Source organism: Kribbella sp. NPDC050470 (assembly GCF_044458365.1).
GTDB lineage: Bacteria > Actinomycetota > Actinomycetes > Propionibacteriales > Kribbellaceae > Kribbella.
In genome coordinates this window covers 111,544-167,457 of the sequence record NZ_JBITHV010000008.1, presented here as the reverse complement: position 1 = coordinate 167,457, position 55,914 = coordinate 111,544, and the positions used below count along the sequence as shown (strand labels likewise).

54 protein-coding genes and 2 pseudogenes (2 of these 56 cut by a window edge) are annotated in these 55,914 nt (G+C 69.0%); 36 read left to right on the top strand and 20 right to left on the bottom strand.

Features of this window, described 5'->3' with window-relative positions; translation table 11 throughout:
* The 13 genes and pseudogenes from ACIBGM_RS24850 to ACIBGM_RS24790 all read left to right on the top strand — a co-directional run.
* Positions 1–937, top strand: the 3' portion of a protein-coding gene (locus ACIBGM_RS24850; protein ID WP_396386882.1) for a D-2-hydroxyacid dehydrogenase. The gene continues 113 nt to the left of window position 1, outside the view; only the last 937 of its 1,050 coding nucleotides appear in the window; its start codon lies off the left edge, out of view; the stop codon is at positions 935–937.
* 73 nt (positions 938–1,010) lie between these two features.
* Positions 1,011–1,748, top strand: coding sequence for an IclR family transcriptional regulator (locus tag ACIBGM_RS24845; RefSeq protein ID WP_396386881.1), 738 nt, complete (start codon positions 1,011–1,013; stop codon positions 1,746–1,748).
* 247 nt (positions 1,749–1,995) lie between these two features.
* Positions 1,996–3,369 (top strand): MFS transporter, encoded by a 1,374-nt coding sequence (locus ACIBGM_RS24840; protein WP_396386880.1) that lies wholly within the window; start codon positions 1,996–1,998, stop codon positions 3,367–3,369.
* A complete protein-coding gene (locus tag ACIBGM_RS24835) occupies positions 3,366–4,136 on the top strand; it encodes an SDR family oxidoreductase (protein WP_360538714.1) in 771 nt (256 codons plus the stop codon). The genes ACIBGM_RS24840 and ACIBGM_RS24835 overlap by 4 nt, the downstream gene beginning before the upstream one ends.
* A gap of 82 nt (positions 4,137–4,218) precedes the next feature.
* Positions 4,219–4,416, top strand: a pseudogene (locus ACIBGM_RS24830) (alcohol dehydrogenase catalytic domain-containing protein); the annotation flags it as partial.
* Positions 4,417–4,460: 44 nt separating this feature from the next.
* Positions 4,461–4,571: pseudogene (locus ACIBGM_RS24825) on the top strand (hypothetical protein); the annotation flags it as partial.
* A gap of 24 nt (positions 4,572–4,595) precedes the next feature.
* Positions 4,596–4,745, top strand: a complete 150-nt coding sequence (locus ACIBGM_RS24820) for a hypothetical protein (protein ID WP_396387072.1) — start codon at positions 4,596–4,598, stop codon at positions 4,743–4,745.
* 3 nt (positions 4,746–4,748) lie between these two features.
* Positions 4,749–5,234, top strand: coding sequence for a zinc-binding dehydrogenase (locus ACIBGM_RS24815; protein ID WP_396387065.1), 486 nt, complete (start codon positions 4,749–4,751; stop codon positions 5,232–5,234).
* A gap of 54 nt (positions 5,235–5,288) precedes the next feature.
* Positions 5,289–6,215 (top strand): NAD(P)-dependent oxidoreductase, encoded by a 927-nt coding sequence (locus ACIBGM_RS24810; RefSeq protein ID WP_396386879.1) that lies wholly within the window; start codon positions 5,289–5,291, stop codon positions 6,213–6,215.
* Positions 6,212–8,245, top strand: a complete 2,034-nt coding sequence (gene gndA, locus ACIBGM_RS24805; RefSeq protein WP_396386878.1) for an NADP-dependent phosphogluconate dehydrogenase — start codon at positions 6,212–6,214, stop codon at positions 8,243–8,245. Before ACIBGM_RS24810 ends, gndA begins: the two co-directional genes overlap by 4 nt.
* A complete protein-coding gene (locus ACIBGM_RS24800) occupies positions 8,242–8,658 on the top strand; it encodes a nuclear transport factor 2 family protein (RefSeq protein ID WP_396386877.1) in 417 nt (138 codons plus the stop codon). Before gndA ends, ACIBGM_RS24800 begins: the two co-directional genes overlap by 4 nt.
* Positions 8,658–9,695 carry a fumarylacetoacetate hydrolase family protein gene (locus ACIBGM_RS24795; RefSeq protein WP_396386876.1) on the top strand — a complete coding sequence of 346 codons (1,038 nt, stop codon included), beginning with the start codon at positions 8,658–8,660 and terminating at the stop codon, positions 9,693–9,695. Before ACIBGM_RS24800 ends, ACIBGM_RS24795 begins: the two co-directional genes overlap by 1 nt.
* A 394-nt stretch (positions 9,696–10,089) precedes the next feature.
* The gene (locus ACIBGM_RS24790) at positions 10,090–11,328 is read left to right on the top strand and encodes a tyrosine-type recombinase/integrase (protein ID WP_396386875.1); all 1,239 of its coding nucleotides are present in this window, start codon (positions 10,090–10,092) and stop codon (positions 11,326–11,328) included.
* Positions 11,329–11,340: 12 nt separating this feature from the next.
* On the opposite strand, the gene ACIBGM_RS24785 is transcribed toward ACIBGM_RS24790, so the two are convergent.
* On the bottom strand, positions 11,341–12,660 hold the full coding sequence (locus ACIBGM_RS24785; protein WP_396386874.1) for an acyl-CoA dehydrogenase family protein: 1,320 nt from the start codon (positions 12,658–12,660) through the stop codon (positions 11,341–11,343).
* A gap of 95 nt (positions 12,661–12,755) precedes the next feature.
* On the opposite strand from ACIBGM_RS24785, the gene ACIBGM_RS24780 reads away from it, so the two are divergent.
* The 5 genes from ACIBGM_RS24780 to ACIBGM_RS24760 are packed head-to-tail and all read left to right on the top strand — an operon-like array spanning position 12,756 to position 17,323.
* Positions 12,756–13,481, top strand: coding sequence for a TetR/AcrR family transcriptional regulator (locus ACIBGM_RS24780; protein ID WP_360537096.1), 726 nt, complete (start codon positions 12,756–12,758; stop codon positions 13,479–13,481).
* A complete protein-coding gene (locus ACIBGM_RS24775; RefSeq protein ID WP_396386873.1) occupies positions 13,478–14,755 on the top strand; it encodes an acetyl-CoA C-acetyltransferase in 1,278 nt (425 codons plus the stop codon). The genes ACIBGM_RS24780 and ACIBGM_RS24775 overlap by 4 nt, the downstream gene beginning before the upstream one ends.
* A 17-nt stretch (positions 14,756–14,772) precedes the next feature.
* Positions 14,773–16,119 (top strand): 3-oxoacyl-ACP reductase, encoded by a 1,347-nt coding sequence (locus ACIBGM_RS24770; protein ID WP_396386872.1) that lies wholly within the window; start codon positions 14,773–14,775, stop codon positions 16,117–16,119.
* A gap of 1 nt (position 16,120) precedes the next feature.
* The gene (locus ACIBGM_RS24765; protein WP_396386871.1) at positions 16,121–16,978 is read left to right on the top strand and encodes a MaoC family dehydratase; all 858 of its coding nucleotides are present in this window, start codon (positions 16,121–16,123) and stop codon (positions 16,976–16,978) included.
* A 60-nt stretch (positions 16,979–17,038) separates the two neighbouring features.
* Positions 17,039–17,323, top strand: coding sequence for a GlsB/YeaQ/YmgE family stress response membrane protein (locus ACIBGM_RS24760; RefSeq protein ID WP_396386870.1), 285 nt, complete (start codon positions 17,039–17,041; stop codon positions 17,321–17,323).
* Between the two features lie 44 nt (positions 17,324–17,367).
* On the opposite strand, the gene thrS (ACIBGM_RS24755) is transcribed toward ACIBGM_RS24760, so the two are convergent.
* The 6 genes from thrS (ACIBGM_RS24755) to ACIBGM_RS24730 all read right to left on the bottom strand — a co-directional run bounded on the left by thrS (ACIBGM_RS24755) (position 17,368) and on the right by ACIBGM_RS24730 (position 23,202).
* The gene (gene thrS, locus ACIBGM_RS24755; RefSeq protein ID WP_396386869.1) at positions 17,368–18,627 is read right to left on the bottom strand and encodes a threonine--tRNA ligase; all 1,260 of its coding nucleotides are present in this window, start codon (positions 18,625–18,627) and stop codon (positions 17,368–17,370) included.
* 173 nt (positions 18,628–18,800) lie between these two features.
* Positions 18,801–19,565, bottom strand: coding sequence for an amino acid ABC transporter ATP-binding protein (locus tag ACIBGM_RS24750; RefSeq protein WP_396386868.1), 765 nt, complete (start codon positions 19,563–19,565; stop codon positions 18,801–18,803).
* Positions 19,562–20,485, bottom strand: a complete 924-nt coding sequence (locus ACIBGM_RS24745) for an amino acid ABC transporter permease (protein ID WP_360537082.1) — start codon at positions 20,483–20,485, stop codon at positions 19,562–19,564. The genes ACIBGM_RS24750 and ACIBGM_RS24745 overlap by 4 nt, the downstream gene beginning before the upstream one ends.
* A 2-nt stretch (positions 20,486–20,487) precedes the next feature.
* Complete coding sequence (locus ACIBGM_RS24740; RefSeq protein ID WP_396386867.1) at positions 20,488–21,420, bottom strand: ABC transporter substrate-binding protein; 933 nt, start codon at positions 21,418–21,420, stop codon at positions 20,488–20,490.
* A 16-nt stretch (positions 21,421–21,436) separates the two neighbouring features.
* Entirely contained in the window at positions 21,437–22,258 is an 822-nt protein-coding gene (locus ACIBGM_RS24735; RefSeq protein WP_396386866.1) for a deaminated glutathione amidase, read from the bottom strand.
* On the bottom strand, positions 22,255–23,202 hold the full coding sequence (locus tag ACIBGM_RS24730; protein WP_360537076.1) for a hypothetical protein: 948 nt from the start codon (positions 23,200–23,202) through the stop codon (positions 22,255–22,257). Before ACIBGM_RS24730 ends, ACIBGM_RS24735 begins: the two co-directional genes overlap by 4 nt.
* 218 nt (positions 23,203–23,420) lie before the next feature.
* On the opposite strand from ACIBGM_RS24730, the gene ACIBGM_RS24725 reads away from it, so the two are divergent.
* Positions 23,421–24,728 (top strand): aminotransferase class I/II-fold pyridoxal phosphate-dependent enzyme, encoded by a 1,308-nt coding sequence (locus ACIBGM_RS24725; protein ID WP_396386865.1) that lies wholly within the window; start codon positions 23,421–23,423, stop codon positions 24,726–24,728.
* Positions 24,729–24,772: 44 nt separating this feature from the next.
* On the opposite strand, the gene ACIBGM_RS24720 is transcribed toward ACIBGM_RS24725, so the two are convergent.
* Positions 24,773–25,609 (bottom strand): acyl-CoA thioesterase II, encoded by an 837-nt coding sequence (locus ACIBGM_RS24720; protein ID WP_360537072.1) that lies wholly within the window; start codon positions 25,607–25,609, stop codon positions 24,773–24,775.
* Positions 25,610–25,803: 194 nt separating this feature from the next.
* Between ACIBGM_RS24720 and ACIBGM_RS24715 the strand changes: the two genes are divergently transcribed.
* The 3 genes from ACIBGM_RS24715 (at position 25,804) to ACIBGM_RS24705 (ending at position 28,645) form a co-directional block, all read left to right on the top strand.
* Positions 25,804–26,676: a universal stress protein gene (locus ACIBGM_RS24715; protein WP_396386864.1), complete on the top strand. Its 873-nt coding sequence runs from the start codon at positions 25,804–25,806 to the stop codon at positions 26,674–26,676.
* 21 nt (positions 26,677–26,697) lie between these two features.
* Entirely contained in the window at positions 26,698–28,008 is a 1,311-nt protein-coding gene (locus ACIBGM_RS24710) for a ferredoxin reductase family protein (protein ID WP_360537068.1), read from the top strand.
* Between the two features lie 196 nt (positions 28,009–28,204).
* A complete protein-coding gene (locus tag ACIBGM_RS24705; protein WP_360537066.1) occupies positions 28,205–28,645 on the top strand; it encodes a DoxX family protein in 441 nt (146 codons plus the stop codon).
* A gap of 51 nt (positions 28,646–28,696) precedes the next feature.
* Here the strand turns inward: ACIBGM_RS24705 and ACIBGM_RS24700 are convergent, their stop codons facing one another.
* Positions 28,697–29,611, bottom strand: a complete 915-nt coding sequence (locus ACIBGM_RS24700; RefSeq protein WP_360537064.1) for a PAC2 family protein — start codon at positions 29,609–29,611, stop codon at positions 28,697–28,699.
* A 173-nt stretch (positions 29,612–29,784) separates the two neighbouring features.
* On the opposite strand from ACIBGM_RS24700, the gene ACIBGM_RS24695 reads away from it, so the two are divergent.
* A complete protein-coding gene (locus tag ACIBGM_RS24695; protein ID WP_396386863.1) occupies positions 29,785–30,801 on the top strand; it encodes a hydroxyacid dehydrogenase in 1,017 nt (338 codons plus the stop codon).
* 36 nt (positions 30,802–30,837) lie between these two features.
* Here ACIBGM_RS24695 and ACIBGM_RS24690 read toward each other — a convergent pair whose 3' ends face one another.
* Positions 30,838–31,899 (bottom strand): RNA-guided endonuclease InsQ/TnpB family protein, encoded by a 1,062-nt coding sequence (locus tag ACIBGM_RS24690; protein WP_396386862.1) that lies wholly within the window; start codon positions 31,897–31,899, stop codon positions 30,838–30,840.
* A 137-nt stretch (positions 31,900–32,036) separates the two neighbouring features.
* Between ACIBGM_RS24690 and ACIBGM_RS24685 the strand changes: the two genes are divergently transcribed.
* Complete coding sequence (locus tag ACIBGM_RS24685; protein WP_396386861.1) at positions 32,037–33,911, top strand: DUF2264 domain-containing protein; 1,875 nt, start codon at positions 32,037–32,039, stop codon at positions 33,909–33,911.
* A gap of 51 nt (positions 33,912–33,962) precedes the next feature.
* Positions 33,963–34,493: a ferritin gene (locus tag ACIBGM_RS24680; protein WP_396386860.1), complete on the top strand. Its 531-nt coding sequence runs from the start codon at positions 33,963–33,965 to the stop codon at positions 34,491–34,493.
* Positions 34,494–34,498: 5 nt separating this feature from the next.
* Here ACIBGM_RS24680 and ACIBGM_RS24675 read toward each other — a convergent pair whose 3' ends face one another.
* The gene (locus ACIBGM_RS24675) at positions 34,499–36,376 is read right to left on the bottom strand and encodes a DUF2207 domain-containing protein (protein WP_396386859.1); all 1,878 of its coding nucleotides are present in this window, start codon (positions 36,374–36,376) and stop codon (positions 34,499–34,501) included.
* A 128-nt stretch (positions 36,377–36,504) separates the two neighbouring features.
* Here ACIBGM_RS24675 and ACIBGM_RS24670 point away from each other — a divergent pair, with 128 nt between their 5' ends.
* Positions 36,505–38,634 carry an elongation factor G-like protein EF-G2 gene (locus tag ACIBGM_RS24670; RefSeq protein WP_396386858.1) on the top strand — a complete coding sequence of 710 codons (2,130 nt, stop codon included), beginning with the start codon at positions 36,505–36,507 and terminating at the stop codon, positions 38,632–38,634.
* Positions 38,635–38,637: 3 nt separating this feature from the next.
* Here the strand turns inward: ACIBGM_RS24670 and ACIBGM_RS24665 are convergent, their stop codons facing one another.
* From ACIBGM_RS24665 to ACIBGM_RS24655, 3 genes are all read right to left on the bottom strand, one after another.
* Positions 38,638–39,879: a tetratricopeptide repeat protein gene (locus tag ACIBGM_RS24665; RefSeq protein ID WP_360537053.1), complete on the bottom strand. Its 1,242-nt coding sequence runs from the start codon at positions 39,877–39,879 to the stop codon at positions 38,638–38,640.
* Positions 39,880–39,997: 118 nt separating this feature from the next.
* Positions 39,998–40,873, bottom strand: a complete 876-nt coding sequence (locus ACIBGM_RS24660) for a tetratricopeptide repeat protein (protein ID WP_360537729.1) — start codon at positions 40,871–40,873, stop codon at positions 39,998–40,000.
* The gene (locus ACIBGM_RS24655) at positions 40,870–41,319 is read right to left on the bottom strand and encodes a hypothetical protein (protein WP_360537731.1); all 450 of its coding nucleotides are present in this window, start codon (positions 41,317–41,319) and stop codon (positions 40,870–40,872) included. The genes ACIBGM_RS24660 and ACIBGM_RS24655 overlap by 4 nt, the downstream gene beginning before the upstream one ends.
* A gap of 66 nt (positions 41,320–41,385) precedes the next feature.
* Here ACIBGM_RS24655 and ACIBGM_RS24650 point away from each other — a divergent pair, with 66 nt between their 5' ends.
* From ACIBGM_RS24650 to surE, 6 genes are all read left to right on the top strand, one after another.
* Positions 41,386–41,790, top strand: a complete 405-nt coding sequence (locus ACIBGM_RS24650) for an HIT family protein (protein ID WP_396386857.1) — start codon at positions 41,386–41,388, stop codon at positions 41,788–41,790.
* Positions 41,791–41,852: 62 nt separating this feature from the next.
* Positions 41,853–43,133 (top strand): MFS transporter, encoded by a 1,281-nt coding sequence (locus tag ACIBGM_RS24645; protein WP_396386856.1) that lies wholly within the window; start codon positions 41,853–41,855, stop codon positions 43,131–43,133.
* A 4-nt stretch (positions 43,134–43,137) separates the two neighbouring features.
* On the top strand, positions 43,138–43,767 hold the full coding sequence (locus tag ACIBGM_RS24640) for an RNA polymerase sigma factor (RefSeq protein WP_396386855.1): 630 nt from the start codon (positions 43,138–43,140) through the stop codon (positions 43,765–43,767).
* Positions 43,760–43,996 carry a zf-HC2 domain-containing protein gene (locus ACIBGM_RS24635; RefSeq protein ID WP_360537739.1) on the top strand — a complete coding sequence of 79 codons (237 nt, stop codon included), beginning with the start codon at positions 43,760–43,762 and terminating at the stop codon, positions 43,994–43,996. Before ACIBGM_RS24640 ends, ACIBGM_RS24635 begins: the two co-directional genes overlap by 8 nt.
* 17 nt (positions 43,997–44,013) lie before the next feature.
* Positions 44,014–44,937, top strand: a complete 924-nt coding sequence (locus ACIBGM_RS24630) for a PfkB family carbohydrate kinase (protein ID WP_360537741.1) — start codon at positions 44,014–44,016, stop codon at positions 44,935–44,937.
* The gene (surE, locus tag ACIBGM_RS24625; protein ID WP_360537743.1) at positions 44,934–45,713 is read left to right on the top strand and encodes a 5'/3'-nucleotidase SurE; all 780 of its coding nucleotides are present in this window, start codon (positions 44,934–44,936) and stop codon (positions 45,711–45,713) included. Before ACIBGM_RS24630 ends, surE begins: the two co-directional genes overlap by 4 nt.
* Here surE and ACIBGM_RS24620 read toward each other — a convergent pair.
* Genes ACIBGM_RS24620 through pgsA form a run of 3 tightly spaced genes read right to left on the bottom strand, consistent with a single transcriptional unit; the run spans position 45,706 to position 48,368 of the window.
* Positions 45,706–46,803 (bottom strand): glycosyltransferase family 4 protein, encoded by a 1,098-nt coding sequence (locus tag ACIBGM_RS24620; RefSeq protein WP_360537745.1) that lies wholly within the window; start codon positions 46,801–46,803, stop codon positions 45,706–45,708. The genes surE and ACIBGM_RS24620 overlap by 8 nt on opposite strands.
* 10 nt (positions 46,804–46,813) lie before the next feature.
* Positions 46,814–47,674 carry a phosphatidylinositol mannoside acyltransferase gene (locus ACIBGM_RS24615; RefSeq protein ID WP_360537747.1) on the bottom strand — a complete coding sequence of 287 codons (861 nt, stop codon included), beginning with the start codon at positions 47,672–47,674 and terminating at the stop codon, positions 46,814–46,816.
* 4 nt (positions 47,675–47,678) lie between these two features.
* Positions 47,679–48,368 carry a phosphatidylinositol phosphate synthase gene (gene pgsA / locus ACIBGM_RS24610; RefSeq protein WP_360537749.1) on the bottom strand — a complete coding sequence of 230 codons (690 nt, stop codon included), beginning with the start codon at positions 48,366–48,368 and terminating at the stop codon, positions 47,679–47,681.
* Positions 48,369–48,498: 130 nt separating this feature from the next.
* Here pgsA and ACIBGM_RS24605 point away from each other — a divergent pair, with 130 nt between their 5' ends.
* A complete protein-coding gene (locus ACIBGM_RS24605; protein WP_360537751.1) occupies positions 48,499–49,440 on the top strand; it encodes a hypothetical protein in 942 nt (313 codons plus the stop codon).
* A 322-nt stretch (positions 49,441–49,762) separates the two neighbouring features.
* On the opposite strand, the gene ACIBGM_RS24600 is transcribed toward ACIBGM_RS24605, so the two are convergent.
* Entirely contained in the window at positions 49,763–50,263 is a 501-nt protein-coding gene (locus ACIBGM_RS24600) for an HIT domain-containing protein (RefSeq protein ID WP_360537777.1), read from the bottom strand.
* A 134-nt stretch (positions 50,264–50,397) separates the two neighbouring features.
* Positions 50,398–52,419: a threonine--tRNA ligase gene (thrS, locus tag ACIBGM_RS24595; RefSeq protein ID WP_360537753.1), complete on the bottom strand. Its 2,022-nt coding sequence runs from the start codon at positions 52,417–52,419 to the stop codon at positions 50,398–50,400.
* A gap of 208 nt (positions 52,420–52,627) precedes the next feature.
* On the opposite strand from thrS (ACIBGM_RS24595), the gene ACIBGM_RS24590 reads away from it, so the two are divergent.
* From ACIBGM_RS24590 to ACIBGM_RS24580, 3 genes are read left to right on the top strand one after another with little or no spacing between them, the layout of a single operon-like run.
* Positions 52,628–53,539, top strand: coding sequence for an ATP-binding cassette domain-containing protein (locus tag ACIBGM_RS24590; protein WP_360537755.1), 912 nt, complete (start codon positions 52,628–52,630; stop codon positions 53,537–53,539).
* A complete protein-coding gene (locus ACIBGM_RS24585; protein WP_360537757.1) occupies positions 53,536–54,180 on the top strand; it encodes a DedA family protein in 645 nt (214 codons plus the stop codon). The genes ACIBGM_RS24590 and ACIBGM_RS24585 overlap by 4 nt, the downstream gene beginning before the upstream one ends.
* Positions 54,177–54,971, top strand: a complete 795-nt coding sequence (locus ACIBGM_RS24580; protein WP_360537759.1) for an ABC transporter permease — start codon at positions 54,177–54,179, stop codon at positions 54,969–54,971. The genes ACIBGM_RS24585 and ACIBGM_RS24580 overlap by 4 nt, the downstream gene beginning before the upstream one ends.
* A gap of 49 nt (positions 54,972–55,020) precedes the next feature.
* On the opposite strand, the gene ACIBGM_RS24575 is transcribed toward ACIBGM_RS24580, so the two are convergent.
* On the bottom strand, positions 55,021–55,914 hold the 3' portion of the coding sequence (locus ACIBGM_RS24575) for a MinD/ParA family protein (RefSeq protein ID WP_396386854.1). 735 nt of this gene lie beyond the right edge of the window; only the last 894 of its 1,629 coding nucleotides appear in the window; its start codon lies beyond the right edge, outside the window — the gene reads right to left on this strand; the stop codon is at positions 55,021–55,023.

The window sequence follows — 55,914 nt, the reverse complement described above, 5'->3', positions numbered from 1 at the left end:
CGCGCAACGGTTCCCCGGCGACCACGAGGGCGACCCGGGGTTCCGGCGGACGCGCCGCCAGCAGGCCGAGTTCGACCGGCTGCTGGCCGAGGCGGACGTCTTCTACGGGATCCCGGACAACAAGCCGGCCGCGCTGGCGTCGGCCGTTCGGTCGAACCCCCGCCTCCGCTGGGTTCAGACGATGGCCGCCGGCGGCGGTGCGCAGGTGAAGGCGGCCGAGCTGACGGCCGCCGAGCTGAGACGGGTGCAATTCACCACGTCAGCCGGAGTGCACGGCCGCACTCTCGCCGAGTTCGCTCTCTTCGGGGTGTTGGCGGGAGCGAAGGATCTGGCCCGGTTGCAGGCCCAGCAGGCGACCCGGCAGTGGACGGATCGGTGGGCGATGAAGCAGGTCCACGAGCAGACGGTGGTGGTCGTCGGCCTCGGCGGGATAGGCAAGGAGACGGCCCGGCTGGTCAAGGCGCTCGGCGCCACTGTGCTCGGCACGAAACGTCAGCCTGAGCCGGTCGAGTACGTTGACGAGGTGCACCCGATCGAGGCCGTGTCCGAGTTGGTCGGCCGTGCGGACGCCATCGTCTTCACCTTGCCCGAGACCACCGCCACCCGGGGTCTGTACGGCGCCGAACTGATCGCCGCGACGAAACCCGGAGCGACCATCGTGAACGTCGGGCGCGGTACCGTGATCGACGAGCCGAGCCTGGTCGACGGGCTGCGATCGGGCCGGCTGGGTGCGGCCTTCCTGGACGTGGTCGCCGTGGAGCCACTGCCCGCAGACTCACCGCTGTGGGCGATGCCGCAGGTCGTGATCGCACCACACACAGCAGCGTTGAGCCCGCATGAGGACCGCCGTATCGCGGAGCTCTTCGCGACCAACCTGCACAGGTTGCTCAACCGGAAGGAACTGCTGAATGTCGTCGACATCACGCACTTCTACTGAGGAACCCGGGCACGAGCCGCCGGCCGCGGTGCGCCGTTTCCGGTCCGACGGCGAAGGCAGTCCGGCACCTGCGGTGACGAGGGCCGCAGCGATCCTCGACGCACTGGAGGTCGCCGGAGGTGAGCCCCTGGGAGTCAGCGACCTGGCCAGATCCCTGGGCATCGCCAAGTCCTCCACGTCGCACCTGTGCCAGGCCCTCGAGGACGCCCGCATCATCCAACGGCGCGAGAACGGCTACGTCCTGGGCCGGCGCACGGTCGAACTGGCGGGCGCCTACCTTGCGGGATTCGACGAGGTCCGCAGCTTCTACGAGCTCTGCTCCCGCACGGTGTCCCTCCGGGACCACGTCGTCCAGATCGCATTGCTGGACGGCACGGACGTGCTCTACCTCGCGCGGTACGAGGGGCGGTCACGGTTCCGGTTGGCGGCCAACATCGGCGAGCGGTTCCCGGCCGCCCTGACGGCGACCGGCCAGGCCCTGTTGGCGGTCCTGCCACCGGCCGAGGTCACCCGCCGTTTCCGCGGCGTGGAGATCCCGCATATGACCGACGCTTCCTTGTCCGGCGTTGCGGCCCTGCAGGCGCGGCTCGCCAAGGCGCGTGCGGACGGCTACGCGTTCGACGACGAGGGCGTGCATCCCGGCGTCATCGGTATGGCCGTGCGACTGACCCCGCGTCAGGCCGGCGGCCCCATGCTGTCCCTCGGCGTGACCGTCTTGAAGAACCTCGCCACCGAGTCCATGCGCGAGAAGTTGCTCGGCGAACTGAAGTCGGTGGCGGCCGCCCTGAGCAACCCGCTCATCTTCGGCTGACCCGAAACACTCGCTGCGGGTCCACCCAGCGCGACGCGACGACTCTGCCCGTTGTACGGCGCAGAGCAGCTTGCCATGCCCGCATTCGCTCCTCCCGAAATTCATCCGGTACCACCTATTGAACGCTGTTCCGTAGGTGGTTATGGTGTGCGTCACGCAGTGCCCACTTCGCGAAGCTCTGGGACTCCAGTTGGGCGCTCCCCGTTCACGACATCCGCCCCATGGCCCCACAGGTCTAGGAGGACGCATGACACAACAAGCCCAGGACTCGGCAGTGGACCACCGCGCACAGGTGCCCCCCGAGCAGTTGCGCAAGGCGACCCTGGCCGCCTCAGTGGGCAGCGCGCTGGAGTACTACGACTTCGCGCTGTACGGCACCGCATCGGCGTTGATCTTCGGCAAGCTGTTCTTTCCTGCCTTCGGCGTGAACCAGGCGCTGATCCTCAGCTTCGCGACGTACGCGATCGGATTCCTGGCGCGGCCCCTCGGTGGCCTGTTCTTCGGCATGATGGGCGACCGGCTGGGACGCAAATGGGTGCTCACCTTCACGATCGCGATCATGGGCCTGTCCTCCACCTTCGTGGGGCTGCTGCCCACGGCCGCCACGATCGGCATCTGGGCACCGACGATCCTGGTCGTGCTGCGACTGCTGCAAGGATTCGGGGCCGGCGCCGAACAGGCCGGAGCGACCGTGCTGATGGCCGAGTACTCCCCCACGAAGAATAGAGGATTCCTCTCCGCGCTGCCCTTCGTGGGCATCCAGGCAGGAACTCTGCTGGCGGCCGCCGTGTGGGCCCTGCTGGGCCTGGCCCCCGACGAGGTACTCTACGGCTGGCTGTGGCGGGTACCGTTCCTCGCCTCGATCGTCCTGATCGCGTTGGCGTTGTTCATCCGCCTTCGGCTGCGGGAGTCCCCGACGTTCGTCGAGCTCGAGAAACAGGAGCAGATCGCCGAGCATCCGCTGCCCGAACTGTTCCGTACCGCGCGCAGGCAGGTCTGGCGCGGCATCGGACTGCGGATGGGCGAGAACGGCGGCTCCTACCTCTTCAGTACCTTGTCGATCACCTTCGTCACCTCGAGCGCCGTCGGTCTCGGCAAGTCAATCGGACCACTCGCCGTCGCTGTCGCCTCGGGTATCGGCATACTGACTGTCCCCCTGGCCGGAGCGTTGTCGGACCGCTTCGGAAGAATCCCGGTCTACCGCACCGGAGCCGCCTTCCTGACCTTGCTCGCCTGGCCGGCCTGGTACCTGCTCTCGCTCGGCAATCCTGCCCTGGTCGTCCTGGTCGTCGTACTCGGCGTGAGCCTCGGCGTGAACACGATGCTCGGCGCGCAGTGCGCGATGTTGCCGGAACTCTTCGGGAACCGGCACCGCTACATCGGCGTCGCGGTGTCCCGCGAGTTCTCGGCCGTCATCGCCGGCGGCGCGGCGCCGCTGCTCGGTGTCTGGTTCCTCTCCATGACCGACTACTCGTGGTGGCCACTGGGCCTCTACACCTTCGTGCTGGGTCTCATCACCGTCGTCACCACCTTCATCACCCCCGAGACCCGGGCACGCACGCTGACCCGGATCGAGGACGTTCCCCTCGCCGGCACACAGAATCAGCGGGGAGCCGCATGACGCACCCACTGTTCGACATCACCGGGCGCAAAGCCCTGGTCACCGGATCCTCCCGCGGAATCGGCCGCGCGCTGGCCCACGGTCTCGCCGAGGCGGGCGCAGAGGTGATCCTCAACGCTCGTTCGGCCTCCGCGCTCGCCGTGGCGGCCGGCGAGATCAAGCGGGATACCGGTGGCACGGCCCATGCGATGCCGTTCGACGTCACCGATCCGGCCGCGGTCGCCGCGGGTATCGCCGAGATCGAGGAGACCATCGGTCCGCTCGACATCGTTGTGAACAACGCCGGGATGCAGCGACGGGCGCCGTTCACCGACTTCACCGTCGAGGACTGGAACGCCCTGCTGGCCACCAACGTGACCAGCGCCTTCCTCGTCGGTCGCGAGGTCGCCGCTCGCATGAAGCCACGCGGCCACGGCAAGATCATCAACATCGCGTCGCTGCAGTCGGAGGTCAGCCGGCCGGGCATCGCGCCGTACGCCGCGACCAAGGGCGCGATCAAGATGCTGACCCGCGGCATGTGCGGCGACCTGGCCGGGTCGGGGATCTGCGTCAACGCCATCGGTCCGGGCTACTTCGAGACCGAGCTGACCAGCGCCCTGGTCGCCGACGAGGCCTTCTCAGCCTGGGTGCGCAGCCGCACACCTGCCGGTCGCTGGGGCAAGGTGGATGACCTGGTCGGCACGCTGATCTACCTGGCGTCCGACGCCTCCGCATTCGTCAACGGCCAGATCGTGTACGTCGACGGCGGAATGCTCTCCGTGCTGTGAGCGCCAGGCAACAACCGTCGGGTCCCGGCGCAACGCCGCGACCCGACGGCTCTGGCTCCGCACCTCGATCGAAGGGATAGACATGTTGGCGCTGGTGGTCCATGGGCCGGGGGATCTGAAGTTCGACGACTTTCCCCAGCCGTCGCCGGATCTGGGTCAGGTCCTGGTGCGCAACACGCACGGCGGCATCTGCGGCTCGGATCTTCACTACTACCGGCACGGCGCAGTGGGGGCGTTCGCACTGCGCCAGCCGCTCGTCCTCGGCCATGAAGTCGTCGGACGTGTCGAGAGCGATCCGTCCGGCACGCTGCCCGGGGCACTCCGGTGGCTGTCCATCCCGCGTCACCCTGCGGCGACTGCCCCGAGTGTGCAGCCGGGATCCGCAACGTCTGCCGCAACGCGCGGTATCTCGGGTCGGCGGCAAGCTTCCCGCACACGCAAGGGGGCTTCTCCGAGTACATGATCGTTCGGCAAGACCAGTTGCGGGTGTTGCCGCCCACTCTTCCGTTGTCGCGGGCTGTTCTTGCCGAACCGTTGGCCGTCGGCCTGCACGCGCTGAACCGGGCCGGTGGCGTGGCCGGGGCGAAGGTCCTGGTCAGCGGATCCTGACCGATCGGAATCCTGGCCGCGGGTGCGGCGAAGGCCGCGGGCGCCGACGAGGTGTGGACCACCGACTTGCTCGACCTGCCCTTGAAGATCGCACTCGACGCCGGCGTGGATCGCACCGTGCGCATCGGCACCGACGAGCTGCCGGACCAGTACTTCGATGTGGCTCTCGAGGCGTCGGGAGCCACGGTGGCGGTCGGCCCGGCGCTGGCCGCCGTACGCCGTAGGGGCGTGCTGGTGCAGCTGGGCATGTTTCCGCCCGGCCCTCGCCCGGCCGAGCTTTCCGGCCTGGTGGCCAAGGAGATCGATGTTCGGGGCGCGTTCCGCTTCGACACCGAGCTCGACGAATCCATTGGCCTGCTTGCCGGTACCGGCGTCCTGGACCCCGTGATCACCCACACGTTCGACCTGTCCGACGCGGTCGCGGCGATGGATGTGGCCGCCGACCCCGCGTCGTCGGGAAAGGTCGTCCTTCGGTTGTCCGACTCCTGAAGGTCGCCGGAGCAGTACCGAACCGCTTTCGAAATGACGACAAAAGGAACTCTCATGACCGCCAGCAATCAGATCGATGCTTCGACCGCCCGGCAGGGGAACACCGTAGGCCGCGTGGGGGTGGTCGGACTCGGAGTGATGGGTCACGCCATCGCCACCCGCCTGCAACGAGAGCTCGGCGGGCTCGCTGTCACCGACCTTCGACGAGACGCCGCGGACGAGCTCGTCGCCCAGGGGGCGACCTTCTACGGCACCGCCGCGACGATCGCCGCGCACTGCGACATCGTCGTACTGTCCCTGAACACCGCCGAGATCGTCGAGCAGGTCGTGTTCGGCGAACGAGGCGTCCTGGCTGGGTGGACCTCCGACCGGGACGGGTTGATCATCGACATGTCGTCGATCGCGCCGGACCGCACCCGCGACTTCGCCGAACGGGTCGTCGAGCAGCGCGTCCACTGGGTCGACTCCCCGTTGTCCGGCGGCGCCCCCGGGGCGCTGGCAGGCCGGCTCAGCCTCATGGTCGGCGGCGACGACGCCTCGGTCGGCCGGGCCACCGCAGTCCTGGACCACCTCGCGGCCAGAGTGACCCACGTGGGCCCGAGCGGCGCGGGCCAGTTCGTCAAGCTCATCAACCAGATACTCGTCGGGATCGGGTTCAGCGCATTGGCCGAGATCTCGGCGCTGACCCGGGCTGCCGGACTGGATCCGAAGGCAGTGCTCTCCTCCTTGACAGGCGGCCGCGCCGATTCCGCGCTCTTCCAGGAGTTCTTCCTCAAGTTCGCCGCAGCCGATCTCACGCCCACCGGAAATATCGCCAACATGGTCAAGGACCTCGGCACGGCCGCCGCCGCAGCCCACTCCGAGGACCTCGTGCTGCCCCTCACCGAACTCGTGCTCGCTCAGAACCAGGAACTGGTCGACCAGGGACTCGGTCGGGGTGACAACGCCAACCTGATGCGGCTCTACGGGCAGGTCGAGTGACGGCGACAAGCTCTCCCCCGCGGCACCCGGTGCTCGTGATCATGGGTGTCTCCGGGGCCGGAAAGACCACGGTCGCAGGCATTCTCGCCGCGCAGCTGGGGTGGGACAACGCCGAGGGAGACGACCTTCATCCGCTCGCGAACGTCGTGAAGATGTCCGCCGGCGTGCCGCTGACCGACCAGGACCGCCGGCCCTGGCTGGACCAGGTAGCGGCTTGGATCAGAAGCCACGCCGAGGCCGGCGTTCCCGGCATCATCACCTGCTCGGCCCTCAAGCGCAGCTACCGGGACCAGTTGGCCGGCGACAACGTGGTCTTCGTGCACCTCTCCGGCTCCGCGGACCTGATCGGCCGGCGGCTCACCGAGCGAACGGACCACTATATGCCTGCCACGCTGCTCGCATCCCAGATCGCCGTACTGGAACCGCCGCAGACGGACGAGAACACCCTGTCGGTCCTGGCCGAGCGGCCACCCGCCGAGATCGCGGCCGAGATCATCCGTCGCCTCGAGCTCACCCCTGAACCGGCCACCAGAAGCCGTCGTACTCATCCCCAGCCTGAGGAGAATCACGTGTCGTACGTCCCTACCGCCAAGGCCGACATCGGCGTCACCGGACTGGCGGTGATGGGGTCGAACCTGGCCCGCAACCTTGCCCGGAACGGATTCGTCACCGCCGTGCACAACCGGTCGTACGCCAAGACCAAGGCCCTGATCGACGAGCACGGCGCCGACGGCACCTTCGTCCCCTCCGAATCCATCGAGGACTTCGTCGCCTCGCTGGCCGTCCCCCGCAAGATCCTCGTCATGGTCAAAGCAGGTGACCCGACCGACGTAGTGATCGACGAACTCGCCACGCTGGTGGAACCGGGCGACATCATCATCGATGCCGGCAACGCCAAGTTCGCCGACACCCGGCGCCGACAGGCCGGCCTGCAGGAGAAGGGAATCCACTTCGTCGGCTGCGGTGTGTCCGGCGGTAAGGAAGGTGCCCTGAACGGCCCGTCGATCATGCCCGGCGGTTCGGCGGAGTCGTACGAGTCGCTCGGCCCGATTCTGGAGAAGATCTCGGCTCACGTGAACGGGGCTCCGTGTTGCACGCACATCGGCACCGACGGCGCCGGGCACTTCGTCAAGATGGTGCACAACGGCATCGAGTACGCCGACATGCAGCTCATCGCCGAGGCCTACGACCTGCTCCGCCGCGGAGCCGGACTCGCCCCGGCCGAGATCGGCGAAGTCTTCGCCGCCTGGAACAAGGGCGAACTCGGCTCGTTCCTGATCGAGATCACCGCTGAGGTGCTCGGTCACGTCGACGCCGAGACCGGGCGACCGTTCGTGGACATCGTCTTGGACGCAGCAGGCATGAAGGGCACCGGCACCTGGACCGTGCAGACCGCGCTCGAGCTGGGCGTCCCCGTGTCGGGCATCGCGGAGGCAGTCTTCGCCCGTGGTCTCTCCTCGACGACGGGCCTGCGTGCAGCCGCTGCTGGCAGGCTGCCGGGGCCGACCGGCGCGTGCGCGGTCTCTGACAAGGACACGTTCGTCGAGGATGTCAGGGGCGCGCTCTACGCCTCCAAGATCGTCGCCTACGCCCAAGGCCTGGACGAGATCTCCGCGGGCGCGGCGGCGTACGGCTGGTCGATCGATGTCGGTGCGGTGGCGCGGATCTGGCGCGGCGGGTGCATCATCCGGGCGAAGTTCCTGGACCGGATCACCGAGGCCTATGACGTCGCCGCCGGCACCGAGCTTCCCGAATCGTTGCTGTTGGCACCGTACTTCACCGACGCCATCACAGCCGCGCAGGACTCCTGGCGCGACGTCGTCGCGGGAGCCGCGAGAGCAGGTATCCCAACGCCCGGCATCGCGGCAGCGTTGTCCTACTACGACGGTCTGCGATCGGAACGGCTGCCCACCGCCCTGACCCAGGGCCAGCGCGACTTCTTCGGGGCGCACACCTACCAGCGTGTGGACAAAACCGGGACCTTCCACACCCTGTGGGCCGGCGACCGCACAGAGAGGCACTCCGCATGATCCGGCCGGAACGCGAACTCGCCGCCATCAACCTCGCGATCGGGGACGCCGAAGCGTCCGCGGATCGAGCCTTCTTCGAACGTCTCCTCGCACCGGCCTTCAGCATGGGCCGCCCGGATGGCCTGCGCTTCGACGACCGGGCGACCTTCCTCGACTCCTTGACCGTCAGCTCGCCACGGCAGACGCGCATCGAGTCCACGACGATGTTCGACAACCGGGCGGTCGTGGTCTGCGCGGTCTCCAAGGCCACTCCGGCCGGGGCGCAGCATTTTCGCAACATCAGGGTCTTCACCCGGCAAGCCGACGGTGCCGGCTGGCAACTGGTGTCGTGGGTCAACGAGCCGCTCGCCCCGCTCGGCATCGCCGGCGACGCTGGCGTCGCAGAAAGCGCGACGCCGGTCGGTGGTGCCTGATGCTGGTCGCCAGGATCCAGGTCACGGCCGGACCCCACCAGGGCGCACGAACGTACGCCGACGTTCAACTGGACGCCGACGACACCGCGAGCTATCACCCGATCGCCGATCCCTTCGCCTCCGACGCGGCAGGGACGATCAGCACGACCTCCTCGATACCGGCCGAGCACGCAACCCTGCTGGCGCCGTGCCACCCCCGGGTCATCGTCGGCATGGCGCACAACACCGGGCAGGCCGACCAAGCGCTACCACCGCAGGCGTTCCACAAGTCTCCACACTCGGTCATCGCCCCAGGAGAAGCCATCGAACTGGAGGCGAGCCGGCACCACCGCATCGACGCCGAAGCGGAACTCGCCGTCGTCATCGGCACACCCGCCCGCAACCTGACCCGTGACAACGCCCTCACCGCCGTATTCGGCTACACCTGCGCCAACGACGTCACCGACCGAACCGCCCAGGCAGCGGACAGCCTGTCGACCACCGCCAAGAGCAGAGACACCTATACACCGCTCGGACCGTGGATCCGCACGGATCTCGATCCGAGCGACGTCGCGGTCCAACTCGGCGACGACACCGGTCTCGGCCCGCAGGCGAGCACGGCCGGACTGGCCCGAGGAGTCGCCGACGTACTGGTGTATCTCTCCGTCGTGATGACGTTGCATCCCGGCGACGTCGTCCTCTGCGGCGCCGCCGGTCCCAGCAGGCGGCTGCGCCCAGGCGGCGTCAGCCGGGTCATCGTGCCCGCCATCGGAACGCTGACCAATCCCGTCGTCACGCTCGGCTCAGCGACCTCGCCCCACCGGTACCAGCCGCGGGTCACCCGTGACCTACTGACGACGGCCTCGCCGGAACGTGGTCCCCAGGCTGTTGGAACAGGGCGCGGGCCCGTGGAGTCGTCGGCGCGGACCGACCAACCCTGCCGGCCATCCACGCCACCGAGGTACGCGCCGAGCGCCGAAAGGCGTTGGCGCGGAACCCTAGCTGTCACCTATTCGTGCAGCAGACCCAACCAGGCTGCACACCCTTTGCGCACCTGAATCAGCGTGCAGCATTGCGCAGGCACGCGAGTCGACGCACACTCCGACTTCGAGAAACCGCAGGTCACCGGCAACATTTGCGGGCCAGCGGCAACCTTCGATCAGTCTCCGTTGGAATTCAGCGGTTACGGGGTTCGAGGCGCGCCCCTATCTGCGACCCCGACGCATGCGATAAAGGCAAAGTCGACCAAGGGGTCGACCATCAATCGACAGTCCTCTCGACGTCGTCACAGCTCTGCGTGAGTCGCCCAGACGTTGAACCTGAGGTTCGGCAGTGCGTGAGGGTGTGAGGGCGATGGCGTATGCGAAGGATCTCTGGACTCATCCGGTGATGCAGGCCGATGGGACGGTTCGGCGGGAGCAGAGTAGGAGGTGGGGGCGGGGGAAGCGGTGGATGGCGGGGTGGCTGGATCCGGAGGGAAACGAGCGGACGAAGGTGTTCAGCACCAAGGTGGCCGCCGAGCGGCATGCGGCTGCCATGGAGACCGACAGGGCACGTGGTGAGTACATCGATCCGAACGCCGGCAAGGTTCGGTTCGAGGTGGTGGCCGAGCGATGGCTGAAGTCGCGGGTCGTGGACCCGGCGAGCGTGATCAGGTACGAGTCTTCGCTGCGGCTGCATGTTGCGCCGGTCTTTGGGAAGCGGCAGTTGAGGAGCATCAAGCCGTCTGAGATCGCCGGTTGGCTCGCGGACCTGGATGCGCGATTCGGATCGTCGACCGCGCGCACGGCGTTCATCGTGCTGCACGGGACCCTGGAGGTCGCCGTCGACGACGAGTCGATCAAACGGAATCCGGCCAAGGCGCGGATTGTGACGGTCCCTGCGGAGAAGAGCGGCAGAGTCGTCGCGTGGAGCGACGAGACCGTGTTCCGGGTCGTCGAATGTCATCCGCCGCTGTACCGGCCGATCGCGTCCGTCGGCGCAGCATCTGGACTACGCCAAGGCGAGCTCTTCGGGCTCGCTGAGGAGGATGTCGACTTCGACGAGATGGTGATCAACGTGCGGCGGCAGGTGAAGAAGCTGGGCAGCGACTTCGTGTTCGCCCTGCCCAAGAACGACACCGAGCGGACGGTGCCGATGTCGGAGGGGACGGCCCTGACACTCAAACAGCACATCGAGGCGACGACACCGCGGCCATACACCCTGCCGTGGGAGAAGCTCGATGGGAAGCCGCTTACAGTCCAGCTCCTGTTCCGGTGGACGGACGACAAGCACATCCGCGCTCGCACGTACGACGAGCTGGTCTGGAAGGCGGCGCTCGCCCAGGCGGGCGTGATCCCGATGCCAGGGAAAGACGTCCGCGGCCGGAGGCAGTACAAGACGAGTCGCGACACCGGCATGCACGCGCTGCGGCACTACTACGCGAGCATCACTCTGGCCGACGGTGTCAACATCAAGGAGCTTGCGGAGTACCTCGGTCACGGAGACCCGGGCTTCACCCTCCGCTTGTACACCCACATGCTTCCGTCCTCGCATGAGCGGGCGAGGAAGGCAGTGGACGCCCGCCTGGCTCGCCTCTTCTCCACCTTCTCTCACGGAACTGTGACGGAACAGGCCGCCGGCGACTCCCCTACTACCTACTGGGAGCCAGACGGCGGCCCACACCCTGAAGGTCCTGCAATCGACCTCTGACCTGCGGAAACGTCAGCGGATGCGCATCCCGGAGATGGCTCGGGCGATCACCAGGCGCTGGATTTCGGAGGTGCCTTCGAAGATGGTGTAGATCTTGGCGTCTCGGTGCATGCGTTCTACGGGGTACTCGCGGGTGTAGCCGTTGCCGCCGAGGATTTGGATGGCTTCTTCGGTGACGCGGACGGCGACCTCGCCGGCCTTCAGTTTGGCCATTGAGCCTTCGCCGTGGCGGTAGTCGGGGGTTTCGCCGCGCATCAGGGCGGCGGACATGTTGGCGGCGCGCCAGACGAGCAGCCGGGCGGCGTCGATCTCCATGGCCATGTCGGCGAGTTTGAAGGCGATGCCCTGGTTGTCGATGATCGGGCGCCCGAACTGTTCGCGGCTCTTGGCGTACTCCAGCGCCACTTCGTACGCCGCCCGGGCGATGCCGATGGCCTGGGCGCCGACGATGTGGCGGGTCATCTCGAAGGTGGCCATCGAGGCGTTGCGGCCGCCGGACGAGGCGGAGCGGGCGCGGGCGAGGCGCTCGTCGAGCTTCTCCTTGCCGCCGAGCACGTTGCCGGCCGGGATCCGGACGTTGTCGAAGAAGACGTCCGCGGTGTGCGACGCCCGCAGACCGTGCTTGCGCAGCTTGGTGCCCATCTGCAGACCGCGCACCTCGGACTTGGGTACGACGAAAGCCGCCTGCCCCTTCGTCCCGAGCGCCGGATCGACCGTCGCGACCACCACGTGGATGTCCGCGATCCCGCCGTTCGTCGCCCACGCCTTCTGCCCGTTGATCACCCACTCGTCAGAAGCGGCGTCGTACGTCGCCCGCGTACGGATCGCGGACACGTCCGACCCGGCCCCCGGCTCGGAGGAGCAGAAGGCGGCCACGCGTACGTCGTCCGGCGTGCCGTAGCACCGCCCCATCCACTGGCTCCACTGCTCGGGCGTGCCGTTGGAGAAGATCGCGGACGACGCCAGCCCGGTGCCCTTCAGCGACATCGCGATGCCGGCGTCACCCCAGAACAGCTCCTCGTGGACCAGCGGCATCAGCAGCCCGGACGGGTCCACGAACAGGTTCACGTTGGCGTCCAGGCCGTACAGCCCGATCTTGGCGGCTTCCTGAATGACCGGCCACGGGGTCTCCTCGCGCTCGTCCCACTCCGCGGCGGCCGGGCGGATCACGTCGGCGGCGAAGGTGTGGGCCCAGTCGCGGATCTCCCGCTGCTCCTGGTTCAGGGCGAGCGAGAAGGTGTTCCAGTCCGGCTTGGAGCGCTCGGCGCCGAGCTCACCGGCCAGCGTCATCACGTCCGACGAAACCGCGGACGGGGTCTTCGGGTCAGTCATCAACATCCTCACAGGGCAGGGACAGCGGCCAGATGTTACCCACGAGTGTAACTGTCGTTTGCACCAGGGGGTACCACTGTGGCTAAGATCGATCCATGAGCTCCGCGCTGCTCGCGATCGGACGCCGCCGGACCACGGCGGAGCGTCGCCGCGACCGGGAGCGGGACATCATCCGCGCCACCCGCGAGCTGTTCGACGAGCGCGGCACGATCGACGCCCAGATCGACGATATCGCCAAGCGGGTCGGCATCAACAAGGCGTTGATCTACCGGCACTTCGCCGGCAAGGAAGAGTTGTTCGCGCTCACCCTCGTGGACTACCTCGGCGAGCTCGACGAGCGCCTGAAGACCACCGACAGTCCCCGGAAAGCGCCACTCAACCGGCTCAGAAGTCTCAGCGAGGTCTTCGTCGACTTCTGCCTCGAGTACCCGGCGTTCACCGACTGCGCGATGAGCCTGCTGCGAAGGACCGGCGACCAGCTCTTCGGCGAGATCACCGAGCCGGTCATGACCAAGCTCGGTACGGCGATGGCCGCCGCGCTGGAGCGGATCGCGAAGATCCTCGCGGCCGGCCAGCGGTCCGGAGTCTTCGACGAGGTCGACACCGACTACCTGGCCAACCACCTCTACACCCAGACGCTCGGGTCGTTGCACATGGCAAGGGTCGGCCTGATCGTGTCGAGCGGGCAGCCCGGCCACCCTGTTGTGCATCATGCCGATGTCGCCACCGTCCGGGCGACCGCGATCACCGCCACGCTCGCAACCGCAGTAGGTCGTAAGGCACTACCCAAGCGCTCCAGCAGAGCAGGAGAGAAATCGTGACCGAGACCCGCAAGGTGGCCGTCGTCGCCGGGAACAGGATCCCGTTCGCCCGGCAGGACAAGACGTACCGGCACGCCTCCAACTCCGACATGCTCACCGCGGCGGTCAACGGCCTGGTCGACCGGGCCGGGCTGGGCGGCCAGGAGCTCGGTGAGGTGGTCGCCGGCGCCGTGCTGAAGCACGCCCGCGACTGGAACATGGTCCGCGAGGTCGTCCTCGGCTCCAAGCTGGCGCCGACCACCCCGACGTACGACATCCAGCAGGCCTGCGGGACCGGCCTCGAGGCCGCGATCCTGGTCGGCAACAAGATCGCGCTCGGCCAGATCGACGCCGGCATCGCGGGCGGCGTGGACACCGCGTCCGACGCGCCGGTCGCGGTCAACGACCGACTCCGCAACATCCTGCTCGACCTGAACCGGGCCAAGACCTTCCAAGACCGCCTCAAGGTGCTCGCGCGGGTCCGCCCGAAGGACGTCGTACCGGAGATCCCGCGCAACGCCGAGCCGCGGACGCGGAAGTCGATGGGTGACCACGCGGCGCTGACCGCGCTGGAGTGGGGTATCACCCGCGAGGCGCAGGACGAGCTCGCCTACCGCTCCCACATGAACCTCGCCGCCAGCTACGACCGCGGCTTCCAGCAGGACCTGATCACGCCGTACCTGGGCCTGGAGAAGGACCAGAACCTGAGGCCTGACACCACGCTGGAGAAGCTGGCGAAGCTCAAGACCGTCTACGGCAAGGGCGAGACCGCGACCATGACGGCCGGCAACTCGACCCCGCTGACCGACGGCGCGTCCGCCGTACTGCTGTCCACCGACGAGTGGGCCGAGCAGCACGGGCTGCGGCCGCTCGCCTATCTGACGCACGCGCAGACGGCCGCAGTCGACTACGTGAAGGGTGCCGAGGGGCTGCTGATGGCTCCCGCGTACGCCGTACCGCGCATGCTCCACCGCGCCGGGCTGAGCCTCCAGGACTTCGACTACTACGAGATCCACGAGGCGTTCGCCTCCCAGGTGCTGGCCACCCTGAAGGCGTGGGAGGATCCGATCTTCTGCAAGGAGCGGCTCGGCCTGGACGCGCCGCTGGGCGAGATCGACCGCGCCAAGCTGAACGTGAACGGCAGCTCGCTGGCCGCGGGCCACCCGTTCGCGGCGACCGGCGGCCGGATCGTCGCCGCGCTGGCCAAGCAGCTGGACGAGAACGGCGGCGGCCGGGGCCTGATCTCGATCTGCGCCGCCGGCGGCCAGGGCGTCGTCGCCATCCTCGAGAAGTGAAGTGGGAGAGCTGACAGATGACGGACCGCTACCAGACCTTCACCCGGACGCCGCTCGGCCAGACCCTGGTGAAGAACCTGGGTCTGCCCGACCCGACTCCGCTGCCCCGCTGGCGCGAGGGCTCGCCGGTGATCGACGGACCGGTGGTGTTCGGCGCGATCTCCGAGTCCGACACCGGCAAGGCGATCCAGGCCCTGCTCCGGGACATCGGCGCCTCCTTCAGTACGGCGACCGAGGGGGTCGCATCGAGTGAGATCAGGCCGAAGGCGCTGGTCTTCGACGCGACCGGCGCAACCTCGACCACCGAGCTGACCAGCCTGCAGCGCTTCTTCTCCCCCGTCATCCGCCAGCTGGCCCCGGCCGGCCGGGTGATCGTGATCGGCCGGACGCCGGAGCTCGCGCAGTCGGCGGAGCAGCAGATCGCGCAGCGTGCGCTCGAGGGCTTCACCCGCAGCCTCGGCAAGGAGGTGAAGCGCGGCGCGACAGTCAATCTGGTGTACGTCGCTCCGGACGCCCACGAGCAGCTGGACTCGACCCTCCGCTTCTTCCTCTCCCCCAAGTCGGCGTACGTCGACGGACAGGTCGCGCGGATCGGGACCGGCCCGCTGGTCAGCAACGACCCCGACCACCCGCTGAGCGGCAGGATCGCTCTGGTGACCGGCGCGGCCCGCGGGATCGGCGCGGCGATCGCCGACACGCTGGCTCGGGACGGCGCCACTGTGATCGGCGTCGACGTACCGCAGAACGCGGATGCCTTGCGCAAGGTGATCTCCCGGATCGGCGGGAGTGAGCTGCTGCTCGACGTGACCGCGGTCGACGCCCCGCAGCGGATCGCAGCGCACGCCCAGGAGCAGTACGGCGGTCTCGACATCGTCGTCCACAACGCGGGCATCACCCGGGACAAGCGGCTGGCGAACATGCGCACCGACGCGTGGGACGCCGTACTCGACGTGAACCTGCGGGCGCCGGAGCGGATTACGGCCCATCTCCTCGAGTCCGGCACGCTCCGGGACGGCGGCTCGATCATCGGAGTCGCATCGATCGCCGGAATCGCGGGGAACAACGGCCAGACGAACTACGCGACCTCCAAGGCCGGCGTGATCGGCCTGGTCCAGGCGCTCGCGCCGAAGCTCACCGACCGCAACATCCGCATCAACGCGGTCGCACCCGGTTTCATCGAGACCGAGATGACCGCGAAGGTCCCGTTCACGATCCGCGAGGTCGGCCGCCGGATCAACTCGCTGCAGCAGGGCGGGCTGCCGATCGACGTGGCCGAGACGATCGCCTGGTTCGCCGATCCAGCCTCAGCCGGCGTGACCGGCAACGTTGTCCGGGTCTGCGGCCAGAGCATGCTGGGTGCGTGAGATGACAACTCGCAAGTACGACGACACGCCCGGCTTCGGCGCGCTCTACGCCAGGACCGTGCGGGCCACGCTGCGACGCGCGGACTACGAGCCCGACGCCGACGGCCTCACGCTCGAGCTGCCCCGGTCCGCCATCGACCAGGACCACCTGACGGCGTACCGGGAGGTCACCGGCTTCACCGCCGGCCCGGCGCTGCCGGTGACGTACCCGCACGTGCTCGCGTTCCCGCTGCATCTCGACCTGATGTCCGACCCCTCGTTCCCCTACAAGCCGATGGGGATCGTGCACCTGTCGAACACGATCAGCCAGCTGCAGCCGATCCCGATCCACGCCGAGCCGTCCATCCGGGTGCACAGCACGGCGGAACGCCCGCACCCGAAGGGCACGATGTTCGACATCGTCAGCGAGGTCAGCGTCGACGGCGAGGTGGTGTGGACCGACCTGACCACGCTCCTCAGCCGCTCCCCCGGGACCGAGCACGCGCACGTCGACCTGCTGCCGGACCCGTCGGTCGACCCCACGGCCTGGTGGGACCTGCGCGGCAACCTCGGCCGCCGGTACGCCGCCGCGTCCGGCGACCGGAACCCGATCCACCTGTTCAAGCTGACCGCTCAGGCGTTCGGGTTCCCGCGGCAGATCGCGCACGGCATGTGGGCCAAGGCGGCGTCGCTCGCCTCGATCCAGCGCAGTACCAAGCTTCCGGACGCCTTCACGGTCCGCGTCGACTTCCGCAAGCCGCTGCTGCTCCCGTCCCGGGTCGAGTTCGGGTACAAGACATCCGGCAAGACCACCGACTTCGCCGTGTACGACGAACGCCGCGAGCTCACCCACCTCATCGGCCAGCTCCAAGCCCACTGACCGCCACCTCCTCGACGCAACCGAGGAAGTGGAGGACACTCCGAACCAGGAGGGGTGGACATGATAGGAGCACTGCTACTCGGTTTGGTCTGTGGAATTCTGGCCCGGATGCTCGTCCCCGGTGACGCCTTCCGGCACATGAGCGGACCGAAGTCCTGGCTGGTCTCAGTCGGACTCGGCCTGCTCGGTGCGCTGGTCGGCTACCTGATCTTCACGCTGGGGCTCGGCATCGGCGACACCGACATCTTCGACTGGGGCGGGATCCTGAGCGCCCTGATCGGGACGCTCATCGTGGTGCCGCTCGCGACCTGGATCCTGCGCCGGCGCTCACATCACGCAACCTGAACCGCCAGGCCATCACAATCCGCCGTCCCGGCCGGTCGGCACGCTCAGCTCGCTGCGGAGGCATCGATTGCGATGGCCTGGCGGTCCGCCAACACGTCCACCTCCGCCCGGATCGAATCCAGCACCGCGCCGATCGGTGCCGCTTCGCGCTGCCGGCCGTCGCGCTCGCGGATCGCGAGCTCGCCGGCCGCGGCTTCGCGGGCGCCGATGATCGCCTGGTACGGCGCCAGCCGGTTCTCCCGGATCCGCGCACCCAGACTGCCCTCGTCCGCATGCGCGACCTCGACCCGCAGGCCGCGGTCCGACGCCCGCCGGGCCACCTCGATCGCGAGCTTCTCCTCGGCGTCCGAGATCGGGAGTACGACGAGCTGCACCGGCGCCAGCCAGGCCGGGAAGGCCCCGCCGTGCACCTCGATCAACTGCGCCATCGCCCGCTCGATACTGCCGACGATCGCCCGATGGACCATCACCGGACGATGCTTGTTGCCGTCGGCACCGACGTACTCGAGGCCGAACTGCTTCGGCATGTGGAAGTCGATCTGGACGGTCGACAGGCTGAACTCGCGGCCGGCCGAGTCCGCCAGCTGAATGTCGATCTTGGGGCCGTAGAACGCAGCGTCCCCCGGCGATTCTTCGTACTCCACTCCGGCGTTGTCCAGCACGTCACGCAGCAGCCCGGCGGCACGCGCCCAGCTGGCCGGGTCACCGACGTACTTGCTCTCCGCTGAGCCGATGGCGGCGTCCTCGGACGGCAGGGCCAGGACGTAGCGCGCGGCGCTGATCCCCATGTCCTGGTACGCCTGGTTGATCAGGGCAAGGGCGTTGCCGGCCTCCTCCGCGACCTGGTCGAGCCGGCAGAAGATGTGCGCGTCGTTGAGTTGCATCGCCCGGACCCGGCTCAGGCCTCCGATGGCGCCGGACAACTCGGCGCGGTACTGCCCGCCGAGCTCCGAGAGGCGCACCGGAAGCTCGCGGTAGCTGTGGGACCGGGACCGGTACATCAGCGCGTGGTGTGGACAGATGCTCGGCCGCAGCACGAGTTGCTCGGCGCCCATGTCCATCGGCGGGTACATGTCGTCGCTGTACTTGGCCCAGTGGCCGGAGATCTCGTACAGCTCGCGCTTGGCGAGCACCGGTGAGTAGACCCGTTGATACCCGGCTCTTCGCTCCACCTCGGCGATGTAGCTCTCCAAGGCGTGCCGAACCGCGGCACCGGCAGGCAACCAGTAGGGCAGACCCGCGCCGATCAGCGGGTCCGAGTCGAACAGGCCGAGCTCGCGGCCGATCTTGCGGTGGTCGTACATCGTTCGCTCCTTGCGACGGGGGGCGAGGAGCCGTCGGAGCACGAGAAAGCCCCGGGGCACTCGCCCCGGGGCATCGATAAATGATGTCAGCGTCGGACAGTCAGGTGTCAGCGCGCCGGGACGGACTCCGGCGTCGTCGTGACTACAGCGCGCTGCAACATGTCTCCACGGTATCAGAGGAACCGGGACAGGAACGCCCGAGTTCTCTCGTGCTGTGGATTGTCGATCACCTGCTCCGGCGTGCCCTGCTCGACCACCTGCCCGTCGTCCATGAACACCACCCGGTCCGCAGCCTCACGGGCGAAGCTGATCTCGTGCGTGACCACGACCATCGTCAGGCCGGCCGACGCGAGCTTCTTCATCGTCACCAGCACCTCGCCGACCAGCTCCGGGTCGAGCGCCGACGTCGGCTCGTCGAACAGCATCAGCTTCGGCCGCATCGCCAGCGCCCGGGCGATCGCAACTCGCTGCTGCTGACCACCGGACAGCTGCCGCGGGTACGCCTTCTCCCGGCCGGCCAGCCCGACCTCGTCGAGCAGCTGTACTGCGCGCGCCGTCGCCTCGCGACGACCCTCACCCAGTACGGCCATCGGCGCCTCGATGATGTTCTCCAGCGCGGTCATGTGCGGGAACAGGTTGAACTGCTGGAACACCATTCCGATGTCCCGGCGCCGCCGCGCGATCTCGTTCGGCCGCAGCTCGTGCAGCCGGTCGTTGCGTACGTCGTACCCGACGTCGCGACCGTCGACCGTGATCCGGCCGGCGTCGAGCGACTCGAGCAGGTTGACGCAGCGCAGGAACGTCGACTTGCCGGAGCCCGACGGGCCGAGGACGACGACCGTCTCACCCGAGGCGACGTCCAGGTCGATGCCGGACAGCACCTCGGTGTGGCCGAAGCTCTTGCGGACCCCGCGGGCCTGCAGTACCGCCGTACTCATGCCGCACTCCCCTTCGGACGGATTCTCAGGAAGTCCCAGAAGCTGGCTGCCTGGTGCCGGGCGCCCCGGTTGTAGTGCCGTTCGATGAACGACTGGACGACGTACAGGACCGAGGTGACCGCGAGGTACCACAGGCAGACCACGATCAGCATCGGGATCGTCTCGAACGTCCGGTTGTAGATCGACTGCGCGGTGTAGAGCAGGTCGGACAGCGCGATCACACTGACCAGCGCGGTCGCCTTGACCATGCTGATCACCTGGTTGCCGGTCGGCGGCACGATGAACCGCATCGCCTGCGGCAGGATGATCCGCTTCATGATCCGGGTGTTGGTCATGCCGAGCGCCTGGCCGGCCTCCTTCTGGCCCGGGTCGACCGAGAGCAGGCCGCCGCGGACGATCTCCGCCATGTACGCGCCCTCGTTCAGGCCGAGGCCGAGGATCGCCGCCAGCAACGGCGTGATCAGGGTGTTGGTGTCGAAGCTGGCGAACACCGGCCCGAACGGGATGCCGATGTTCAGCTGCGGCAGCAGCGCGGACAGGTTGTAGAAGAAGATCAGCTGGACCAGCGTCGGGGTTCCGCGGAAGAACCAGATGTACAGGCCGGCCGCGCCGCGCAGCAGCGGGTTGGCCGAGATCCGGCAGACCGCGAGCAGGACCCCGAGGACGACGCCGATCAGCATCGCCACCACGGTCAGCATCAGCGTGATGCCGAGGCCGCGGACGATCGACTCGGCCCGCAGCCAGCTCCAGACCACGTCCCAGCCGAAGTTCTCGTTGGTGACCAGCATCTTGGCCAGTTGCGCGGCGAACACCAGGACGACGAACGCCGACAACCAGCGCCACGGATGCTTGCGCCGGGCCGCGTCGCGGACGTCGAGGCCCGCGCCGGCCGGTGGGGCGTCTTGCACGGTTGTCGTCATGATCAGCTCTTCCCGAGGTTCAGGCCTGGCTTGGCCAGCTTGTTCTGCTCCAGGCCCCACTTGGCCATGATCGCGTCATAGGTGCCGTTGGCATGCAGTTTGTCGAGGGCAGCCAGCAGTACGTCGGCCAGCGGCGAGCCGATCGGTACCAGTGCCCCCTGGAACAGGTCCTCGAAACCGTTGCCCTTGCCGACACCGGCCAGCTCCAGCTTGCCGCCGGACTGCGAGACGAAGTACGTCAGCGGCGCCTGGGAGGAGAAGAACGCGTCGGCCCGGTCGGACTGGACGGCGAGGATCGACGACGGCTGGTCCTTGTACGACTGGACCTCGATCGCCGGCTTCCCGGCCGTGACGCACTTGGCCGACTGCGCCTTGATCACCTTCTCCGCGGATCCGGCCGCCATCACGCCGACCCGCTTGCCGCAGGCGGTGTCGAGGTCCTCGATCCCCTTCGGGTTCCCCTTCCGGACGGCGAAGACGACGTACTCCTGGACGTAGTCGATGAAGGTCGCCTGCTGCTGCCGCTCGACGAAGTCACCGGTCGGGCCCATGTCCAGGTCGTACCGCTTGGCCTGCATCCCGGACAGCACGCTGGCCAGGCCGTCGACGGTGGTGTGCTCGATCTGTACGCCGAGCAGCTGGCCGACCGCCTGGGACAGGTCGGCGGTGGCCCCCTCCACCGGCGCGCCCTTGTCGGTGCCGACGATCACGTACGGCGGGAACGATCCGTTGTTGACGGCAACGATCTTGCCGGACGCCTTGATCTTCGCCGGCAGCTGGTCGTGCAGGGTCTTGTCGACCTGCTGCTGCGGGATCGCGGCGGCCGGGGCCTTGGCGTTGCCGCCGGCGCCGGTGGTTTCGACCGGATCGGCGGTACAGGCGGTGACGCCGAGCAGGCTGGCGGCCAGTACGGCGACGGCGGTTCTGCGTGACATGACTACTCCTACAGCGTCAGCTGGTGGGGACAGCTTCGACTGGTCGAGGGGTGGGGCTGACGGTGAAACGCCGGTTGATCAGGACCGGCAGGCGGTGGCGGGCGTCGGTCAGACGCTGCGCGGAGACGACGGCCGAGATGGTGGCCGGCTCTTCCCCCGCCTGGGCGAGCGGGACCCCGAGCGGGTCCACGATCAGGCTCTGGCCGATGTTGCGCTGGCCGCACTCGCCACTCGCGACGACGTACACGGTGTTCTCCAGCGCGCGGGCGGTGACCAGGGTCTGCCAGTGGTGCTCCTTGAGCGGGCCCTTGACCCAGGCGGCCGGGAGCACGAGGACGTCGGCGCCCTGCAGGGTGAGCAGGCGGGCGAGCTCCGGGAAACGGACGTCGTAGCAGGTCATCAGGCCGACCTTGAAACCGTTGACGTCGATCAGCTCAGGTACGACGTCGGCCGGGGTGACGTTGTCGGACTCCAGCTGACTGAATGCGTCGTACAGGTGGAGTTTGCGGTAGAGGCCGGTGATCGCGCCGTCCTTGAGGACGACGAGGGTGTTGTACGGCTTCTCGTTGCCGGACTTCTCGTGGATGCCGACGACGACCGTGACGTCGAGGCCCGCGGTGGCCTGCCGGAGTCCTTCGACGAACGGGCCGTCGAGGGGCTGGGCGTGCTCGCGGATGCGTTCGCGTTCCTCGATGAAGCGGGCGAGCACGCCTTCGGGCAGGACCAGGAGGTCGACGCCGTCGGCGTCGGCCTGCTTGATCAGGCCGCGCGCGGTCTCGAGGTTCTCCTCCCAGTCGATGCTCGCGACGAACTGCGCGGCCGCAACTTTGAGCCTCATGCGGTCCTCTCCAGGGGATCGATCTGGTACGGGAAGAGGTCTTCCTCCGGTACGGGGTGGGCGAGCAGCTCCTGGGCGACGAGCTGCTCCTGGAAGGCGGCGACCATGCGGCGGTCGGGCGAGACGCCGTACGGCATCCAGTCCGTGCCGAAGACGCGGGTGGTGATGCCGACCTCCTCGTTGTGCCAGGGGGTGACGTCCATCAGCTTGTTCCGGCGCCGGAAGCTGAGTTGCTTGGCCTGCTCGAACAGGTCGATGAGCTGCTGGGCGATCTCGGGCCGGAGCACCTCTTTGCGCAGGGCAAGCAGGTGGATGCCGGGGATGAAGCCGTGGCGGGCGTAGTAGGCCCGCTCCTCGGCGCGGTTGTCGCGGAAGAGCGTGCGGAACGGCGAGTCCTCGTCGTGGAAGCCCGGTGGCATGAACGGGGTCATCACCGCGTCCAGTACCCCATCGCGGAGCAGGTCGACCAGGCGGGCGCCGTCGGTGGTGTGCCGGACGTTGTTGCCGACAGCAACGCCGCCGATGCGGTCGACGACCGGATGCGCGGCGGTGAGCGGGCCGACCTGCCACTCGGCGTCCTGGATGCCGATCCCGGCCTCGGCGAGGATCGCGCGGGTCCAGGTGTTGCCGCTGTCCGGCCAGCCGGTCAGGCCGATCCGGGCGCCTTTGAGGTCGGCGGCGGTCTCGGCGTCCGAGTCGCGCCGGACGATGATGCAGCGGTGCCGGAAGCCGCGCATCAGGAACACCGGCAGCGCGACCACGCGGTCGTCACCGGCGGCGCGGGCCCTGACGTAGCGGCTGAACGACGTCTCGCCGCCGTCGTACTCCGGGGACGTCCACAGGTCGGGGGTCGCCTCCAGGCGGGTGACGACCGGACCTGGGACGTCGCCGAGGGCCAGTGGGATCACATGGTCCCAGTGGCGTACGCCGAGCTCGAGCTTCACGCGGTGTGATTCCTTTGCTGCCGGGACGCTCTCGTGGGGTCCGGGTCGGTGTCGCGACCGCACTGTCGCGAGGGGGAATGTTCGGTAGCCTATGTTCAGCACGTTGGTCGAACAATGGTCTGAAATGTTACTGATCAAAAAGCACGACAGGCACGGGGAGGTTTGTGGTGGCTGAGGATGTTCCGCCGCAGGATGGGCCGGCGGTTTCTTCTGCGTGGTTGGCTGAGCAGATCACCGAGGCCAGTGCGGCCGGGATCGCGGCGGCGATCGCGCGGCTGGTGCGGCATGGTGAGCTCGCGCCGCAGACCAGGTTGCCTACCGTCCGCGCGCTCGCACCACGCCTGGACGTGAGCCCGGCGACTGTGTCCGCTGCCTGGGCGACCCTGCGCAAGCAACGCGTGGTAGCCGGCGGCGGACGGCAAGGCACCTGGGTGCTCGGCGGCCTCGCGGTCCCCCGGCCGGCCCGCTACGAGAACATCTCCCGCCTCTGGCCGAACCAGACCCTCAACCTCTCCCGCGCCGTCCCCGACCCGGCCCTGCTCCCGAGCATGTCGCCGGCCTTCGTCCACGCCCTCCGCGACCCCGACGTGCACTCGTACGACGTCGTGTCGATCAGCGAACCGCTCCGCGCCGCCGCCGGACACACCTGGCCGTTCGAGACCGACAACTGGATGTGCGTGAACGGCGGCTACGAAGGCCTTCTGCTGCTGATGCGTACGACGGTCGTGCCGGGCGAGCACGTGGCGATCGAGGACCCGGCGACGCCCCGGCTGCTCGACATCCTCGACAACGTGGGCGCTCGCGCCGTGCCTGTCGCGACTGATGCCGAAGGACCGAGTCCCTCGTCGCTGCGAGATGCGCTCCGGCTCGATCCGGTCGCGTTCGTGTACGAGCCGCGGAGCAGTTCGTATCTCGGCGCGTCGGTGACGCCTGCACGGCGGGATGAGCTGGCGTCGCTGCTCGCCGGGACGGACACATTGGTGGTCGAGGACGACGGGCTGGGTGAGCTGAGCGCGTTCGACTACCACGGGGTCGCGGAGTTGCTGCCGGATCAGAGCGTGCTTGTGCGCAGCTTCTCGAAGTCGCACTCCCCTGATCTGCGGCTGGGCGTGATGGGCGGTGCGGCCGAGCCGATCGAGCGCGTCCGGGTCTATCGGCAATTCGGCTCGGGGTGGACGAGTCGCTTGTTGCAGAACGCGCTGGCTTGGCTGCTCGAGGACGAGAAGTCACGGGCGGCGGTGACCGATGCGCGGGCGACGTACCAGAGGCGGCGGGAGCAGCTTGCCGGGCTGCTTGCCGAGCGTGGGGTGCAGTCCGCTGGCGTGGACGGTCTTGCGATCTGGGTTCCGGTGCGGAGTGAGCATGAGGCTCTGCTGGTGCTCGCCTCGCACGGGATCGCCGTCGCAGGCGCCAGCGCTAGCTGGACGAAGCCGGCCCCGCCGTGCATCCGCATCGCCACCGGCCTCCCGATCCCCGAAGCGGACCGGGTGGCCGACGCCATCGCACTCGCCGTCCAGGCACGCTGACCAGGGCTCCCCGCCCCCGGCGCGCCCACCCGAGCGCGCTGACCTCAGTCGAGGTCGAGGCCTACGGGGCGGATGAGGCCTTCCTGGGCTACGGAGGCGACCAGGTTGCCGTCTTCGGTGAACAGGCGGCCGGTGGCGAACCCTCGGGCACCGGAGGCCGACGGCGAGGCCTGGTCGTAGAGCAGCCACTCGTCGGCACGGAACGGCCGGTGGAACCACAGCGCATGGTCGAGCGAGGCCGGCTGGATCCGGCGGTCGCCGATCACGATGTTGTGCGGAAGCAAACTTGCCCCCAGCAACGTCAGGTCACTCGCGTACGCCAGAACGCAAGCATGCAAGGCCGGATCGTCCGGAAGCTTGCCAGCGGCCCGTATCCAGAACTGCCGCCCGGTCACCCCGGCCAGCCGTACGTCGAGCGCCGCCCACTCCCGGTCCCAGTCGGCAGCCTTACGACCCGACCGGGCCTCCAGCACGGCCGCCAACGTGGGCGCCTCATCGGGCGCGACCAAGTCGTCCGGCACCGGGTCCTGGTGATCCAGCCCGGCCTCCGGCCGCTGGAAGGACGCCGACATGTAGAAGATCGGCTTGCCGTTCTGCGAGGCGACCACACGCCGACTGCTGAACGAACCACCGTCCCGGGTCGGCTCCGGCCGGTAGATGATCGGCACCGAGGTGTCGCCGCCGCGCAGGAAGTACCCGTGCAGCGAGTGCACGATCCGCTCCGGCTCGACGGTCGCGCTCGCCGCGGCCAGCGCCTGCCCGAGCACCTGCCCGCCGAAGACGCGCTGCATCGAGGTCTGCGGCTGCCGCCCCCGGAACAGGTCGACATCGATCTTCTCGAGGTCGAGCAGCTCGACCAGATCCTCCAGCGACTCAGGCATGCCTTATCCTGACAGGTCCCGCGGGCACGGCGACGCACGGCCGGCGACTGCGGATGCCGTGCCAGCTGTGGTTCCGGTCACTCGGGTTCTTTCGGTGACCTTCCGGTAGCCATGTGTAGGTGCCGAGCTGTGGGCGGCGGCCGGGCGCGGGGTCTAGGTTCGGTGCTGTCGGCTCTTTCGCGGGAGGACATCACATGGCTGGTCGGATCGTCGTCGGCATCGATGGATCAGAGCCGAGCGGTAACGCGCTCGAATGGGCGGTGACGCGGGCACGCCTCGGGAGTGCGGAGCTCGAGCTGCTCAACGCCTACACCCTTGTTCCCGACATCAACTTCTACGGCTACCACGGCGTACCGAGCCAGCCCGTGGACTGGTACGCCGAGTTCTCCGGACAGGTGGTCCAGGCCGCGGCGAAGCGAGTACGCGAGCTCGCCCCCGACCTGACCTGCACGCTGACCTCGGCGATGGGCCACCCCGCCCACCTGCTCGCGGATGCTTCGGCGGGAGCGGACGTCGTCGTCGTCGGCCGGCGCGGTCTGGGCAGCGTTGCGAGCGCACTGCTGGGTTCGGTGAGCAACCGGTTGACGATCCAGGCGAACTGCCCGGTGGTGGTCGTCGGGGACGACGAGGTTCCGACGACCGGCCCGATCGTGGTGGGGCTGGACGGATCGGAGTTCGGCGCTTACGCGCTCCGCTACGCGATCACCGAGGCCGCTCTGCGCGGAACCTCGGTACGAGCGGTCGCCGCTTACGAGCTTCTGCACCCCGTGCTCCGGGACGACCCGGAGTCCGTCGCACGGATGCAGGCGGACGTCGAGGCGGAGACGGAAGGAGCCATCACCCGAGCGCTCAACGAGGTGGATCCTTCGTCGGTGAGCGTGGAGCCCGTCGCGGTGGAGGGTCCCGCCGCAGAAGCGATCCTGGCCCGGGCAGCGGACGCGCAGCTGATCGTGGTCGGCACCCACGGCAAGGGGCTGGTTCGACGGATCCTGCTCGGATCCGTGAGCCGGCGAGTCCTGAGCGACGCCGACCGTCCTGTCGCCGTCGTCGACCTTCCGGACAACTGACCGCTACCGGATGATCAGGCCATGACTGCGATCGTGCGCGGGATTGCGTGGCTCGGGGTGTTCGTCGGGATCTGCCTCGCGCCCTTGGTGTTCGCACTCATGAGCACGAGTCAACCGGGTCAAGGTTTCTGGACCGACTTCTCCGTTGCTCTCGGCTTCGTCGGCTTGTCCCTGATGGGGATCGAGTTCGCGCTGGTGGCGCGGGTCAAGACCGTGGCGGAGCCTTTCGGCACCGACGCGGTGATCGATTTCCACCGGCAGATCGGATACACGGGCCTGATCTTCGTGGTGATCCACGTAGCGATCTCCGCCGACTGGAGCCAGGCCAATCCGTTCACGCCGAGCGATACTCCCGCGCGGGTCTGGTTCGGCGGAATCGCGGCGGCCGCATTGGTGGTCCTGGTGGCGAGCTCGGTATGGCGGTCCCGGCTACGACTGTCGTACGAGGTGTGGCAGGGCCTGCACGCCGTACTCGCGGTGATCGCCGTCGTCGCGGCCTTGGTTCATGTGCTGCTGGTGAACTACTACGTCGACAGCCTGTGGAAGCAGGTGCTGTGGTCGATCATGACCGCAGCATTCCTCTGGCTGCTCGTATGGGTGCGCCTGCTTCGTCCACTGCGCATGCGGCGCCGGCCGTGGACGGTCGAACGAGTCGCACCGGAACGCGACAGTACGACGGTCCTCACCCTGCGACCCGACGGTCACGACGGCATGCGCTTCGACCCCGGCCAATTCGCCTGGATCACGGTCGGCAGATCGCCGTTCTCGGTCACGTCCCACCCGTTCTCGTTCTGCTCTAGCGCCGAGCAGAACGGCAGCGTCGAGGTCGCGATCAAGGCGGTCGGTGACTTCAGCTCCAGCGTCGCAACCGTCGAGCCGGGCACCGCGGTCTACGTGGACGGACCGCACGGGGTGTTCTCGATCGACCAGTACGAAGGCGCCGGGTTCTGCCTGATCGCCGGTGGAGTCGGGATCGCACCCGCCCTGAGCATGCTCGAGACCCTCGCCGACCGTGGTGATGTCCGGCCCGTTGTCCTGTTCGCGGGCAGCCGGGCCTGGGACACCGTCATCTTGCGCGATCGCGTCGCCGCGCTGATTGCCCGGCTGAACCTCACGGTGGTCCACGTCCTCGAGCAACCGCCGCCGGAGTGGACCGGGGAGACCGGGTACATCGACGGTGACATTCTCGCGCGCCACCTGCCGGCGAGCTTCCCGCGATTCCAGTACTTCGCCTGTGGGCCCGTTCCGATGCTTGCAGCCGTGGAGACAGCGCTTGTCGAGCTCGGCACACCGGCCGACCGCATCCACACCGAACGCTTCGACTGGGTCTGAGCGAGACAAGGAGATCCCGTGCGCCACGTCTATCTGACCCGCATCGCAGTGGTCACCAGCGCGCTGCTGCTCATCGCCTGCCTGGCCTTCGCCGCCATCCAGAACTGACGTCCGGCCCTTTCGGTGAGCTTTCGGTGGCGGTCGGTAGGGTATGATTGAACGCTCAATCAATAAGCACTTGCTTGAAGGAGCCTCTGTGAGCCTGTCCCGCACCGCCGCCGCCCGTGATCTCGTCCTGCTGCTCGCGAGGGTCGGGCTCGGGGTCGTCTTCGTCGCACACGGCTGGCAGAAGTTCAACACCAACGGCCTGGACGCAACCGCCGCGATGTTCGACAAGATGGGCGTCCCGGCGCCGACGCTGTCCGCGTACTACGCGACCGGGATCGAGCTGTTGGGCGGCATCGCGCTGATCGTCGGGGTGCTGACGCCGGTGGTCGGCGTCCTGCTGGCGCTGGACATGGTCGGCGCGCTCGCGTTCGTGCACCTGTCGAACGGTGTCTTCGTCGCGAACGGCGGCTGGGAGCTGGTCGCCGTACTCGGGCTGCTGTCGCTGACCCTCGCCGTCGTGGGCGCCGGCCGGGTCAGCCTGGACAGCATCTTCAACCGCTCCTCCGGCCGGGCGAGAGTCGCCGCCTGAGTTGACAGACGGAACGGCCGGGGCGGATGCCCCGGCCGTTCGTCGTTGTGGCTACTTGTCGTCCTCGCGGTTGAGCTCGGCCAGGAACTGCTCGACCTCCGCGCCGAGCTCGTCGGCCGACGGAGTGGAGCCGGCCAGGAGGCTGCCGCGGCTGACCGAGCCGGCGGCTGCGTCGTACTGCGTCTCCAGCGCCTTGACCACCGCGCTCGCGTCCTCCGAAGCGTCGACCTGCTCGTCGACCAGCCGGCCGGTCACGGCGGCCTCGTCGAGCAGGGCCTTGCTAGGGAGGAGCAGGCCGGTCGCCGCCGAGATTGCGTGCACCAGCGCCAGCGCGGCGCCCGGGAAGCGGTTCTCGGCCAGGTAGTGCGGGACGTGGACCGCGAAGCCCATCGCGTCCTTGCCGGCCTCGCCGAGCCGGACCTGCAGCATCGTGCCGGCGCTCGCGGGCAGCCGCATCTCGCCGTCCCAGATGTTCGACCGGGTGACCAGCTCGGGCCGGGTCGCGTGCGCGGTGAGGCCGAGCGGGCGGGTGTGCGGCACGCCCATCGGGATGCCGTGGACGCCGATCGTGAGCGTCACGTTGTACCGCTCGATCAGCTGCCGGACCGCGCCGGCGAACCGGTTCCAGTGGTTGTCCGGCTCGACGCCTTCGAGCAGCAGGAACTCGACGCCCGCGTCGTCCTTCAGCAGGTGCAGGTTCAGGTGCGGCGGGGTGTAGTCGATGAACTTGTCCTCGGCGAACGTCACCTCGGGCCGCCGGGCCCGGTAGTCGTGCAGGAGGTCGACGTCGAACCGCGCGAGCAGCCGGCTGTCCAGCACCTCGAGCAGGTGGTCGGCCGTCACCCGGCCCGCCTGACCCGCGTCCATGAATCCGTCCAGCGAATGCACCAGCACCTTCGGCGTCGCCGCCGGGCCGGTCGCCACCGACTCGTCGACGATCTCGTAGAGGTCGTCCGGTCGCAGCATCGTCGTTCTCCTTCACAGTGGCCGACAGGGCGGGTAGGCCCCTCTATCCTGCCCTCACCGGTGTCAACGCCGGGCGTCCGGGGCTTAATTCCGCGGCCGGAATCTTTAAGGTTCTTTTCACTATCCGGCACGGGGGCAGACAGTATTGGAAAGCGCTTGCTAGGTTGGTCGGCGTGAGCAGCGAACCAGACTCCGCCCTGACCGTCATGCTGGCGATGAACGACGCCAGCCGGGCCCGCGTCCTCGTCCCGCGCGTACGCGAGCGGCTGGACGCGATCGCCACCGTGCTACCGGTCGGCCCGGGTCGGACGTTCCTCGACGACCCGGAGATCCTGGCCGCGCTGCCGGACGTCGACGTGCTGCTCACCGGCTGGGGCTGCCCGCGGATCAGTCCGGAGGTTCTGGAGGCGGCGCCCAAGCTGCAGGCGATCCTGCATGCAGCGGGCTCGGTGAAGGCAATCGTCGCGCCGGAGGCGTTCGACCGCGGCATCCAGGTGTCGTCGGCGGCGCACGCCAACGCGCTGCCGGTCGCCGAGTTCACGGTCGCCGCGGTGGTGCTGGCCGGGAAGCGGGCGTTCCGGCTCGCGGCGCAGTACCGGACCGAGCGGAAGAAGACGGACCCGCACGGGATGCCGGGCAGCTACGGTACGACGGTCGGCCTGCTCGGCGCGTCACGGATCGGGCGGATGGTCGCCGAGCGGCTGCAGGCCTTCGATCTGCACGTGCTGATCAGCGACCCGTACCTCACCGAGGCCGACGCGGCCGCGCTCGGCGCCGAACTGGTGAGCAACGACGAGCTGTTCAGCCGCAGCGACATCCTCAGCGTGCACGCGCCACTGCTTCCGGAGACCGTCGGTCTCGTGGACGCGCGCCTGCTGGGGCTGTTGCGGGACGGCTCGGTGCTGATCAACACCGCCCGCGGCAAGATCATCGACGCCGCCGCGCTCGAGCGTGAGTGCGTGGCCGGGCGGATCGACGCCGTACTGGATGTCACCGACCCGGAGCCGCTGCCGCCGGACTCGCCGCTGCTCGACCTGCCGAACGTCTTCGTCACCCCGCACGTGGCCGGCGCCGTCGGCAGCGAGATCGCCCGCCTCGGCGAGCTCGCCGTCAGCGAGCTCGAACGCCTCACCGCCGGCCAACCCCTCCAACACGCCATCACCCCCACCGAACTCGGGAGAATCGCTTGACGTCCTCCCCGACCTGACGGACGGGGATTCCAACTACTACGCGGAGGTAGCGTGTTGAGGTTCACGCTTCGGCGAGACCCGTACGGGCGTCTCTCGGCGTGCGCTGACGGCCCGTCCGGCCGCGATGTTGACTGCCGCGTTCACGTCCGCGTGCGCCTGATACCCGCAGGCTACGCATCGGAACACCGATTGGCTCTCTCGGTTCTCCGGTGCGCGATGCCCGCAGGCGCTGCAGGTCTGCGACGTGTACGCAGGATTGATCTTCTCGACCCGTCCCGGCGCTTTCTGCTCCAGACGCTGCACGAGCAGTCCCCAGCCGTTGGCCAGGATGCCCCGGTTCAGGCCGGCCTTGGCCCGGCGACGGTTCGGCACGTATGCGCCTGGTCGTTCGGGGTCGGGCTTCGGCTTGGGGCGGCGGCTCATCTGGGCGATGCGCAGATCTTCCACACGGATCAGGTCGAAGCGGCGGGCGAGCTCGGTGCTGGTCTTCTCGATCCAGTCCTTGCGTCGGTCGCGAGCACGGGAGTAGAGCTTCGTGATCGCAGCCTTCAGTCGCCGGCCCCGGCCGGAGCCGCGCCGGCACCGCGACAGGCGGCGCTGCAGGTCCTTCAAGCGGGTGTATTCGGTGCCGGACAGACCGGGACAGGTCGGGAGTTCGCCGGTGGACAGGGCGGCAGACACGATGACGCCGCGGTCCACGCCGACAATCGCACCCGTCCCCGGTCCGGGGATCGGTTCCGGGACGACGGCGAACGCGAGGTGCCAGCGACCTGCTTGGTCGCGGGTGATGCGGTACGACTTGGCGTCGGGTACTGCGCGGGACAGCCGCAACCGCACCCAGCCGATCTTGGGCACGAGCACTCGCGCCCACGTGCGGTTCAGTCGCTCGACCCGACCCGCCTGCTGACCAACAATTCGGAAGCCGTCGCGCACGCCGGCCTTGCGCCAGGTGGGGCGCCGGTGGCTGCCGACGAAGAAGCTCTTGACGGCCTGATCAAGGTCCCGAAGCGCCTGCTGCTGGACGGTCTGCGATCCGGCGCGCAACCACTCACACGCGGCGTGCTGCGTGGGAGTCGGATACAGCCGGAATCTCGACATGCCACATACCAAACCATTTGGGACCGACAGTCCCCTACATCTGAGAGGAGGCAGTCGCGGTGCGCCTCCACTCCAAAGGACGAGGTGTCGCCGCGACCTAGCCCATGACGCGCCTTGTTCTGCCCGACACCGATCGTGTGTTGTCTCGTCAGACTGGGTGGAGTCGGGCGCACTGGGAGGCGCTGGCTGATCACCTACTCGAGTCGCTGGTGCCCTACTTCTCGCCTGGGGCGTCGCTGATCGCGCTGCCTGGCCGGCCGAGTCGGTCCGGTACGGCGTCGGACGCGTTGGAAGGCTTCGCGCGGTCGTTCATGCTGGCCGCGTTCCGGATCGCCGGCGTGCAGGGCAAGGGCTGCGAGCAGCTCATCGAGCGGTACGCGCGGGGCGTGGCCAACGGGGCGAATCCGGACCACCCCGAGGCGTGGCTGCGCCTGACTCCGCGGTCGCAGCAGATGGTCGAGGCCGCCGCGATCGCGGTCGCGCTGCACGAGACCCGCGAGTGGATCTGGGACCGGCTCGACACCCGGGCGCAGGAGCACGTGGCGGAGTGGCTCGGCGGGTTCAACGGGTCGACGACGCACGACAACAACTGGCGGCTGTTCCAGGTCGTGAGCGAGCAGTTCCTGGCGTCGGTCGGAGCGCCGTACCGGCAGGAGGACATCGACGGCGGGCTGGACCGAATCGAGGACTGGTACGTCGGCGACGGCTGGTACTCGGACGGCGACGGGCAGAACTTCGACAACTACATCGGCTGGGCCATGCACCTCTACCCGGGGCTGTGGACGCGGATGGCGGCGGCCACGCCCGGAGCGGGGTACGAGGACCGGCTGAAGCTCTACCGCGAGCGGCTGCGGCTGTTCCTCGAGGATGCGGTGCATCTGGTCGGCAACGACGGCGCACCGGTGTACCAGGGGCGGTCGCTGACCTACCGGATGGCTGCGGCGACGCCGTACTGGATGGGCGCGTTGCTGGACGCCACTCCCCTGTCGCCGGGGCAGACGCGGCGGCTGTGCTCTGGGATCGCGCGGCACTTCGTGCAGCATGACGTACCGGATGAGCGTGGGCTGCTGACGCTGGGGTGGTACGACACGTTCCTGCCGACCACACAGCAGTACTCCGGGCCTGGCTCGCCTTACTGGGCTTCGAAGGGGTTCATCGGGCTGGTCCTGCCGCCGGAGCACCCGGTGTGGACCGATCCGGAGGGCTCGGTGCCGCTGGACGACGCAGACCAGGTGCGGGCGATGCCAGCGCCGGGGTGGATCGTGCACGCGAGCCGCCACGACCAGGTGGTGCAATTGGTGAACCACGGGGCCGACCATGCGCCGGTTGCTGAGCCTGACGGTGTGGAGCCGGAGGGCGATGCGCACTACAACCGGTTGGCGTACGCGAATCACGCAGGTCCGGAGCTGTCCGACCACGCGCCGCGCATCGACAACCTGATCTCACTGGTCGACGCCGACGGGCAGTCGAGCTCGCGCGGGCGGATCCGGCGGATCTCGGTCAGCGGGCGTACGGCGTCGTCCTGGCACAAGGCGTGGTTGGGGTCGAGCGGGCCGTGGCGGATCGAGACGGCGTCGGTCGTGCACGGCGGCTGGGAGATCCGGTGCGCGTTGGTCGAGGGACCGGCCGGCGCGATGGTTCGCAGTGGCGGGTTCGCGGTCGCCGGGGAGTCCTTGCCTGAGGCAACCGGCGGCTACCGGGCCGCGTCCGCGCGGAACGACGACGGGCTGCTGTCGGCGGTGGTCGGACTGCATGGGTACGACGAGGCCGGGGTGCATCGCGGACTGGGCGCGAACGCGTTCGGTGTGCACTCGGCGACGCCGTACCTGACGGCTCCGCACGACGGCGATCCGCTCGTGCTGGTGAGCGCCGTACTGCTCACCCGCGATGCGCTGCGGCCGGAAGCGCTTGCCGAAGGCATCAATGTCTCGGTGGCCGGGACGACGGTCCGGATCACCCTGCCCGGCGGTGCCGAAGAGGTGGTCGAACTGGGATCGAATCGAGTCGGTTAGGGCAGGCTCGCCAACGGTGAGAAATCCGGTGGAGACCATTACATTGGCCGCATGAGCACGTACGAGAAACTTCTGCAAGAACAGATCCGCAACGAGTTCACGGCGTCGCAGCAGTACCTGGCATTGGCTGTCTGGTACGACGCCCAGGATCTCCCGCGGCTGGCCGCGCACTTCTACAAGCAGTCCCTGGAAGAGCGCAACCACGCGATGATGATGGTGCAGTACATGCTCGACAAGGATGTCCAGCCGCACATCCCGAGCGTCGGCGAGGTCGAGTCCGACTTCAGGTCCGCGCTGGAGCCGCTGGAGCTCGCGTTGCAGCAGGAGATCACCGTCACCAAGCAGATCGAGACGCTGGCCCGGACGGCGCGGGACGAGAGCGACTACATCGGCGAGCAGTTCATGCAGTGGTTCCTCAAGGAGCAGGTCGAGGAGGTCGCGGCGATGAGCACCCTCGTCAATGTGGCGAAGCGGGCCGGTGACAACCTGTTCCACCTCGAGGACTTCCTGGCCCGCGAAGGCGCCGGCGACGGCGGAGCCGCCGACCCCACCGCCCCGGCAATCGCCGGCGGCAAGGTCTGAGGTTCCTACCAGGAGCCGCCGCCTCCGCCTCCTCCGCCGCCGCCGGAGGAGCCGCCGCTGAAGCCGGAGGAGCTGCCGCCGCCCGAAGAGCTGGAGGGGGTGGGCGGCGGATCGAACGTGCTGGCGACGGTGCTGCTGAGGGCGCCGGCGGTCCAGCCTGAGCTGTAGTACGACGGGCCGACGTACCAGTACGGGTCCGGGGTGATCCGCCCAGCTGCCACCAGCTGGGCGCAGACCTGCTGCCACCGATCGGCCAGGCCGAACGCGATCGCCCAGGGCAGATACTTGCTGAAGATATCCTCGCCCTCCTCGAACCGCAGCTGCTGCGCCTCAGCCGTGGCTAGGTACTTCCGGAACCCGATCAACTGGTCCGCGACCGCCCGCCCGGCCGGGTTCCGCTGCCCACGCGCCCGCTTGCCGATCCAGATGCCAATGGCAACGATCACCGCGACCACCGGCAGCCCGATCACCACCGCCCGGCCCAGTCCCCCGGTCGCCGCCCCGACGATGGTCCCCATCAGCCCGGCGCCGAACACCCAGATCCCGATCATCGCCATACACGCACAGCCGAAGCCGCTCTTGAAGACCGAGCCACCACCCTGGCGCGGCATCCGCAGGTACCACCCGCGCAGCTTCACCTGCTCCCGCAGCGCCCTGATCATCCCGTCGTGCGCTCGCCGCATGGTGTGGTCGCCGACCGCGCCACGCCGCAGCACCACCGACTCCCCCGGCTGCAGCGACGGGAACAGCCCCGACAGCAACATCTGCTCGTGCGGCGCCGTCGCAGCCGCCGGATTCACCAGTACGGCGCTCTGCGAGTTGCCACTGTTCTCGATCCGTACGCCGCCCCGCACCGCCAACTCGATCAGCGTCGCTGCGGTCTCCGTCGTGTTCGCCTTGGCGTCGATCAGCAGACCACCTTCCGCGACCGGAATCCGCGGCGGTGCGAACGCAACCGGGATCTGGTCCTCGGACAGCTCGTCCTTCACCGGCTGCGCAGCCATCCCGTCCGGCGGGAACGTCCCGGGCGGCAGACCGGCGAACCGCTGGTCCGGGCTGCCCTTCTTCGCGTAGACCACCGCGCCTGCGATCGCGACCACCGTCGCCGCGAGGGAGGTGATCAGCGCGGGCACGGTGATGCCCTCGCGCTCCATCCAGCTCGGCGGTTCGACCAGGATCGGAGTGTCGTTGCTGACGACGCCGGGCTTGATCCCGGCGACGATGGTCAACTGCTCGCCCCGCGGCAGGTCGCTCGCGCCGAAGACGCCCTTCCCGCCGCTGACCGTCTTCTGCGGGCAGTCCTGCGTCGATCCCGCCGTACCGGTGAAGCACTCGACCTGGGTGACTCCCTCGGGCACGGTGACGTTGACCGTGACCTCGTTGAGGACGGCCTCCCAGCTGGAGCCGGTCGCGTCCCAGTAGAGCTCGCTGTGGTCGTCGAAGTGCCGGAGCGCGCCGCGGACGTCGTACGTGATCACGTAGGTCGCGTCGTACCCGGAGATGGTCTCGTCCTCGGAGCCGATCTTGATCCGCAGCGTCTGGAAGCGGTCGTGGTTCGACTTGGTCGTCTCGGTGGTGAAGTCGGCCCGCGCGTCCGGGCTCTGCACCGCGATGTTCGAGACCTGGTACTCCTGGTCCTTGGAGTCGTCGTCCCGGTACGGCTCACGGATCACCAGGTCGCGGTAAATGCCGTGCCGGCCGGTGCTGCCGAAGTTGTAGGCGATCGTCTCCTGCACCTGGAGGACGCCGTCCGGGGTGACGGTGTAGTCGATCCGGAAGCTCTTCACCTCGTCACCGGGGGCCGCGGACGCGGGGGTCGCGAAACCGGCCAGCGCCAGTGCGGTGAGGAGCAGCGTGATCGCGGTGAAGAGGGCCCTTCGCATGGCGCGACAGTACCGAGCGTGAGGGTCCGCCGGGGGAACGCCGCTGACGTGTCAGCGGAAAACGCAAGCTGAAGACTCTTGTGCTGAGTGGCCGTTGGGGGAATCGTGGGTGGACCAGGAGGAACGTCATGGCAGACAAGACGAACACTTCCCAGGGCACCGGAGCCGCCCCCGCTGTGGACAGCCCGGCCGCCATCCGCAACGTGGTACTCGTCGGCCCGTCCGGGGCCGGCAAGACCACCCTCGTCGAGGCCCTGCTGGTGGCCTCCGGCGTCCTGTCCAGACCCGGCACCGTCCTCGACGGCACCACGGTCTGCGACTTCGACGACGCCGAGATCCGCCAGCAGCGGTCGGTCGGGCTCGCACTGGCCTCATTGCCGCACGACGGAGTCAAGGTCAACCTCATCGACACCCCCGGGTACGCCGATTTCGTCGGCGAACTGCGGGCCGGACTCCGGGCCGCCGACTGCGCCCTGTTCGTCATCTCGGCGAGCGAAGGCGTCGACGAGCCGACCAGGACGCTGTGGCACGAGTGCGACCAGGTCGGCATGCCGCGGGCCGTCGTGATCACCAAACTCGACCACGCCCGGGCGAACTATCAGAACGCGCTGGCCGCGGCGCAGGCCGCGTTCGGCGACAAGGTGCTGCCGCTCTACCTGCCCGCTGGTGACGGGCTGATCGGGCTGCTGTCCCAGAAGTACTACGAGTACGCCGACGGCAAGCGCTCGACCGCGGAGCCGGACGGCTCGTACGAGGACCAGATCGAGGAGCTCCGCGGCACCCTGATCGAGGGCATCATCGAGGAGTCCGAGGACGAGTCGCTGATGGACCGCTACCTCGGCGGCGAGGAGATCGACCAGAAGGTGCTGATCGAGGACCTCGAGCGCGCGGTCGCCCGCGGTTCGTTCTTCCCGGTCGTCCCGGTCTGCAGCGGCACCGGCGTCGGCACCCAGGAGCTGCTCGAGGTGATGACGAGCGGGTTCCCGTCACCGCCCGAGCACACGCTGCCGGAGGTGTTCACGTCGCACGGTGTGCCGCGCAAGGGCCTGAGCTGCGACCCGAGCGGAGCGCTGCTCGCCGAGGTGGTGAAAACGACGTCGGACCCGTACGTCGGGAGGGTCAGCCTGGTGCGGGTGTTCTCCGGCACCATCAGGCCCGACACGACGGTTCACGTGTCGGGCCATTTCACGTCGTTCTTCGGTGAGAGCTCGCACGCCGACCACGACGAGGACGAGAAGATCGGCACCTTGTCATTCCCCATCGGCAAGGTCCAGCGGCCGGCAACCACGGTGGTCGCCGGGGATCTGTGCGCGATCGGCCGGCTGACCCGGGCAGAGACCGGGGACACGCTGTCGGACAAGGCGGACCCGCTGCTGCTGAAGCCGTGGGAGATGCCCGAGCCGCTGTTGCCGATCGCCGTCCAGGCGCATGCCAAGACCGACGAGGACAAGCTCGGGATCGGGTTGCAGCGGCTGGCCGCCGAGGACCCGACGCTGCGGATCGAGCAGAACCCGGAGACCCACCAGATCGTGCTCTGGTGCATGGGCGAGGCGCACTCGGACGTCGTACTGGACGCCTTGTCGAGCCGGTACGGCGTGACCGTCGACACCGTGGAGTTGCGGGTGCCGCTACGGGAGACGTTCGGCGGCAAGGCGAAGGGGCACGGCCGGCACGTGAAGCAGTCCGGCGGCCACGGCCAGTACGCCGTCTGCGACATCGAGGTGGAACCGCTGCCGGAGGGGTCCGACTTCGAATTCGTCGACAAGGTGGTCGGCGGGGCGGTGCCGCGGCAGTTCATCCCGAGTGTGGAGAAGGGCGTCCGGGCGCAGATGGAGAAGGGCGTCTCGGCCGGCTACCCGATGGTCAACATCCGGGTCACGCTGCTGGACGGGAAGGCGCACAGCGTCGACTCGTCGGACATGGCGTTCCAGATGGCCGGCGGTCTCGCCCTGCGCGAGGCGGCGGCCGCGACGAAGGTGAACCTGCTGGAGCCGGTGGACCTGGTCTCGGTGATGGTGCCGGACGAGCTGGTCGGCGCGGTGATGAGCGACCTGTCCGGACGGCGCGGGCGACTGCTCGGGACGGACAAGGTCGGCGACGACCGCACGCTGGTGAAGGCCGAGGTGCCGCAGGTGGAGATCACCCGGTACGCCATCGACCTGCGGTCCCTGTCCCACGGCGCCGCGTCGTTCACGCGGTCGTTCGCGCGCTACGACCCGATGCCGGAGTCGGCGGCGTCCAAGGTGAAGTCTCGTTAGGCGTTAGCTGAGGCGGCGGCGAACGTCGCGGGTACGCAGGTACGCCGCGACGTCGTCGTACCGCTCGCTCTGGTTGGCGAACTCGATGTACGAGCGGACCCGGTGCAGCCAGTCGAGCGTCGAGGGCTTGACCGTGGGCAGCGCCTCGGTCAGGTGACGCATGGCCAGCGGCGGCTCGCCACCGCTGCTGAGCGCCTCGTCGATCACCCGGTCGACACCGCGCTCGATCAGCGCGCGCAGGTCCGCGCCGCTGAACATCGGCGTCTGCCCGGCGAGCGCCTTCAGGTCGAGCCCGTCGGCCGGGACATCCTTCACCAGCACATTCAGGATGTCGACCCGTGCGGGCTCGTCCGGTGGTGGCACGAAGACCACCCGGTCGAACCGGCCCGGTCGCAGCATCGCCTCGTCGACGTCCCACGGCGCGTTCGTGGCCGCGAGCACGAGCAGGCCGTCGTTCTCGGAGCCGATCGCGTCGAGTTCCTGCAGCAGTACGTCGACCAGCCGCCGGGCCTCGGATCCGCCGTGCTTGTGCCGCGCGAACGCCAGCGCATCGAGCTCGTCCAGGAACACCACGCACGGCGCGTTCGCCCGGGCGCGCTCGAAGGCGGCGTGCAGGTTGCGCTCGGAGACCCCCAGGTACGGGTCCATCACGTCCTCGATCCGGACGTTCACGAACGGCAGGCCGCATTCCCCCGCGGTCGCCCGCGCCAGCAGCGTCTTCCCGCAGCCCGGCGGCCCGTAGAGCATCACGCCGCCGCCGGACTTCCGGCCGTACTTCTCGTACAACTCCGGGCGGCTCAGTGGCAGGATCACCATCCGGTGGATGACCCGCTTGATGTCGTCCATCCCGCCGACCTGGTCGAAGGTCGTCGTCTCCTTCGGCGTGTCCACCTCGTACGGCGTCTCGGCCTCGGGACCGACCTTGATCTTGACCCCGCTGCGCTCCGAGATCATCTCGTCGACCAGCTGCTGCAGCCGCCCCGTCCCCTCGACGACACCCCGCTGGCGGGCCGCCTCGAGCAGGCTCCGCAGCAGCGCCAGCCGCCCGTTCGCCGCGGCAAGCTCACCGACCGCCACGAGCTGGTCGTCGGGCAACCCTTGCTGATCGACCAGTACGACGTACTGATCGAGAGCGGACTCGCTGTCGCCGGCCGTCACCAGCGACTCAGCCAGCACCAGCCGAAGCAGCACGTCATCCGGATTGGCCTCAACCGCTTTGCGCAATGCAGCGATGCGGTCGGTCATGGGGCCTCCCGGCCTGGACTGAGGAGCGGAGGGAGCGAAGCGACTGGAGGGACGAGGGAAGGCCGGGAGTTCCAGCCCCATGACCCGCCGGCGCCGGAGGCCCGGCAATTCAACACAGTCATGCGCCCCACTTTCGGTTGAGCCAGCGGCGGACCAAGGGTGGGGCCACCCAGGAGTAGATGCAGAAGCCGAACCAGCCGATGGCGGCGAGGAAGGCCAGGGGTGCGAGGCCGGCCAGGCGGAGGCCGTAGATGACCGCGACCGCGGCGATCCAGACGACCAGTGGGTTGAAGCGCTGGAACGGGCGGAGCGGGCGCATGAGCGGGTGGTTGAGCAGCTTCGCCTCGCGGGCCGCGGCGCGGAGGTCGGCGTCACCGGGTTGGGAGGCGGCCGCGGAGGCGAGGGAGTTGTAGCCCGATCGCGAGTCGCCGGTGAGCATCGACGCCGTACCGTGCAGGGCTCGGGCGCCGGGGTCCTCGGGGTCGTGTGAGAGGGCCTCGGTGCTGTGGCGGTGCATGTCGCGGTCCTTGCCGAGCGCGAAGGCGACCTGCGCCCGGGCCGCGGCGACCGCGGCGCTCTCGGGTGCGTGGGAGGCGGCGCGCTCGACCAGGGCGCTCGCCTTCTCGGCCTGTCCGGCGGTGAGGCAGACGTGCGCGTAGCCGATCAGCAGGTCGGGGTCATTGGGGTCCAGGCTGAGGCCCTGGAGGAACGCCGCCTCGGCCTCCGGCAGGCGACCGACAGCGCGCAGGGACGACCCGAGCACCTGCAGCATCGGGAGGAACGGTCCGTGCTGGGCGAGGCCGTCCTTCAGCACGTCGACGGCCTCGGCGTTGCGGTCGAGGGCGTGCAGGGCGGCTCCGCGGAACAGATACGCGCGGTAGTCGACCGCCGCGTCGCCCCAGAGGCCCTGGAGCTCGTCGAGGGTGCGTTCGGGGTGGCCGATCTGCAGCCAGTGGCCGGCCATCTGGAGGCGGGCTTCGGTCGGTTCGTTCACAGGGCCACCGCCACGAGGACAAGGATGAGTGCTTCTGCGACGGCGCCGCCAATGGTCACCGCGAGGCCCGGGCCCCACAGGGAGCCGTAGTCGGTGCCGCGGAGCTGGAACGCGCGGTCCATCGGGCGCTGGATGCGGAGCTGGACCAGGCAGCACACGACGGCCACCACCCGGATCGCGATCCGTAGCCCGGAGGTGACGCCGTCGTCGGTGTTCAGCAGGGCGAAGACGGCGATCACACCGGCCAGCCCGGCGGCGCCGGTGAGCAGGATCAGGCGCTGCCTGGCCGCGTCCACGCCGAGCCGGCGGGCGTTCAGGAACGCGATCGTGGTCGAAGCGATCACCCCGCCGAAGAAGGCGACGTACGTCTGGGACATCAGCCGCCACGGGCGCACCGACATGTCCACACCGGCCCCGATGGTCGGGCGCAGCAGTTCGTCCGGCATGGGGCTCCTCGGGTGGCGGATCCGGCTCGCGCAGTGTACTGCGAGGGCAGGCACTAGCCTGGGCCGATGACCGAGAACTGTCTCTTCTGCGGGATCGTGGCCGGGAACATTCCGTCGACGCAGGTGGCGTCGAGCGAGCGGGCGATCGCGTTCATGGACATCAACCCGGCGACGCCCGGGCATCTGCTGGTGGTGCCGCGGACGCACTCCACGGATCTTCGGGAGGCGGACGCCGACGACCTGATCGCCGCGACTCTGCTGGCCCAGTCGCTGGTCAGCCGGGTGATCGAGCGCCTGGACGCCGACGGCGCGAACCTGCTCAGCTGCATCGGGGCGGAGGCGTGGCAGAGCGTGTTCCACACCCACCTGCACGTGGTCCCCCGCTACCAGGACGACCCGCTGAAGCTCCCGTGGCACCCCACCCCCGGCGACATGGACCAGATCCAGGCAACCGCCGCCAAACTGCTGTAACACTTCCCGCCCTCATGACACTGCAGAGCTGACCGGATAACCCGAGCCCTGCAGAGGTAGTCATGTCGAACACCACCGCGGTCCAGCCCGAGCACGCTCCCGCGCTCCGCGCGGACGAGGAGGGTGGGGAGGGGCACCGGCTCGCCCGACACTCCTGCGCCGCGGAGCGGCCGTCTCTGCGGCGGCGGTTGGCGCCGTTGTGGGTGGGGACCTTCCTGCAGGGGTTTGCCTTATGGGTGCCGGTCGAGAAGCTCTTCATGAGTGAGATCGGGTTCGACGCGGCGACTCTCGGGGTGATGGTTGCTGGCTACGCGGCGTTGGTGCCGGTGGCCGAGGTGGTGTCGGGGGTCCTGGCGGACCGGTGGTCGCGGCGGGGTGTGTTGATGCTCTCGGGGCTGGCGATGGTGGTGAGTCTCGCCGTCGCCGCACTCAGCCAGAACGTGGCGAGCTACATCGTCGCCGCGCTGCTCTTCGGCGTCTACTTCGCGATGTACTCCGGCACCATCGAAGCCGTCGTGTACGACGTGGTGCTCGAGGAGACCGGCGACGGCGACGGATACGAACGCGAGATCGGCCGTGTCCGCTTCGTCGAGAGCGTCGCCCTCGTGGCGAGTGCGCTCGCCGGCGGCTGGCTCGCCTCGATCCTGTCGACGCGGGCGACGTACATCCTCACCCTCCCCTTCGTGCTGGCCTACCTCGTCGTGCTGACCCGCTTCTGCGAGCCGCGCCTGCACCAGACCAGCGAGCGGACCTCGCTCCGGCACCACCTGACCGTCACCTACCGAGCGATCACCCACCGCGGGCGGCTCGTCCCGATCGCGGCCGCGTCGATCATGGCGGCGATGATTCTGCAGGCGGTGTTCGAGTTCGGTCCGCTGTGGCTGATCACGCTCGAGGCGTCCGCGGTGTACTACGGCCCGTTCTGGGCGGTCCTGGTCGCGACCCTCGGCATCGGCGGACTGCTCGCCGGCCGGCTCCGTCTCCACCGCCCGCTCCCGGTGGCGATCGTCGTACTCGTCATGCTCGCCGCCTGCCTGACCCTGACGAGCAGTCGGGACCTGATCGCGCTGACCGTCGCGATGGTCGCGCTGTGCTTCCTGCTCGTGGTGATCGGGATCCACGTCAGCCGCCTGCTGCACGACGCCGTACCGTCGACGATCCGGACCGGCGTCGTGTCCGGGATCGGCGCGGTGTCGTGGCTGGTCTTCACGCCGTTCGCGCTGGTGTTCGGGGCCGTGAGCAAGCAGTTCGGGGTGTACGTGTCGGGCTGGATGCTGACCGGCGCGGTCGGGCTGGCCGGTGCGGCGCTCGTCTGGGTCCGGAACCGTGCTCCACTACGCTGACGCAATGACCGACGGCGTACTGGTCGAGCGGTTGCGGAGCGGGGACGAGGATGCGTTCGCGCTGCTGCTGGACGGGTGGTCCGGCGGGATGCTGCGGGTGGCGCGGTCGTTCGTGTCGACCGAGGAGTCGGCCGCCGAGGTCGTGCAGGAGACCTGGCTCGCGGTGATCGAGGGGATCGACATGTTCGAGGGCCGGTCGTCGCTGAAGACCTGGGTGTACCGGATCCTCACCAACACGGCCAAGCGGCGCGGCTCCCGGGAGCACAAGGTGGTGCCGATGAGCAGCGTCGACGACTCCGGCCCGACCGTCGACCCGAGCCGGTTCCGCCCGGCGGGCGCGGGCGTCCCGTTCCCCGGTCACTGGTGGGAGTTCCCGCCGGCCTGGCCGACGCCGGAGCAGGGTCTGCTGACCGGCGAGGTCCGCGACCGGCTCAACGAAGCGCTCACCGAGCTCCCCGAGCGGCAGCGGCTGGTCGTCGTACTGCGGGATGTCGAGGGACGCCCGTACGACGAAGTGTGCGAGCTGCTCGGGATCACGGCGGCGAACCAGCGGGTGCTGCTGCATCGGGCCCGGGCGTTCCTGCGCGGCAAACTGGAGGAGTACTACATGCAGGAGGGCGAGCGTCATGAGTGATCTCGACTGCCGCGGGTTCGTCGAGCTGATCACGTCGTACCTGGAAGGCGACCTGAGCCCGGAGGCCGAGCAGGACTTCATCGATCACCTCGCGCTGTGCGACGGCTGTGAGCGCTATCTGGAGCAGATGCAGCTCACCACCGCGTCGCTGGCCGACCTGCCGGGAGACGGCCTCCCCGCCGACACCCGGAGCAGCCTGCTGAACACGTTCCGCTCACGCCGGAGCTAAGTGGGTACCGGGGGCCCATGGGAGTCATGGTGTTCGCCCCGATGCCGCAGCTCACTGTGACGGTGGAGCGGCACGGAGAAGAGCCGGAACTGCACCTGCACGCGGGCGGCCAGGGGTTGTGGCAGGCCCGGATGGTCTCGTCCCTGGGCGTGCCGGTGACATTCTGCGCGGTGATCGGGAAGGGCGAGGTCGGACGGGCGCTGACCTCGCAGATCGACGCTGAAGGGCTGGAGCTGAAACTGGTACGCCGGGACGCGGACAGCGGATGGTACGTCCACGACCGGCAGGGCGAAGAACGCAAGGTCGTCGCCGAGAACCCGGGCTCGCCTCTTGGTCGCCACGACGGTGACGACCTCTACGCACTGGCACTGTCGGAAGGCCTGAAAGCGGGCCTCTGCGTGCTGAGCGGAGCGGCCGACCCGTCGCTCGTCCCGCCGGACACCTACAGCCGGCTCGCGACCGACCTCCGCCAGAACGGCGCCCGGATCGCCGCCGACCTGCGGGGCGATCACCTCACCGCAGTCCTCGAAGCAGGCGCGGACTTCATCAAGATCAGCGACGAGGAACTGCACGAGGACGACCTCGCGGACCAGGACGACGAGCAGTCGATCGTCAAGGCGGCCCGTCGCCTGCAGGACCAAGGCGCCGAGACGGTCGTGGTCAGCCGGGCCGAGAAGCCCGCGATCGCGCTCATCGAGGACGACGTGTACCGAGTGCGCGTGCCCGAGCTCACCGTGCGGGACCACCGGGGCGCCGGCGACTCGATGACGGCCGGCGTGGTCGCCGTACTGGCCCACGGCGGCGACATGAAGGAGGCCATCCGCACGGGCGCGGCGGCCGGAACGCTCAACGTCACCCGGCACGGTCTCGGCTCGGGCCGCGCCGACGCGATCGCCGAGTTGGTCAAGCTGGTCGAGCTCGAGCCGCTGGAGTCCTCGTGAGTCAACGCGTCCTGATCACCAACGACGACGGCATCGCCTCCCCCGGCATCCGCGTGCTCGCGACCGCGGCACGCGACGCGGGCCTGGACGTGGTCGTGGCAGCGCCGTCCGAGGAAGCCAGCGGTGTGAGCGCGGCACTGAGCGCCTACACCGACGACGGCCGGGTGGCGATCACCCACACCGACTTCGACGGCATCCCCGCGTACGGCGTCGCCGCTTCGCCGGCGTACATCGTCGTACTGGCCACGCTCGACACCTTCGGACCGGCGCCCGACCTGGTGATGTCCGGGATCAACCGCGGCGCCAACGCCGGCCGGGCGATCCTGCACTCCGGGACGGTCGGGGCCGCGTTCACTGCGGCGGCGTACGGAATGCCTGCGCTGGCCGCGTCACTCGACGTACTGTCCCCGCTGAGCGCCGACCGAGGCGGCAACGCGCTCAAGGTGCTCGACGAGGCCAGCGACGAGGCGCACAACTGGTCAGCCGCTGCGCACTACGTCCGCGAGCTGCTGCCGAAGCTCCAGGAGCTGGCCGAGGGCTTCGTGCTCAACCTGAACGTGCCGGACCGCCCGGCGGACGCCGTGAAGGGCCTGGAGACCGCATCCCTCGCCACCTTCGGTCAGGTGCAGATGGCGGTCGCCGAGGCCGGTCAGGACTTCGTGCGTACGTCGGTCGAGGAGAACCGCGCCCGCGCCGACCAAGGCACGGACCTCGCCCTCCTCACTGACGGCTACGCGACCCTCACCACCGTCCGCGCAGTCGCAGAGCTCACCTAGCCACCAGTTCGTACACGGCAAGCAGTTCGGGGAGCAGCACCGACCAGTCATAGCGCTGTACGGCGCTCAGCCCGGACACGCGGAGCTTGTCGCGCTCGTCAGGCGTACTGAGGAGGCGCAGAGCCCGAGTGGTGAGTTCATGGGCATCACCTGGTTCGAACAACTCCCCAACCCGGCCGCCGTCAAGCACCAGCCGGAACGCGGGCAGATCGCTGGCGAGCACGGGCGCACCGGCAGCCATCGCCTCGAGCAGGACGATCCCGAAGCTCTCACCGCCGAGATGCGGCGCGATGTAGAGGTCCGAGCCGGACAGCATGTCGGCCCGGGCCGCGTCGTCGATCGCCCCGAGGAAGACGACGTTGGCGCGACAGCTCTCCGGCAGCGACCGCCGCGCCTCGTCCGCCTGACCGGTGCCGGCCACGAGGACCCGCAGGTCGGGGCGCTCGGCAACCAAGGCAGGCACGGCCTTCAGCAGGACGCCGAGCCCCTTGCGCGGCTCGTCCATCCGGCCGATGAAGCTGATCGTGCCGTCGGCGCCCTGCCACTCCGGCCGTGGGGTCCCGCGGAAGCGTTCGACGTAGAGACCGTTCGGGATGACCACCGCCTCGCCGCCGATGTGCTGGACCATCATCGAGCGGGCGTTCTCCGAGACGGCGATCCGGGCGTCGATCTTCTCCAGCGCCGGGCGCAGCAGCCCGGCCGCGGCACTCATCGCGCGGGACCTGACCTGCCAGGTGTGGAAGGTGGCGACGAACGGCCCACCGGCCGACCACAGCGCGATGATCGACGCGCTCGGCGTGGTCGGCTCGTGCACGTGGACGACGTCGAAGTGCCCGTCGGCCAGCCAGCTCTTCACCCGGGCAGCGGTCCGCGGACCGAAGGTGACGCGCGCGACGGACCCGTTGTACGGGACCCCGACCGCCCGGCCGGACGAGACGACGTACGGCGGCGCCGAGTCGGTGTCGTCGACGGGCGCGAGGACGGACACCTCGTGGCCGAGCGCAAGCAGCGCCTCCGCGAGGTCCCGGACGTGGTTCTGCACCCCGCCGGGCGTGCCCAGCGAGTACGGACACACCACACCGATCCTCACGGGACGATTCTTACTCGTCCAGGAAAATCCTCTGCAGCATGTGCCAGTCCTGAGGGTGGGCGGTGATGCCCTTGGCGAAGGCGTCGGCGCAGCGCTGGGTCATCGCGGCGGTGCCGCCGTCCGGGTCGATCGTGTCGTGGAACGTGATCACCAGGTCCGGGCCGTCGTAGTGCAGGGTCGCCGGGATCAGTGGCGCGCCGGTACGCAGGCTCAGCGCCGCAGGCCCCGCAGGCATCCGGGACGGGCGGTTGAAGAACGTGACCGGGACGCCACGCTCCGACAGGTCCCGGTCGGCGACCAGGCAGACGAATCCGCCGGCTCGCAACCGCTCCGCCAGGATTCCGGTGACGTCCTCGTCGCCGCCGGTGAGCGGGAGGACCTCCATACCGAGCTTCTTGCGGTAGGCAATGAAGCGGTCGAACAGTGACTCCGGCCGCAGGCGCTCGGCGACCGTCGATACCGGCATTCCGGTCAGTCCGGCCCAGGCGCCGGCGTGGTCGTAGTTCGCCAGGTGCGGCAGTGCGCAGATCACCCCGCGTCCGGCCGCGTAGGCGTCGCGGAGCAGCTTCTCGTTGACCGTGCGGACCCGGCCGACGATCTCCTCGTCGGTCCACTCGGGCAGCCGGAACGCCTCCTGCCAGTAGCGCAGGTACGACCGCATCCCCGCCTTCGTCAGCTCGTCCAGGTCCGCGTCGGGGCTGACCACGGCCAGGTTGCCGCGCAGCCGCCGTACGCCTCGGCCGTTCCGGCGGTAGGTCCGGTCGGCGGCCTGCCGGAACAGCCAGGTGACGGCACCCTCGGGCAGGCGGCGCACCAGTATCCACGCGACGGCGAAGGCCAGATCGACCGCCCGGTGCCGGACGCCGTCCATCACGTCAGTTCTTGGTGTCCGGCTCGGCCGGAGGGGTCGGCGGCGTCGGCGGGGCCGGTGGGTTGTCCAGGCCGGCGTTCGCGGGGTCGGCCAGCACCTGTTTGCGGACCGACAGCGAGCGCTGGATCACCGTGATCGTGCTCGCGGCGGCGAGGTACCAGATCACGATCTGGAGCAGGATCGGGAGGTTCAGCACGTCGGAGAAGAACGCGACGACGAGCGTGAACACCAGCCGGTCGGCGCGCTCGGCCAGTCCGCCGCTCGCCTGCAGGCCGAGGCTCTCGGCCTTGGCCCGCGCGTACGACGTGACCGCGCCCATCACCAGGGCCCACAGCGTCACCGCGGCCATCAGCGTCGAGTCGCCCTCGCGGGAGTTGGCGTAGTACATCACCAGGCCGCCGAAGATCGCGCCGTCGCCGATCCGGTCCAGCGTGGAGTCCAGGTAGGACCCCCACTTCGACGAGGTCCCCGACGTCCGCGCCATGTGGCCGTCGATCAGGTCGGAGAACACGAAGCAGGTGATGACCAGGACGCCCAGCCAGAGCTCGCCGCGCGGGAAGAAGATCAAGGCACCGGCGGACACCCCGATGGTGCCCACCAGCGTGACCACGTCGGCGCTCACGCCGAGCTTGAGCAGGAGGTTGGCGATCGGGGTGATCACCTTGGTCCAGAACTGCCGGAATCTGTTAAGCATGGCGACGCGATCGTAGTCGAGCCGGATCACCATCCGGTCACACACCACCCAACGGCGGCCGAAACCGCGTGATCAAACCTGCGCGAGAGCCGGTTTCGCGGGATGCTGGACACAGCGAGGAGGTGCGCCCATGCGACGGAGGACGGGACAGCTCTGCGCCCTCGCCTGTGCGTTCGCTCTCGTCTCCGCCGGCTGCTCGGTCGCCCGCAACGCCGACGGTGCCCGGCCGATGCCCAGCCCGTCACCGCAGCCGGCCGTCGTACCCACGGTGGTCGCCCCTCCACAGGCCGAAGGACTGGACGGTACGGCGGGCGCACCCGGCCCACAGGTGTGTACGGCGATCGCCCGACCGCTGGCCGCGTCACTCAACGTGACCGTGACCGCGAAGCCGAACGCCTGGAACGACGGCGGCCTCCCAGCGCTCGACCTCTGCACTCTCGTGGTGGACGGCCGGCCGCTGACCATCGGTGTCAGCGCGCTCCCCCGCCAGAGCGACTCCCTCGAGCGGCTGCTCAGCGGAGCCCCTTCGCGCGAGCAGCTGTCCGAGGTCGGCCCGGAGGCCCGGATTGCGGACTCGCTGATCGTCTTCCCGGCCGCCGATCGCGCGGTGCGGATCACGGCGACCGGCGGCATCGACCGGGCCAAGGCCGTGGCGATCGCGTTGGCCACGCGGAACGCCGTACCGAAGACTCTTCGGAACTCGCGGCAGTCCGACTCGGCGTGCCAGGTGTCGAACTCGGCGGCCGAGCAGTTCGTCGGGGCGCATGTCCAGCTGCGGCGGGACTACCGGGTGAACGGCGCGCTGACGTGTATCTGGGGCACGTTCGACTCGACCGTGGCGATCGTCGAGGCGTTCGACCAGGAGACCATTCCGGAAGCGCAGCGGGTGCCGCCGCCACGTCTCGCCCCGATCGGCCGGCCCGGGTACTACCTGCCCGACGCGGGCGAACTCGTCTTCCGCCAAGGCCGCCGCGTCGTCCGCGTCACCGGCCTGACGAACCCGGCCCGCGAGATCCCGCTCGAGACCCTGCTCGGCCTCGTCGACCCCCTGCTGCCGCTCTTCCTGCGCTGACCAACTGTCCGGCCCAAATCGCCATGCGCGGGCGATTTTGACCGCCGGCGGCGACCACCGTTTGCAGACCTTCTCGGCGGCGGGGGCGAAGGTCGCCGATTCCGGGTAGATGTCCTTGGCAACGATCTACAAGGGTGTGAAGGCGATGATCGCAGCGACCACCAGCACCTCGAGCCACCGCCACACGCCGGTCGGGCGACCCGGGGCGTCGCTCAGCGCCGTAGCGATCGCGCTCTCGACCGCCGCTCAGTCGGGCACGCGAACGGGACCGCGACGGTGATCAAGGGCATCGGCAAGGTGCCGGGGTCCTTCACTTTGCTGTCTAGGGCTCGCTCGGCCAGGACTTCGCCAGCAGGGCTCTGGTGTCCGGGAGCAGCTGCGGCAGCACTCTGGTGTGCGCGATGGCGGGCATGAAGTTCGTGTCGCCCGACCACCGCGGTACGACGTGCTGGTGCAGATGGGCCGCGATTCCGGCGCCGGCGATCTCGCCCTGGTTCATGCCGATGTTGAACCCTTGGGCGCCGGACACCGTCCGGATCGCGTGCATCGCCTCGCGAGTCAGCCTGGCCACGTCGGCGACCTCGTCCTCGGTCAGCTCGGTGTAGTCCGCGACGTGCCGGTACGGCACCACCATCAGGTGACCGGGGTTGTACGGGTACAGGTTCAGCACCACGTACGCCGCCGCACCCCGGTGCACGATCAGCGCGTCGGTGTCCGGCAGGCCCGGCAGCCGGCAGAACGGGCAGCCCGAGCCGGCCTCGGAGCTGGTCGGCTTGTTCTCACCCTCGATGTAGGCCATCCGGTGCGGCGTCCACAGCCGCATGAACGGATCCGGCACCCCGACGCCGTCCTGCGCCACCACCTCGTCCGGTGCGTACGGCGACTCCCGTGCGTACGGGGACTCCGGTGCGTACGGCGACTCCGGTACGGCGCCGGGCGGCTGGTCGGGGGTTTCGGTCATACCTGGACGCGCTTCGCGACTGCCTCGACGATCTCGCTGATCGCGTCCGCGATCGGCACGCCGTTCTTCTGCGAGCCGTCCCGGTACCGGAACGAGACCGAGCCGGCGGCCATGTCGTCGTCACCGGCGATCAGCATGTACGGCACCTTGGACTTCTGCGCGTTGCGGATCTTCTTCTGCATCCGGTCGTCGGAGGCGTCCACCTCGATCCGGATGCCCTGCGCCTTGAGCTTGGCGGCGACGTCGTACAGGTAGTCGACATGCCCGTCGGTGACCGGGATGCCGGTCACCTGGACCGGGGCCAGCCAGGGCGGGAAGGCGCCGGCGTAGTGCTCGGTCAGGACCGCGACGAACCGCTCGATCGAGCCGAACAGCGCACGGTGGATCATCACCGGCCGCTGCCGGGAACCGTCCGGCGCGGTGTACTCCAGCTCGAACCGCTCCGGCAGGTTGAAGTCCAGCTGGATCGTCGACATCTGCCAGGTCCGGCCGATCGCGTCCTTGGCCTGGACCGAGATCTTCGGGCCGTAGAACGCCGCGCCGCCCGGGTCCGGGACCAGCTCGAGACCGGAGCTCTCGGCAACCTCCCGGAGCGTCTCGGTGGCCTCCTCCCAGGCCTCGTCGGAACCGACGAACTTGTCCGGGTTCTTGCTGGACAGCTCGAGGTAGAAGTCGTCCAGGCCGTAGTCGGCGAGCAGGCCGAGCACGAACGTCAGCAGCGCGCGCAGCTCGTCACGCATCTGCTCGCGGGTGCAGTAGATGTGCGCGTCGTCCTGGGTGAAGCCGCGGGCCCGGGTCATGCCGTGCACGACTCCGGACTTCTCCATCCGGTACACGGTGCCGAACTCGAACAGCCGCAGCGGGAGCTCTCGGTAGGAGCGGCCGCGGGCGCCGAAGATCAGGTTGTGCATCGGGCAGTTCATCGGCTTGAGGTAGTAGTCCTGGCCCTGCTTGCGGAGCTGCCCGTCCGCGCCGCGCTCCTCGTCCAGGTGCATGGGCGGGTACATGCCGTCGGCGTACCAGTCCAGGTGACCCGAGGTCTCGAACAGCTGGCCCTTGGTGATGTGCGGCGAGTAGACGAACTCGTAGCCGTCCTCGACGTGCCGCTGGCGCGAGTAGTCCTCCATCACCTTGCGCAGCACGCCGCCCTTGGGGTGGAACACCGCGAGGCCGGAGCCGATCTCGTCGGGGAAGCTGAACAGGTCTAGCTCGGTGCCCAGCTTGCGGTGGTCGCGCTTGGCGGCCTCCTCCAGGCGGGTCAGGTACGCCTTGAGCTCGTCGCGCGACTCCCACGCCGTCCCGTAGATCCGCTGCAGCTGCGGGTTCTTCTCGCTCCCCCGCCAGTACGCCGCCGCCGTCCGCATCAGCTTGAAGTTGCCCAGATACCCGGTGGCGGGCACGTGCGGGCCACGGCACAGGTCCTTCCAGGCGACCGAGTCGTCGCGCCGGACGTTGTCGTAGATCGTCAGCTCGCCGCCGCCGACCTCGACGCTGGCGCCCTCGGCCGCGTCGGCCGCCGAGCCCTTGATCCCGATCAGCTCGAGCTTGTACGGCTCCGCGGCCAGCTCGGTACGGGCGTCGTCGTCGGAGACCACCCGGCGGCTGAACCGCTGCCGCTCCTTGATGATCTGCTGCATCTTCTTCTCGAGCTTGCCCAGGTCGTCCGGTGTGAACGGGGTGGGCACGTCGAAGTCGTAGTAGAAGCCGTTCTCGACCGGCGGGCCGATGCCCAGCCTGGCCTCCGGGAACAGCTCCTGCACGGCCTGCGCGAGCACGTGCGCGGTGGAGTGCCGGATGATCGCCCGGCCGTCCTCGGAGCCGGCCTTGACCGGATCGATCTCGTCACCGTCCGCGACGACCCGGGACAGGTCGCGCAGCTCACCGTTGACGCGGGCGGCGATGGCGGAGCGGTCCTGGCCGAAGATCCCGGCGAACAGCTCCCCGATCGTCGTCGTCTCGGTCACACTCCGCTCAGCCTCGCCCTCGACGCCGACCAGATGGACCTTGACTTCCGGCACGTTCACTCCTCGGTTCCGACGGTCCGCGGAACTGCGGGCCGTTCACGCACAGATGGTATCGACTCCGGCACCCCGGCCCGACGTCGTATCCACAGGTCCGGGAACACCTGACGAAAGTAGGGGGTCGGACCAGCCGACCGCCGGATGTGGAGGGGGTGCCGGAATTCCTAGGTTCGAGTCAATCACTCGAACCAGGAGGGGACCCGGCGTGATCACGCTCGAAGGACTCACGAAGAGGTACGGCGACACCACCGCCGTGGACTCGCTCGACCTCACCGTCGCACCCGGCCAGGTGACCGGCTTCCTCGGGCCGAACGGCGCCGGCAAGTCAACCACCATGCGGATGATCCTCGGTCTCGACTCCCCGACGGACGGCACCGCCCTGATCGACGGCCGCCCGTACGCCGCCTGGCCCAAGCCGCTCGCCAAGGTCGGCGCGCTGCTCGACGCCAAGGCCCTGCACCCGCGCCGCAGTGCCCGCAACCACCTGGTCGCGATGGCGCAGAGCAACGGCATCCCGGTCAGCCGGGTCGACGAGGTGCTGACGGTCGTCGGCCTCGACTCGGTCACCCGGAAGCGGGCCGGCGAGTTCTCGCTCGGCATGGGCCAGCGGCTCGGGATCGCGGGTGCCCTGCTCGGCGACCCCGAGGTGCTGATGTTCGACGAGCCGGTGAACGGGCTCGACCCGGACGGCGTCCGCTGGGTCCGCCGGCTGATGCGCTCACTCGCGGCCGAGGGCCGGACCGTGTTCGTGTCCAGCCACCTGATGAGCGAAATGCAGCAGACCGCCGACCAGCTGGTCGTGATCGGCAAGGGCCGCCTGATCGCCGACGCCCCGGTCGCCGAGGTGATCGCCGGGTCGTCTCGTACGACCGTCGTCGTACGCGTGCCGGATCGTGCGGACCTCGTCGTACTGCGCGACAAGCTCACTACTGAGGCGGAGCGGGTCGAGTCGGCGGACGACCGGCTGATCCTGACCGGCGTCCACGTGGAGCGGGTCGGCGACCTCGCGCACGAGCTCGGTGTCCGGCTGCACGAGCTCCACACCGAGCATGCCTCGCTGGAAGAGGCCTACATGGAGCTGACCGCCGACAGCGTCCAGTACGGCGTTGCGTCATGAGTGACGCCATCCTGCACTTCACCGAGGAGTTGATGTCGTCGTGGTGGATCTACCTGGCGCTGTGGGGTTTCGCAGCGCTGGATGGGTTCTTCCCGGCGGTGCCGAGCGAGACTCTGGTCGTCACGGCCGGTGTGTTCGCGGCCACTGGTGAGCCGAGCCTCTGGGGCGTCATGGTGGTCGCGGCAGCCGGCGCCTTCGTCGGTGACCACGTCTCGTATCTGCTCGGCCGAGGCGCAGGTGGCCGGCTCTTGGACCGCTTGCAGCCAGGGACCAAGCGACATGCCATGGCTCTCTGGGCGCAGCGAGCGCTCGCCGAACGCGGCGGACTGGTCCTCGTGGTCGCCCGCTACGTCCCAGGCGGCCGGACCGCAGTCACGCTGACGATGGGGTCGGTCCGCTACCCGCTGCGCAAGTTCTCCCTCTTCGCCGGAATCGCTGCCGCCAGCTGGGGCGTGTACTGCGCGCTGGTCGGCTACATCGGCGGTAAGGCCTTCGAGGACAACCCGCTGAAGGGCGTCATCCTCGGCATCGGCCTGGCTCTCGCGGTCACCTTGATCGTCGAGGTCGTCCGGCACCAACTCCGCAAGCGTCAGCCTCAGGCTGAGGTCGAGCCCGAACTCGTGGAAGCAGGCGAACGATGACCACCGCAACTCTCAGCCTCCAGTCGACGTCGCGCCTCAGCGACGCGGTACGGTCCGAATGGACCAAGCTCTGGACCGTCCGGTCGAGCTGGCTGAACATCGGGTCCGCCCTGCTGCTGGCAGCCCTGCTGGGCCTTCAGTTCGGCCTGGGGACGGCGTACGACAACGACCATCCCGAGCCCGGGCGAGTAGTGGGCCCGGAGGCGGTCGGTGGGTTCGGCATCTCGGCCACGCTGATCCTGCAGGTGATCGTCGCCGCATTCGCGCTGCTCACAGTCACCTCGGAGTACGCGACCGGCAGCATCCGCTCGACCGTCCAGTGGACTCCGGTACGGCGGAACGTCGTACTGGCCAAGGCGGTCGTGCTGACCCCGGTCCTGTTCGTCTACGGCATCCTGCTCGCGACGGTCGCGGCTGTCACGGGCGGTCTGATGGCGGGGTCGTGGGCTGACTGGGACCTGCAGCCGCTCGTGACCGACGTGCTGTCGGTCGCCTTCTACCTCACCGCGGCGGGTCTGTTCTCCGCCGGGATCGCCTGGGTGGTCCGCAGTACGGCAGGCACCCTGACCGCTGCGTTCCTCCTCCTGATGGTCCTCCCCCTGATGCTCGGCCAAAGCGGCCTCCGCGTGCTCGTCTGGATCGCCGCCCTCCTCCCCGGCGGCGCCGGCCAAAACTTCCTGAGCGGCTCCACCGACCCCGTCTCCCCCACAGTCAGCGTCCTGGTCCTCCTCACCTGGACCGCAGCCGCCCTGGTAGCCGGCTCACGAGTCCTGACCCGCCGAGACGCCTAGAAACACGAAGTCGCCCAGACCATGGCGGTCTGGGCGACTACGTGTTGGCTCAGCGGGGGACGTTGAGGGCGATGGTGATTTGTTCGGAGACCTTGGCGGCGAGTTCCAGGGCGGCTCGGCGGGTGGCGGGTTGGAGGGCCGAGTGGTCGAGGGGCCCCTCGGCTGCGATGTGCATGTCGGTCGGGATGTCGATCACGGCGGCCGCGCGGGACTCGAAGTACGGGCGGAGCTGCTTCTCGACCTCCTTGTTGACGTCGCCGGGACCGTTCGAGACCGCGATCACCGCACGGCGGATCAGCCGCTGCGCCTCCGGGCCCTGGTTGTCCAGCTCCTCCAGCATCTGCACGGCGGCGGCGCAGGACAGGCTCTTCCACTTGATCGGGATGACGAGGGCGTCGGCCGCCTTCATCGCCTCCCGCCAGTTGCTGGAGCCCTCGTTGTTCCCGGTGTCGATCACCAGGACCTTGTAGAACCGGCTCAGCAACCGGTGGATCTGGTCGAAGTCCTTCGCCTCGATCTGCGCGTACGTCGTGGTCGCAGACGTCAGCACGTCGTACTGACCCGCCACCTGGTGCCGCAGGTAGGCCGCGACGTCGCCGAGCCGGGCATCCGGCTGGGTCAGCATCGGCATCGCCTGCAGCATGTCCGTGACAGTGGACCGGCTGTTCGTGTCATGCGTGCGCAGGTGCATGTTGCCGCGCAGCTCGTTGTTGTCCCAGGCCACGACGCCACCACCACGGGCCTGACCGAGCGCACCAGCGAGCAGCAGCGTGGTCGGCGTCTTGCCCGAGCCGCCCTTGGGGTTGGCGACGACGATCGTCACCGGACGCCGGAACGCGGTCGCTGCGGTCGCGCGCGCGATCCGCTCCAGCCGCTCGGAGCTACCGGGCCGCAGCCGCAGCACACTCCGCACGCCGCGCTCGGCCGGAGCCTCCCGCGGTAG

What these genes read in the sequence shown, in the direction of transcription:
- ACIBGM_RS24680 (WP_396386860.1), top strand. Translation starts at nt 33,963, where the DNA reads ATGAGCACGTACGAGAAACTTCTGCAAGAACAGATCCGCAACGAGTTC.
- ACIBGM_RS24580 (WP_360537759.1), top strand. Translation starts at nt 54,177, where the DNA reads ATGACCACCGCAACTCTCAGCCTCCAGTCGACGTCGCGCCTCAGCGAC.
- ACIBGM_RS24585 (WP_360537757.1), top strand. Translation starts at nt 53,536, where the DNA reads ATGAGTGACGCCATCCTGCACTTCACCGAGGAGTTGATGTCGTCGTGG.
- ACIBGM_RS24700 (WP_360537064.1), bottom strand. Translation starts at nt 29,611, where the DNA reads ATGCTGCGACCGGACGACCTCTACGAGATCGTCGACGAGTCGGTGGCG.
- ACIBGM_RS24795 (WP_396386876.1), top strand. Translation starts at nt 8,658, where the DNA reads ATGCTGGTCGCCAGGATCCAGGTCACGGCCGGACCCCACCAGGGCGCA.
- ACIBGM_RS24645 (WP_396386856.1), top strand. Translation starts at nt 41,853, where the DNA reads ATGTCGAACACCACCGCGGTCCAGCCCGAGCACGCTCCCGCGCTCCGC.
- ACIBGM_RS24760 (WP_396386870.1), top strand. Translation starts at nt 17,039, where the DNA reads ATGATAGGAGCACTGCTACTCGGTTTGGTCTGTGGAATTCTGGCCCGG.
- ACIBGM_RS24810 (WP_396386879.1), top strand. Translation starts at nt 5,289, where the DNA reads ATGACCGCCAGCAATCAGATCGATGCTTCGACCGCCCGGCAGGGGAAC.
- ACIBGM_RS24605 (WP_360537751.1), top strand. Translation starts at nt 48,499, where the DNA reads ATGCGACGGAGGACGGGACAGCTCTGCGCCCTCGCCTGTGCGTTCGCT.
- ACIBGM_RS24640 (WP_396386855.1), top strand. Translation starts at nt 43,138, where the DNA reads ATGACCGACGGCGTACTGGTCGAGCGGTTGCGGAGCGGGGACGAGGAT.
- ACIBGM_RS24600 (WP_360537777.1), bottom strand. Translation starts at nt 50,263, where the DNA reads ATGCGGCTGTGGACGCCGCACCGGATGGCCTACATCGAGGGTGAGAAC.
- ACIBGM_RS24785 (WP_396386874.1), bottom strand. Translation starts at nt 12,660, where the DNA reads ATGACTGACCCGAAGACCCCGTCCGCGGTTTCGTCGGACGTGATGACG.
- ACIBGM_RS24690 (WP_396386862.1), bottom strand. Translation starts at nt 31,899, where the DNA reads ATGTCGAGATTCCGGCTGTATCCGACTCCCACGCAGCACGCCGCGTGT.
- ACIBGM_RS24720 (WP_360537072.1), bottom strand. Translation starts at nt 25,609, where the DNA reads ATGCCTGAGTCGCTGGAGGATCTGGTCGAGCTGCTCGACCTCGAGAAG.
- ACIBGM_RS24820 (WP_396387072.1), top strand. Translation starts at nt 4,596, where the DNA reads ATGATCGTTCGGCAAGACCAGTTGCGGGTGTTGCCGCCCACTCTTCCG.
- ACIBGM_RS24740 (WP_396386867.1), bottom strand. Translation starts at nt 21,420, where the DNA reads ATGTCACGCAGAACCGCCGTCGCCGTACTGGCCGCCAGCCTGCTCGGC.
- ACIBGM_RS24715 (WP_396386864.1), top strand. Translation starts at nt 25,804, where the DNA reads ATGGCTGGTCGGATCGTCGTCGGCATCGATGGATCAGAGCCGAGCGGT.
- ACIBGM_RS24630 (WP_360537741.1), top strand. Translation starts at nt 44,014, where the DNA reads ATGGGAGTCATGGTGTTCGCCCCGATGCCGCAGCTCACTGTGACGGTG.
- ACIBGM_RS24710 (WP_360537068.1), top strand. Translation starts at nt 26,698, where the DNA reads ATGACTGCGATCGTGCGCGGGATTGCGTGGCTCGGGGTGTTCGTCGGG.
- pgsA (WP_360537749.1), bottom strand. Translation starts at nt 48,368, where the DNA reads ATGCTTAACAGATTCCGGCAGTTCTGGACCAAGGTGATCACCCCGATC.
- thrS (WP_396386869.1), bottom strand. Translation starts at nt 18,627, where the DNA reads ATGTACGACCACCGCAAGATCGGCCGCGAGCTCGGCCTGTTCGACTCG.
- ACIBGM_RS24655 (WP_360537731.1), bottom strand. Translation starts at nt 41,319, where the DNA reads ATGCCGGACGAACTGCTGCGCCCGACCATCGGGGCCGGTGTGGACATG.
- ACIBGM_RS24835 (WP_360538714.1), top strand. Translation starts at nt 3,366, where the DNA reads ATGACGCACCCACTGTTCGACATCACCGGGCGCAAAGCCCTGGTCACC.
- ACIBGM_RS24650 (WP_396386857.1), top strand. Translation starts at nt 41,386, where the DNA reads ATGACCGAGAACTGTCTCTTCTGCGGGATCGTGGCCGGGAACATTCCG.
- ACIBGM_RS24615 (WP_360537747.1), bottom strand. Translation starts at nt 47,674, where the DNA reads ATGGACGGCGTCCGGCACCGGGCGGTCGATCTGGCCTTCGCCGTCGCG.
- ACIBGM_RS24750 (WP_396386868.1), bottom strand. Translation starts at nt 19,565, where the DNA reads ATGAGTACGGCGGTACTGCAGGCCCGCGGGGTCCGCAAGAGCTTCGGC.
- ACIBGM_RS24735 (WP_396386866.1), bottom strand. Translation starts at nt 22,258, where the DNA reads ATGAGGCTCAAAGTTGCGGCCGCGCAGTTCGTCGCGAGCATCGACTGG.
- ACIBGM_RS24765 (WP_396386871.1), top strand. Translation starts at nt 16,121, where the DNA reads ATGACAACTCGCAAGTACGACGACACGCCCGGCTTCGGCGCGCTCTAC.
- ACIBGM_RS24800 (WP_396386877.1), top strand. Translation starts at nt 8,242, where the DNA reads ATGATCCGGCCGGAACGCGAACTCGCCGCCATCAACCTCGCGATCGGG.
- ACIBGM_RS24635 (WP_360537739.1), top strand. Translation starts at nt 43,760, where the DNA reads ATGAGTGATCTCGACTGCCGCGGGTTCGTCGAGCTGATCACGTCGTAC.
- ACIBGM_RS24745 (WP_360537082.1), bottom strand. Translation starts at nt 20,485, where the DNA reads ATGACGACAACCGTGCAAGACGCCCCACCGGCCGGCGCGGGCCTCGAC.
- ACIBGM_RS24670 (WP_396386858.1), top strand. Translation starts at nt 36,505, where the DNA reads ATGGCAGACAAGACGAACACTTCCCAGGGCACCGGAGCCGCCCCCGCT.
- ACIBGM_RS24665 (WP_360537053.1), bottom strand. Translation starts at nt 39,879, where the DNA reads ATGACCGACCGCATCGCTGCATTGCGCAAAGCGGTTGAGGCCAATCCG.
- ACIBGM_RS24675 (WP_396386859.1), bottom strand. Translation starts at nt 36,376, where the DNA reads ATGCGAAGGGCCCTCTTCACCGCGATCACGCTGCTCCTCACCGCACTG.
- ACIBGM_RS24770 (WP_396386872.1), top strand. Translation starts at nt 14,773, where the DNA reads ATGACGGACCGCTACCAGACCTTCACCCGGACGCCGCTCGGCCAGACC.
- ACIBGM_RS24780 (WP_360537096.1), top strand. Translation starts at nt 12,756, where the DNA reads ATGAGCTCCGCGCTGCTCGCGATCGGACGCCGCCGGACCACGGCGGAG.
- ACIBGM_RS24790 (WP_396386875.1), top strand. Translation starts at nt 10,090, where the DNA reads ATGGCGGGGTGGCTGGATCCGGAGGGAAACGAGCGGACGAAGGTGTTC.
- ACIBGM_RS24840 (WP_396386880.1), top strand. Translation starts at nt 1,996, where the DNA reads ATGACACAACAAGCCCAGGACTCGGCAGTGGACCACCGCGCACAGGTG.